The 51,820-nt window shown below is 31.0% G+C and carries 55 protein-coding genes and 1 tRNA gene (1 of these 56 running past the window's edge); 15 read left to right on the plus strand and 41 right to left on the minus strand.

Annotation, left to right across the window (positions count from 1 at the left end; genetic code table 11):
* The 3 genes from ACTT9Y_RS04540 to ACTT9Y_RS04550 form a co-directional block, all read left to right on the plus strand.
* Positions 1-530 carry the 3' portion of a 5-oxoprolinase subunit PxpA gene (locus ACTT9Y_RS04540; protein WP_440933215.1) on the plus strand. The gene continues 250 nt to the left of window position 1, outside the view, so the window shows 530 of its 780 coding nt (coding positions 251-780); its start codon lies off the left edge, out of view; its stop codon occupies positions 528-530.
* Positions 523-1,008 (plus strand): tetratricopeptide repeat protein, encoded by a 486-nt coding sequence (locus ACTT9Y_RS04545; RefSeq protein WP_440933216.1) that lies wholly within the window; start codon positions 523-525, stop codon positions 1,006-1,008. Before ACTT9Y_RS04540 ends, ACTT9Y_RS04545 begins: the two co-directional genes overlap by 8 nt.
* 99 nt (positions 1,009-1,107) lie before the next feature.
* On the plus strand, positions 1,108-1,719 hold the full coding sequence (locus ACTT9Y_RS04550; protein ID WP_440908192.1) for a TerC family protein: 612 nt from the start codon (positions 1,108-1,110) through the stop codon (positions 1,717-1,719).
* On the opposite strand, the gene panB is transcribed toward ACTT9Y_RS04550, so the two are convergent.
* The 9 genes from panB to ACTT9Y_RS04595 are packed head-to-tail and all read right to left on the minus strand — an operon-like array spanning position 1,720 to position 9,029.
* A complete protein-coding gene (gene panB / locus ACTT9Y_RS04555) occupies positions 1,720-2,493 on the minus strand; it encodes a 3-methyl-2-oxobutanoate hydroxymethyltransferase (RefSeq protein ID WP_440933217.1) in 774 nt (257 codons plus the stop codon). It abuts the gene before it with no gap.
* Positions 2,494-2,497: 4 nt separating this feature from the next.
* Complete coding sequence (locus ACTT9Y_RS04560) at positions 2,498-2,917, minus strand: VOC family protein (RefSeq protein WP_440933218.1); 420 nt, start codon at positions 2,915-2,917, stop codon at positions 2,498-2,500.
* Between the two features lie 22 nt (positions 2,918-2,939).
* Positions 2,940-4,502 (minus strand): glutamine-hydrolyzing GMP synthase, encoded by a 1,563-nt coding sequence (gene guaA, locus ACTT9Y_RS04565; RefSeq protein WP_440933219.1) that lies wholly within the window; start codon positions 4,500-4,502, stop codon positions 2,940-2,942.
* The gene (locus ACTT9Y_RS04570; protein WP_440933220.1) at positions 4,492-4,932 is read right to left on the minus strand and encodes a tetratricopeptide repeat protein; all 441 of its coding nucleotides are present in this window, start codon (positions 4,930-4,932) and stop codon (positions 4,492-4,494) included. Before ACTT9Y_RS04570 ends, guaA begins: the two co-directional genes overlap by 11 nt.
* Entirely contained in the window at positions 4,932-6,008 is a 1,077-nt protein-coding gene (gene guaB / locus ACTT9Y_RS04575; protein WP_440933221.1) for an IMP dehydrogenase, read from the minus strand. Before guaB ends, ACTT9Y_RS04570 begins: the two co-directional genes overlap by 1 nt.
* Positions 6,009-6,045: 37 nt before the next feature.
* On the minus strand, positions 6,046-6,657 hold the full coding sequence (locus ACTT9Y_RS04580) for an RlmE family RNA methyltransferase (protein ID WP_440933222.1): 612 nt from the start codon (positions 6,655-6,657) through the stop codon (positions 6,046-6,048).
* A complete protein-coding gene (locus tag ACTT9Y_RS04585; protein ID WP_440933223.1) occupies positions 6,658-7,569 on the minus strand; it encodes a glycosyltransferase in 912 nt (303 codons plus the stop codon).
* Positions 7,569-8,378: a CDP-diacylglycerol--serine O-phosphatidyltransferase gene (pssA, locus tag ACTT9Y_RS04590; RefSeq protein ID WP_440933224.1), complete on the minus strand. Its 810-nt coding sequence runs from the start codon at positions 8,376-8,378 to the stop codon at positions 7,569-7,571. Before pssA ends, ACTT9Y_RS04585 begins: the two co-directional genes overlap by 1 nt.
* Before the next feature lie 3 nt (positions 8,379-8,381).
* Positions 8,382-9,029 carry a phosphatidylserine decarboxylase gene (locus tag ACTT9Y_RS04595; RefSeq protein WP_440933225.1) on the minus strand — a complete coding sequence of 216 codons (648 nt, stop codon included), beginning with the start codon at positions 9,027-9,029 and terminating at the stop codon, positions 8,382-8,384.
* A gap of 76 nt (positions 9,030-9,105) precedes the next feature.
* Here ACTT9Y_RS04595 and ACTT9Y_RS04600 point away from each other — a divergent pair, with 76 nt between their 5' ends.
* On the plus strand, positions 9,106-10,320 hold the full coding sequence (locus ACTT9Y_RS04600) for an NADP-dependent isocitrate dehydrogenase (protein ID WP_440933226.1): 1,215 nt from the start codon (positions 9,106-9,108) through the stop codon (positions 10,318-10,320).
* Here ACTT9Y_RS04600 and alaS read toward each other — a convergent pair.
* A complete protein-coding gene (alaS, locus tag ACTT9Y_RS04605) occupies positions 10,312-12,978 on the minus strand; it encodes an alanine--tRNA ligase (protein WP_440933227.1) in 2,667 nt (888 codons plus the stop codon). The two genes, ACTT9Y_RS04600 and alaS, sit on opposite strands and share 9 nt — an antisense overlap.
* Before the next feature lie 117 nt (positions 12,979-13,095).
* Here alaS and ACTT9Y_RS04610 point away from each other — a divergent pair, with 117 nt between their 5' ends.
* Positions 13,096-15,090 carry a tetratricopeptide repeat protein gene (locus ACTT9Y_RS04610; protein WP_440933228.1) on the plus strand — a complete coding sequence of 665 codons (1,995 nt, stop codon included), beginning with the start codon at positions 13,096-13,098 and terminating at the stop codon, positions 15,088-15,090.
* Positions 15,091-15,191: 101 nt separating this feature from the next.
* Here the strand turns inward: ACTT9Y_RS04610 and recA are convergent, their stop codons facing one another.
* From recA to ACTT9Y_RS04640, 6 genes are all read right to left on the minus strand, one after another.
* Positions 15,192-16,346 carry a recombinase RecA gene (gene recA / locus ACTT9Y_RS04615; protein ID WP_440933229.1) on the minus strand — a complete coding sequence of 385 codons (1,155 nt, stop codon included), beginning with the start codon at positions 16,344-16,346 and terminating at the stop codon, positions 15,192-15,194.
* 108 nt (positions 16,347-16,454) lie between these two features.
* The gene (locus ACTT9Y_RS04620) at positions 16,455-17,747 is read right to left on the minus strand and encodes a TolC family outer membrane protein (RefSeq protein ID WP_440933230.1); all 1,293 of its coding nucleotides are present in this window, start codon (positions 17,745-17,747) and stop codon (positions 16,455-16,457) included.
* Entirely contained in the window at positions 17,744-18,673 is a 930-nt protein-coding gene (locus ACTT9Y_RS04625; protein ID WP_440933231.1) for a uridine kinase, read from the minus strand. Before ACTT9Y_RS04625 ends, ACTT9Y_RS04620 begins: the two co-directional genes overlap by 4 nt.
* A gap of 7 nt (positions 18,674-18,680) precedes the next feature.
* The gene (locus ACTT9Y_RS04630) at positions 18,681-19,046 is read right to left on the minus strand and encodes a GFA family protein (protein ID WP_440933232.1); all 366 of its coding nucleotides are present in this window, start codon (positions 19,044-19,046) and stop codon (positions 18,681-18,683) included.
* A gap of 12 nt (positions 19,047-19,058) precedes the next feature.
* The gene (locus ACTT9Y_RS04635; protein WP_440933233.1) at positions 19,059-19,442 is read right to left on the minus strand and encodes a VOC family protein; all 384 of its coding nucleotides are present in this window, start codon (positions 19,440-19,442) and stop codon (positions 19,059-19,061) included.
* A 3-nt stretch (positions 19,443-19,445) separates the two neighbouring features.
* Positions 19,446-19,640 carry a hypothetical protein gene (locus ACTT9Y_RS04640; RefSeq protein ID WP_440933234.1) on the minus strand — a complete coding sequence of 65 codons (195 nt, stop codon included), beginning with the start codon at positions 19,638-19,640 and terminating at the stop codon, positions 19,446-19,448.
* A gap of 175 nt (positions 19,641-19,815) precedes the next feature.
* Between ACTT9Y_RS04640 and ACTT9Y_RS04645 the strand changes: the two genes are divergently transcribed.
* Both ACTT9Y_RS04645 and ACTT9Y_RS04650 read left to right on the plus strand, forming a co-directional pair.
* Entirely contained in the window at positions 19,816-20,211 is a 396-nt protein-coding gene (locus ACTT9Y_RS04645) for a LexA family protein (protein ID WP_034390305.1), read from the plus strand.
* Entirely contained in the window at positions 20,189-21,466 is a 1,278-nt protein-coding gene (locus ACTT9Y_RS04650; protein ID WP_440933235.1) for a Y-family DNA polymerase, read from the plus strand. Before ACTT9Y_RS04645 ends, ACTT9Y_RS04650 begins: the two co-directional genes overlap by 23 nt.
* A 9-nt stretch (positions 21,467-21,475) precedes the next feature.
* Here ACTT9Y_RS04650 and ureG read toward each other — a convergent pair whose 3' ends face one another.
* The 7 genes from ureG to ACTT9Y_RS04685 are packed head-to-tail and all read right to left on the minus strand — an operon-like array spanning position 21,476 to position 26,309.
* Positions 21,476-22,087, minus strand: coding sequence for an urease accessory protein UreG (gene ureG / locus ACTT9Y_RS04655; RefSeq protein WP_440933236.1), 612 nt, complete (start codon positions 22,085-22,087; stop codon positions 21,476-21,478).
* Complete coding sequence (locus ACTT9Y_RS04660) at positions 22,084-22,764, minus strand: urease accessory protein UreF (RefSeq protein ID WP_440933237.1); 681 nt, start codon at positions 22,762-22,764, stop codon at positions 22,084-22,086. Before ACTT9Y_RS04660 ends, ureG begins: the two co-directional genes overlap by 4 nt.
* A complete protein-coding gene (locus ACTT9Y_RS04665; protein WP_440933238.1) occupies positions 22,730-23,173 on the minus strand; it encodes an urease accessory protein UreE in 444 nt (147 codons plus the stop codon). The genes ACTT9Y_RS04660 and ACTT9Y_RS04665 overlap by 35 nt, the downstream gene beginning before the upstream one ends.
* Positions 23,174-23,176: 3 nt before the next feature.
* The gene (gene ureC, locus ACTT9Y_RS04670; RefSeq protein WP_440933266.1) at positions 23,177-24,886 is read right to left on the minus strand and encodes an urease subunit alpha; all 1,710 of its coding nucleotides are present in this window, start codon (positions 24,884-24,886) and stop codon (positions 23,177-23,179) included.
* Positions 24,883-25,188: an urease subunit beta gene (locus tag ACTT9Y_RS04675; RefSeq protein WP_440933239.1), complete on the minus strand. Its 306-nt coding sequence runs from the start codon at positions 25,186-25,188 to the stop codon at positions 24,883-24,885. The genes ureC and ACTT9Y_RS04675 overlap by 4 nt, the downstream gene beginning before the upstream one ends.
* Before the next feature lie 8 nt (positions 25,189-25,196).
* Positions 25,197-25,499, minus strand: a complete 303-nt coding sequence (locus ACTT9Y_RS04680; protein ID WP_440933240.1) for an urease subunit gamma — start codon at positions 25,497-25,499, stop codon at positions 25,197-25,199.
* Positions 25,500-26,309, minus strand: a complete 810-nt coding sequence (locus ACTT9Y_RS04685) for an urease accessory protein UreD (protein ID WP_440933241.1) — start codon at positions 26,307-26,309, stop codon at positions 25,500-25,502.
* Positions 26,310-26,395: 86 nt separating this feature from the next.
* On the opposite strand from ACTT9Y_RS04685, the gene ACTT9Y_RS04690 reads away from it, so the two are divergent.
* On the plus strand, positions 26,396-26,617 hold the full coding sequence (locus ACTT9Y_RS04690; RefSeq protein ID WP_440933242.1) for a hypothetical protein: 222 nt from the start codon (positions 26,396-26,398) through the stop codon (positions 26,615-26,617).
* On the opposite strand, the gene ACTT9Y_RS04695 is transcribed toward ACTT9Y_RS04690, so the two are convergent.
* The 8 genes from ACTT9Y_RS04695 to ACTT9Y_RS04730 form a co-directional block, all read right to left on the minus strand.
* Entirely contained in the window at positions 26,614-28,446 is a 1,833-nt protein-coding gene (locus ACTT9Y_RS04695) for an FG-GAP-like repeat-containing protein (RefSeq protein ID WP_440933243.1), read from the minus strand. The two genes, ACTT9Y_RS04690 and ACTT9Y_RS04695, sit on opposite strands and share 4 nt — an antisense overlap.
* Positions 28,447-28,457: 11 nt before the next feature.
* Positions 28,458-29,468 carry an endo-1,4-beta-xylanase gene (locus ACTT9Y_RS04700; RefSeq protein WP_440933244.1) on the minus strand — a complete coding sequence of 337 codons (1,011 nt, stop codon included), beginning with the start codon at positions 29,466-29,468 and terminating at the stop codon, positions 28,458-28,460.
* 6 nt (positions 29,469-29,474) lie between these two features.
* Positions 29,475-31,937 (minus strand): hypothetical protein, encoded by a 2,463-nt coding sequence (locus ACTT9Y_RS04705; RefSeq protein WP_440933245.1) that lies wholly within the window; start codon positions 31,935-31,937, stop codon positions 29,475-29,477.
* A complete protein-coding gene (locus ACTT9Y_RS04710; RefSeq protein ID WP_440933246.1) occupies positions 31,937-32,413 on the minus strand; it encodes a hypothetical protein in 477 nt (158 codons plus the stop codon). Before ACTT9Y_RS04710 ends, ACTT9Y_RS04705 begins: the two co-directional genes overlap by 1 nt.
* Before the next feature lie 338 nt (positions 32,414-32,751).
* On the minus strand, positions 32,752-33,903 hold the full coding sequence (locus ACTT9Y_RS04715) for a DUF1501 domain-containing protein (protein WP_440933247.1): 1,152 nt from the start codon (positions 33,901-33,903) through the stop codon (positions 32,752-32,754).
* Entirely contained in the window at positions 33,900-35,339 is a 1,440-nt protein-coding gene (locus ACTT9Y_RS04720) for a DUF1800 family protein (RefSeq protein WP_440933248.1), read from the minus strand. The genes ACTT9Y_RS04715 and ACTT9Y_RS04720 overlap by 4 nt, the downstream gene beginning before the upstream one ends.
* A 2-nt stretch (positions 35,340-35,341) precedes the next feature.
* The gene (locus ACTT9Y_RS04725) at positions 35,342-36,211 is read right to left on the minus strand and encodes a glycosyltransferase (RefSeq protein WP_440933249.1); all 870 of its coding nucleotides are present in this window, start codon (positions 36,209-36,211) and stop codon (positions 35,342-35,344) included.
* A complete protein-coding gene (locus tag ACTT9Y_RS04730; RefSeq protein ID WP_440933250.1) occupies positions 36,212-37,534 on the minus strand; it encodes a glycosyltransferase family 39 protein in 1,323 nt (440 codons plus the stop codon).
* A gap of 78 nt (positions 37,535-37,612) precedes the next feature.
* Between ACTT9Y_RS04730 and ACTT9Y_RS04735 the strand changes: the two genes are divergently transcribed.
* A complete protein-coding gene (locus tag ACTT9Y_RS04735; protein ID WP_440933251.1) occupies positions 37,613-38,128 on the plus strand; it encodes a TraR/DksA family transcriptional regulator in 516 nt (171 codons plus the stop codon).
* Positions 38,129-38,343: 215 nt separating this feature from the next.
* Here ACTT9Y_RS04735 and ACTT9Y_RS04740 read toward each other — a convergent pair whose 3' ends face one another.
* The 5 genes from ACTT9Y_RS04740 to ACTT9Y_RS04760 form a co-directional block, all read right to left on the minus strand.
* On the minus strand, positions 38,344-38,970 hold the full coding sequence (locus ACTT9Y_RS04740) for a glutathione S-transferase family protein (RefSeq protein ID WP_440933252.1): 627 nt from the start codon (positions 38,968-38,970) through the stop codon (positions 38,344-38,346).
* Positions 38,967-39,983, minus strand: coding sequence for an NAD(P)/FAD-dependent oxidoreductase (locus ACTT9Y_RS04745; RefSeq protein ID WP_440933253.1), 1,017 nt, complete (start codon positions 39,981-39,983; stop codon positions 38,967-38,969). The genes ACTT9Y_RS04740 and ACTT9Y_RS04745 overlap by 4 nt, the downstream gene beginning before the upstream one ends.
* Positions 39,984-40,304, minus strand: coding sequence for a 2Fe-2S iron-sulfur cluster-binding protein (locus ACTT9Y_RS04750; RefSeq protein WP_440933254.1), 321 nt, complete (start codon positions 40,302-40,304; stop codon positions 39,984-39,986).
* Between the two features lie 60 nt (positions 40,305-40,364).
* Entirely contained in the window at positions 40,365-41,366 is a 1,002-nt protein-coding gene (locus ACTT9Y_RS04755; RefSeq protein WP_440933255.1) for a fatty acid desaturase, read from the minus strand.
* Positions 41,367-41,467: 101 nt separating this feature from the next.
* Positions 41,468-42,208, minus strand: a complete 741-nt coding sequence (locus ACTT9Y_RS04760; RefSeq protein WP_440933267.1) for a bacteriorhodopsin-like — start codon at positions 42,206-42,208, stop codon at positions 41,468-41,470.
* Positions 42,209-42,448: 240 nt separating this feature from the next.
* Here ACTT9Y_RS04760 and ACTT9Y_RS04765 point away from each other — a divergent pair, with 240 nt between their 5' ends.
* Positions 42,449-44,350 carry a propionyl-CoA synthetase gene (locus ACTT9Y_RS04765; RefSeq protein WP_440933256.1) on the plus strand — a complete coding sequence of 634 codons (1,902 nt, stop codon included), beginning with the start codon at positions 42,449-42,451 and terminating at the stop codon, positions 44,348-44,350.
* Positions 44,343-44,675, plus strand: a complete 333-nt coding sequence (locus tag ACTT9Y_RS04770) for a DMT family transporter (RefSeq protein WP_440933257.1) — start codon at positions 44,343-44,345, stop codon at positions 44,673-44,675. Before ACTT9Y_RS04765 ends, ACTT9Y_RS04770 begins: the two co-directional genes overlap by 8 nt.
* On the opposite strand, the gene ACTT9Y_RS04775 is transcribed toward ACTT9Y_RS04770, so the two are convergent.
* Positions 44,668-45,975 carry a dihydroorotase gene (locus ACTT9Y_RS04775; protein WP_440933258.1) on the minus strand — a complete coding sequence of 436 codons (1,308 nt, stop codon included), beginning with the start codon at positions 45,973-45,975 and terminating at the stop codon, positions 44,668-44,670. The genes ACTT9Y_RS04770 and ACTT9Y_RS04775 overlap by 8 nt on opposite strands.
* 43 nt (positions 45,976-46,018) lie before the next feature.
* Between ACTT9Y_RS04775 and ygfZ the strand changes: the two genes are divergently transcribed.
* Positions 46,019-46,909, plus strand: a complete 891-nt coding sequence (ygfZ, locus tag ACTT9Y_RS04780) for a CAF17-like 4Fe-4S cluster assembly/insertion protein YgfZ (RefSeq protein ID WP_440933259.1) — start codon at positions 46,019-46,021, stop codon at positions 46,907-46,909.
* 5 nt (positions 46,910-46,914) lie between these two features.
* Here ygfZ and ACTT9Y_RS04785 read toward each other — a convergent pair whose 3' ends face one another.
* Together ACTT9Y_RS04785 and ACTT9Y_RS04790 are read right to left on the minus strand one after the other, a co-directional pair.
* A complete protein-coding gene (locus ACTT9Y_RS04785; protein ID WP_440933260.1) occupies positions 46,915-47,076 on the minus strand; it encodes a hypothetical protein in 162 nt (53 codons plus the stop codon).
* A 26-nt stretch (positions 47,077-47,102) separates the two neighbouring features.
* A tRNA-Leu gene (locus ACTT9Y_RS04790) sits at positions 47,103-47,188 on the minus strand.
* A 55-nt stretch (positions 47,189-47,243) separates the two neighbouring features.
* On the opposite strand from ACTT9Y_RS04790, the gene nadA reads away from it, so the two are divergent.
* Both nadA and nadC read left to right on the plus strand, forming a co-directional pair.
* Complete coding sequence (gene nadA / locus ACTT9Y_RS04795) at positions 47,244-48,233, plus strand: quinolinate synthase NadA (RefSeq protein ID WP_440933261.1); 990 nt, start codon at positions 47,244-47,246, stop codon at positions 48,231-48,233.
* A 4-nt stretch (positions 48,234-48,237) separates the two neighbouring features.
* A complete protein-coding gene (gene nadC, locus ACTT9Y_RS04800; protein WP_440933262.1) occupies positions 48,238-49,071 on the plus strand; it encodes a carboxylating nicotinate-nucleotide diphosphorylase in 834 nt (277 codons plus the stop codon).
* Here the strand turns inward: nadC and ACTT9Y_RS04805 are convergent.
* Positions 49,068-49,439, minus strand: coding sequence for a phosphoribosyl-ATP diphosphatase (locus tag ACTT9Y_RS04805; protein ID WP_440933263.1), 372 nt, complete (start codon positions 49,437-49,439; stop codon positions 49,068-49,070). The two genes, nadC and ACTT9Y_RS04805, sit on opposite strands and share 4 nt — an antisense overlap.
* 67 nt (positions 49,440-49,506) lie before the next feature.
* On the opposite strand from ACTT9Y_RS04805, the gene fumC reads away from it, so the two are divergent.
* Positions 49,507-50,895 (plus strand): class II fumarate hydratase, encoded by a 1,389-nt coding sequence (fumC, locus tag ACTT9Y_RS04810; protein WP_440933264.1) that lies wholly within the window; start codon positions 49,507-49,509, stop codon positions 50,893-50,895.
* Here fumC and ACTT9Y_RS04815 read toward each other — a convergent pair.
* Positions 50,883-51,820: hypothetical protein (locus tag ACTT9Y_RS04815; RefSeq protein ID WP_440933265.1), on the minus strand; the 938-nt coding region annotated here is incomplete at its 5' end. The genes fumC and ACTT9Y_RS04815 overlap by 13 nt on opposite strands.

Genomic DNA, 51,820 nt, shown 5'->3' on the forward strand with positions numbered 1-51,820 from the left:
GGCAATTGATTGTTGATCAATATGAAATTCTTCAAAAGATTGCTCAAGATCATGGAGAAAACGTTACACATATTAAACCACACGGTGCTTTAAATAATATGGCTTGTGAAGATATTGATTTAGCAACTACTTTAGCAAAAACAATAAATGAGATTAGTAAAGATTTGATTTATTTGGTTCCTACAGGATCTAAAATGGAGCAAGCAGCAAAAAAAATGAACATGCGTATAGCTTGTGAGATTTTTGCAGATAGAAATTATGAAGATGATGGAAATTTAGTTTCTAGAAAAAAACCAAATGCTCTTATAACTGATCCAGAGGAGGCGAAAAAACATGTGCTAAATATGGTTAAAAATCAGTCGCTTAATTGTCACAGTGGAAAGCAGATACCTTGTGAAATTGACTCTGTGTGCATACATGGTGACAACGAAAGTTCATTATCTACAGCAAAATCAATAAGAGAAAACCTGTTAGAAAATGGATTACAATTAAAACCTTTAAATAAAATGGAGAAATTTATAAATGATTAAAAAAATATTTATAATTTTGATTTTAACATTGTTTACAACAAGTTCTTTTTCTGCAGGATCAGACTCCACTTCTTCAAAAGTAAAATCAAATTATGATAAAGCAGTAGAGTCAATTAAGTTTGCAAAAAAATACGAGTTAAAAGGTAAACTTGAAAAGGCAAAAAAAAGATATGCTAAAGCTCAAAAACTACTTTTGAAATCAAACTCAGAAAAACCTAACAAAGCTGATACTTTAAATTATTTAGGTTTCACTACCCGAAAACTTGGTGATTACGAGAACGGCGAAAAATATTATCTACAAGGTCTAGAAATTGAACCTAATCATATAGGTATAAACGAATATTTAGGTGAACTGTATGTTGCAACAAACAGATTAAATTTAGCAAAAGAAAGATTAAAAATATTAGAAAACTGTAACTGTAAAGAATATATCCAGTTAAAAGAAGTTATTGAAGGCACTAAAAAATCTAAATATTAATTTAAATACAAAATATAAAAAATAAGCTGGTGTTAAAATCACCAGCTTAAAAATAGTATTTATTGAAAAATTCGCAAATTAAAATAATATTAACCCATCTTGATTGAAGAACTCATAATTTTAACCAATATAATTTTTATAACAATTATATTAACAGCAGATAATGCTGTGATTGTTGGATCTATTGCTTCAAATTTTGTTCCAAAAAATAGAAAACAAATAATTCTTTGGGGTGTAATTGGAGCCTTTGTTTTTAAAATCTTTTTTGCAATTTTTGCAACTTTTTTATTTGAATTTTATTTTATAAAAATTTTAGGTGGTTTATTATTAATTTGGATTGTAAATGATTTAAGGAAAGATTTACTAGACATTAAAAAAGTAAAACCCACTACTAAAAAGGGGAAAGAGCCTTCATACATTAGTAGCATAGGAAAAGTTTTATTTGCAGATATCATGATCAGTTTTGACAACGTCATTGGTGTAGTTGCAGCAGCAAAAGGATATTTTGGATTTATGATATTTGGACTGATGTTATCAGTTGTTCTGACTGGTGCTTTAGCAACATATATGGCTAATTATATACAAAGACATATTTGGATAGCCTATATCGGCTTAGTATTTATCTTAATCGTTGGTCTACAATTAGTAATTGGTGGATTAGTTGACCTTGAAATATTAAATATTAATGAAGAATTTAAAAAATATTTTTAATTAAAAAGAATTTTTTTTATTAGGAAATTTAATTCTTCTAACTTCTTTTGAGTAATTTGAAACAGCTTTAGAAATATCTTTTCTAATATTTGCATATTTCTTAACAAACTTATAACTCATTGGATTTAAGCCAATTAAATCATCAAAAACTAATATTTGACCATCGCAATATTTAGAAGCTCCAATCCCTATTGTTGGAACTTTAATATTTTGACTGACAAGTTTTGCTAAAGAGGTCTCAATACATTCTAAAACAATAGAAAATACTCCAGCTTTTTCTAACAATTGCGAGTCCCTTAGAATGTTGTCTCTCTCTAACTTTTTTTTGCCTTTAAATTTAAAAGTTTTATCTGACTGAGGGAGTAACCCTAAATGGCCCATAACTGGAATTTTGTTTTTAACTAAAGTGTTAATTGTTTTATAAATTTTTTTTCCGCCTTCTAATTTTACACCATCACATTTAGTTTTTTTCATTATTTGTTTTGCATTTTTTAGAGCCTCTTTAGGAGTTCGATAGGTGTTATATGGCATATCAACAACCATTAAACTTTTTTTTACACCCATTCTGACACTTTTAGAGTGTTCAATCATAGTATTCAAAGTTACTTCTCTCGTAGATTTATAATTATACAAAACAGATCCAAGTGAATCTCCCACAAGTATAATATCGCAATGATTATCTAAAATTGATGCTACGTTTTTTGAGTAAGCAGTTAAACTTATAATTTTTTGTTTATTTTTTTTTTTAATTAAATCTAAAATTTTTTTTTTCATCAACCTACCAAGAGCCGGTATTTTCCATTGAAGCCCAAGGTTCTTTAGGTTCTAGATTTCCCTCTTGAAGTATTTCAATTGAGATTTTGTCTGGTGATCTAACAAAAGCCATATGACCATCTCTTGGTGGTCTATTTATTGTATAGCCCATATCCATTAATCTTTTACAGGTTTCATAAATATTATCTACTCTATAAGCAAGATGACCAAAATTTCTTGAACCTTCTCCAAGCTCATCACCATCCCAATTATAAGTTAATTCAATTTCTGCTTTTTCATCATTAGGAGCTGCAAGAAAAATTAAGGTAAATCTTCCTTTTTCATTTTCCATTCTTCTTGTTTCTTTTAAACCAAGCCCTTCGCAGAAAAATCTTAGAGACTCATCCACGTCTTTAATTCTAATCATTGTGTGTAAATATTTCATAAAGATAATTTATAATTAAAAACTACTCTAATTCAATAGTGCTTGGTGGTTTTGAAGTAACATCATACACCACTCTGTTTATGCCCCTGATACTGTTAACTATTTTGTTTGAAATATTTTGCATAAAGGATTTTTTAAATTCAAAATAATCAGCTGTCATTCCATCTTCAGACGTAATTGCTCTTAATAAACATAAATATTCATAAGTTCGATTGTCTCCCATAACACCCACAGTTTTAACTGGAAGTAATGCTGCATAAGCTTGCCAAATCTTATGATAAAGACCGTGATCCTTTAAGGCTTGAATAAAGTAATAATCAGCTTCTTTTAAAATTTTAATTTTTTCATTAGTTATAATGCCTGGCATTCGAATTGCTAAGCCTGGTCCAGGAAAAGGGTGTCTTGAAATAATTTCTTTACTTAAATTTAACTCTAATCCTAATTTTCTTACTTCATCCTTAAATAAAAATTTTAATGGTTCTACTAATTTTAAATTCATTTTTTTTGGTAGGCCGCCGACATTATGGTGTGATTTAATTTTAGAAGTTTGGCTTCCAGTAACAGATTTGCTTTCAATTAAGTCTGGATAGAGAGTTCCTTGGGCTAAAAATTTAACACTTTTAATTTTCTTAGCATACCGTTCAAATATTTTAATAAATAAATTACCAATTATTTTTCTTTTTTTCTCTGGGTCAGAGACTTTTTTTAATTTTTTTAAGAATTCTTTTTCAGCATTAACATAAATTAAATTTATTTTTAAACGCTTCTTAAAAGTTTGAACTACTTGTACTTCCTCATTTTTTCTTAGAAGACCAGTATTTACAAAAATACAATAAAGTTTTTTTCCAATAGCTTTATTTAGTAATTGAGCGACTACACTACTATCTACACCTCCTGATAAAGCACAAATAACTTTGTTATTTCCAACTTGATTTCTGACATCATTAATAAGTTGATTTTTTTGATCCTTAGAGGACCAATTTCTTTTAATTTTACAAATTAAAAAAATAAAATTACTTATTAATTTTTTTCCGTTCTCTGTATGAGTTACTTCTGGGTGGAATTGTACTCCATAATATTTTTTTATTTTATTTTCAACGATTGCAAATTTTGAATTAGTGCTTGATGCAACAACTTTAAAATTTTTAGGCAATTTTGAAACTTGATCAGCGTGGCTCATCCAGACTTGTTTGGATTTTTTATTTCCAAAAAAATTAGTTGTTAAAAGACTGTTATTTTTTTTATAAACATTAGCTAGACCAAATTCTCTATGTTTTGATTGTTTTACCTTTCCACTATTAAGTTTTGATAAAATTTGATGCCCAAAACATATTCCAAGAACTGGTACACCAAGTTGCAAAATCTTTTTATCAAATGAGTACTTATTTATTTGATAAACATTTAATGGACCACCAGATAATACTATTCCTTTAATACTGTGATTTATGTCTTTTAGTTTTATTTTTTTGTGACTAACTATTTCAGAAAATACACCTAATTCTCTTACTCTTCTTGCAATTAATTGAGTAAATTGAGAACCAAAATCTATTATTAAGATTTTGTTAAGATTTTGATCAAGACTCATTATTTTCAGGTTCTATATTTTTTAATGACTCTTGAATATCTTTGTTTTCATCACATAAATTTTTGCAAACTTTTACGAACTTATCTGAAAGATCTTTGACTTTTTCATAATTAGATTTTTCTAAAGCAATTTTCATTAACATTAATAGAGCTTCTTCGTTATCAGGCTCAATTAAAAGTGTCGTTTCTAAATTGTATTCTTCTTTTCTTTGATCTTCTTCTTGGTTGTAAATTTTAGCTAAATATAAATATGAGTTTGCATCTTTTGGATTAAAAACTATATTTCTCTCAAATAAAAAACGCGCAGCTTCATATTTTTCTTTTTTAAACAACTCTAAAGCTTCGTTAAAAAAATTTTCTTTACTAAAAGACGTGCTGTTAAAAGAAACCGTTAAAAGTATTAATCCAATTAATTTTAAAAATTTGCTCATTAATATTTAGTATCGTTTTTTACCACATCTACATTATGAACCATACTTTCATAAAATCCAGCTTTTGTAATTTTCACGAATTGTGGTTTATTTCTTAATTTAATGATTGTTTTTGATCCAAGATAACCCATTGAAGATTTCAATCCACCAATTAATTTATAAATAATACTCCCAACATCTCCTTTATATTTTACAAAACCTTCAACACCCTCAGGCACATATTTTGAAGAGTCTTTTTGTTTTTTCTGAAAGTATCTATCAGCTGACCCTTTGTTCATAGCGCCAACAGAACCCATGCCTCTAAAACTTTTGAAAAGCTGTCCATTTTTTTTAATTAATTTTCCTGGGGTTTCGTTTGTACCTGCAAATAACGAACCGATCATTACAGCATCAGCTCCTGCAGCAAAAGCTTTTGCTAAATCACCAGAATATTTTATTCCACCATCTGAAATAATTTTTACATTTTTATTTTTTAAACCACTTCTTACAGCTAAAATTGCGCTTAATTGAGGAACTCCTATTCCAGCAACCAATCGTGTTGTACAAATAGAACCTGGCCCTATACCAATTTTAATTATATCCACTCCTGACTTTATTAGGAATTTTGCAGCTTCTGGTGTTGCAATATTTCCTGCACACAAAGCAATTTTGTTAGTTTTTATTTTTTTAATATATTTAATTATTTCGGAAACTTTCTTTGTATGGCCGTGTGCTGTATCTACTACGATTAAATCTACACCTTCTTTAATTATTTCTTTAGCTCTGATAAATTCATTAGGTGCTGCACCTACTGCTGCTCCAACAATTAATTTTTGTTTTTTTACTTTTTTTATCTCTGATAATTGTTTTTTTATATCAAGGTTTCTATGAATTACACCTATACCACCAGCTTTAGCTATAGCTATTGCCATTCTGCTTTCTGTGACAGTATCCATTGCAGATGATAAAAGTGGAATTTTAAGTTTCAAATGCTTTGTTAAAGACACACTGGTGTCTGCATCAGAAGGTAATATTTCTGAATACTTTGGAGCTAATGTAACATCATCAAAGGTAAGTGCTTCTTTTATGGGAACCATAATCTTTTATATACGATTCCTTTTAAATTAAAAGTCTCTATCGGATTTTTCTACAAATTATAAAACTTTCTTTTGAATCTTTTCTACTAGATTTTGGTTTAAAAACCTTAACTTCTTTAAAATATTTTTTTCCCTCTGCGACGATTTCGTTAAATGTTCCTCCCATAAAAATTTTTGAAATAAAATATCCATTTTCTTTCATTAAATCTTTAGCAAAAAACATTGCCTCTTTACACAGTTCTCCAGTTTGAATTGAATCTATATTTTTAACACCAGTTGTATCTACAGCCATATCAGACATTACGACATCAACTTTGCCATTTATATTTTTTTTAATTTCTTCTTGAGTTTTTTCTTCAGTAAAATCTCCTTGGATTTGAACACTATTACCTATGGGTTCCATTTTTTTTAAATCTACCGATATCAATTTTCCACTTTTAGCTGCTTTGAGAGCATATTGTGACCAGCTTCCTGGAGCTGCACCAATATCAATTACTGATAATCCACCTTTAAAAATTTTAAATTTTTCATCAATTTCAATTAATTTATAAGCTGATCTAGCACGATACCCATCCACTTTGGACTGTCTAACATAGATATCTCTACGCTGTTTATTAACCCAGTTCTTAGAGATTTTATTTTTTTTCAATTAATTATTAAATCTTAAACTTTTATTTAAAATTTTACCTGTAAGAGTTTTAACATCTATTTTAATATTCTTGTTTAATCTCATATCTTCGTTATCTTTCCAGATACCAGCAGCTAAATGCATAATTCCAATTTTATAATTAGGTAAAAAAGGCTCTACCCATGTATCTTTATCCTCATCAAATTTTGGCAAAAGATTACTAGTGATCCAATTACAGTTTAATGGAAGGAATTCAGTTTCGACGTTGTCAACATACACAGACATATTCATCGCTAATTGTTCAGAGCCAAATATTTCTCCACCTTTAAGTGTTTGCTTTAAGTTTTCCTGCCATGAATTCCAACACATTGAATTTTTTTCTAATGAAAAAACACCAATATTGATATGAGGAGCAAAGGCTAACTTTCTAGCTTTTTCTAAACTAATATTGGATTTTATTGCGTGTTTAAAATTTTGAGATTTAATAATTGCTAGTTTTCCAAAAACCCAATTTACTCTCGAAGTAATCTTGTAACCTGGTCCAATAGTTTGTGTAATTCCTAATTTGCCATTCTCAGACGCTTTAAAATAAAGCTCAACTGATCGCCAATCATTGACCCAAGCATCACAATCAATCCATAAATATTTTTCATAGCTTGGAAAATATTTGGGTAAAAAAGCTCTAGATACTTGGCTCTTTAACCATTCACGCCCCTTGATTTTACTTTCTGGAACTTTTATATCCCATTCTGCTGATTTTATTTCATCTACTTTTGATGATAATTCTGTCTTTTGATCCTCTGATAGACCAGCATCCAAAATACATATTGCAACTTCAGAGCTCTCTTTAAATCTTTTTATAGAGTCTATTAACTCATTTAATAAAGGGAAATAATTTGAATCAGCTAATGATACAATAACATTTTTTTTCATCACAAAATATCTTCAAGATCATCATCTTCATCTTTATAATTCTGATCTTCGTTTTGTTTTTTTAATTTTTGATAATGAAAAAAACTAATTGGAAGCATGCCTAAATATATTATTGCACTTATTGATATAACATTAAATGGATATATTAGAAGTAGTCCAAAAAATAAAACTATTCCAAATAAAAGAAAAATAGTTGCTTTTCTTTGAATTACGATTTTTTTAAAAGAATAACTTGGAAACTTACTAATCAGTAATAGAGATGTTACAATAAAAAAAACCGGAACAACAATATTATAATTTATCTTTATAAAATCGAAGCTTGTAAGACTAAAAATTAATGGAGTTAGAACTAAGATACCTCCTGCTGGAGATGGAACTCCTTCAAAAAAATTATCTCTCCAAGAAGGTGCTTGACCTGTATTTACGTTGAAACGAGCCAATCGTAATGCAACACAAATTACATATATTAAACATAACAACCATCCAAATCTCCCTAATGTATTTAGTTTCCAGAAATACATAATAAATGCTGGTGCTACTCCAAAACTTATCATATCTGTTAAAGAATCTAACTCTTTACCAACTTTTGATGTCCCTTTAATTAATCTTGCTATTCTTCCATCTAATCCATCAATTATTGCAGCCAATATGATTGCTATTACTGCAAATTCAAATTTTCCATCCAATGCAAATCTGATTGATGACAAACCTATACAAACCCCAATAAGAGTTAGCATGTTAGGTAAAATCACTCTTGCGTTTGTTTTTTTATCTGTAACAATTTTTAAATTGTTTTTTGGCTGTTCCATAAATTAATTTTTAGCCAGCAGTGTTTCTCCTGAAATTGCTGTTTGACCAACTTTAACTAGTGGTTCATAATTTTCATAATAAACATCTGCTCGACTACCAAATCTAATCATCCCAATTCTATCGCCTTGACTTAATTCTTGGTTTTTATTTGTCTCACAAACTATTCTTCTTGCAATTAATCCTGCGATTTGAACGACTACAATATCATTTCCATTTTTGTCTTTTATTTTATAATAATTTCTTTCATTGTCTTCGCTTGCTTTATCTAAAGATGCATTTAAAAATTTTCCTGGTTTATATAAAATATCTTCAACAATACCTGAGCATGGTGTTCTATTCACATGGCAGTCAAAGACGTTCATAAAAATACTAATTTTTTTAAATTTTTTATTTTCTAGACCAAGTTCTTTTGGTCCATCCACTTCTTCAACTTTTATCACTTCTCCATCTGCAGGACTAACTAGGTAACTATCATTGCCTATAATTGTTCTTTCTGGATCTCTAAAAAAATAATAAACCCAAACAGTAAGTAATATTCCTATTAATCCTAAAAAATTATTAATAATCAGAAAAATAATAGTTATGAATACAGCTATTACTATAAACTTGTATCCTTCAGTGTGAATCTTTGGAAATATCTTACTAAACATATTCTTCTATTTGCTAAATTTCGATTAATATGTATATAAAATGATCAAATTCAATTATTAAGATAATTTTTATTTAATGAGCAAAATCAAGGTAAATAACCCGGTAGTAGAGCTGGATGGCGATGAAATGACACGAATTATATGGGAGTTCATCAAAAACAAGTTAATCCTTCCATATTTAGATCTTGGCATTGAATACTACGATTTAGGCATGAAAAGCAGAGATAATACCGATGATCAGATTACAGTCGATTCTGCTAATGCTATTAAAAAAATTGGTGTTGGAATTAAGTGTGCAACTATTACCCCTGATGAAGCGAGAGTAGAGGAATTTGATTTAAAAAAAATGTGGAGATCTCCAAACGGAACCATAAGAAATATAATTGGAGGAACAGTTTTCAGAGAACCAATTATTTGTAAAAATATTCCAAAACTTGTTCCCTCTTGGACTGATCCAGTAATTATTGGAAGACATGCTTTTGGTGATCAATATAGAGCAACAGATTTTAAAGTACCTGGAAAAGGAAAAATGGAAGTGAAGTGGACATCTGAAGATGGAAAAGATGAAATTAAATATGAAGTATTTAATTTCACAGGTCCTGGTGTAGCTTTATCAATGTACAACTTAGATAAGTCTATTGAAGACTTTGCAAGATCTTGTTTTAGCTATGGGTTAATAAAAAAATGGCCTGTTTATATGTCTACAAAAAATACGATTTTAAAGCAGTACGATGGAAGGTTTAAAGATATTTTCCAAGAAATTTTTGACAAAGAATACAAAAGTGAATTTGAAAAAAATAATTTGACTTACGAACATAGATTAATTGATGATATGGTTGCATGTGCAATGAAGTGGAGTGGTAAATATATTTGGGCTTGTAAAAATTACGATGGTGATGTTCAGTCAGATACTATGGCTCAAGGTTATGGGTCTTTAGGATTAATGACAAGCACATTGTTAACACCAGATGGAAAAATAATGGAGGCAGAGGCTGCACACGGAACAGTAACTAGACACTATAGAATGCATCAACAAGGAAAAGAAACTTCAACCAATCCTATTGCATCAATTTTTGCGTGGACTAGAGGATTAGCTCACAGAGGTAAGTTAGATAATAATGAAGCACTAATTAAATTTGCTCAAACTTTAGAAAAAGTTTGTATTGAATGTGTGGAAAGTGGATCTATGACAAAAGATTTGGCAATTCTTATTGGTCCTGATAGCAAGTATTTAACTACCAATCAGTTTTTAGATGAAATTGACGGTAATTTAAAAAAGAAATTAAATTAAACTCTTAAGCTTTTCAAAAGCTTCTTCAATTTTCGACTGGTCTTGTCCACCAGCTTGGGCAAAGTCTTTTCTTCCACCACCGCCTTTACCACCAATTATTTCAGATCCAACTTTAACAAATTGAACTGCATCAAATTTGCTTGTTAATTTATCTGTTACTCCAACAGCTAATCCAACCTTGTCATCTTTATTTGCAAATACAACCACAACACCTTCGCCTAAATCTTTTTTACCTTTATCTACAAGTTTTCTTAATTCTTTTGGAGGCAATCCATCTATTTTTTGAAGTCTTAACTTAATTCCATTAATTTCCTCGTCTTTAATAATATTTTTAGATTTATCCTCTAAAATTGTATTTACTGAGATTGCCTCTAATTGTTTAGTTAAATTTTTAATTAAAGTCTTTTGATCAGCTTCTTCTAAACTTGGCTTTCCGCCAAGTTTTATAATTTGTTGACTTAAATCTTTAATAGTTTCCTCATCTTTTTCTGCAGATAGGTTTGATAATTTTTCTTTATTTTTTAAATATTCCTCTAATTGCTTATCTCTCAAAGCCTCAATTCTTCTAACCCCCGCAGCAATTGAAGACTGGCTGACAATCTTAAATTTACCAATATCACCAGTGTTTTTTACATGTGTTCCACCACATAATTCAGTTGAAAAATACTTTCCATTCTCGTCTCCCATTGAAAGAACCCTTACTTCATCTCCGTATTTTTCCCCAAATAATGCTAAAGCACCATTTTCAACTGCCTCATCGGGTGTCATTAATCTAGTTTTTACATCAGATTTTTTAGAGACCATTGTATTTACAAACTCTTCTATTTTATCTATTTCCTCATTCAAAATTGGCTTCATGTGACTGAAATCAAATCTTAATCTACTTGGCTCTACCAAAGATCCCTTTTGAGTTACATGGGTACCAAGTACCCTTCGTAAAGACTCGTGCAATAAATGGGTTGCTGAATGATAAGCGCGCGTATTATCTCTTCTTTCAACATCAATTTTTAATTCCACACTTTCCTGTAATTTTATAGATCCACTCTTTACCTTTCCATAATGGACAAATAAATCTCCAAGTTTTTTTTGAACATCGGTGACTTCAAATTTAAAATCATTCGATACTATTTCACCAGTATCACCTACTTGTCCTCCAGATTCGCCATAGAAAGGAGTTTGATTTACTATAATCATTCCTTCATCATTTTCTTTTAACTGATCTACCTCTTTGTTGTCTTTTAAAAGAGATAACACGACACCTTCTGCTTGATTTGTTTCGTATCCTAAAAATTCAGTTGGCTCAATTTTATCTTTTATGCCAAACCAGATATCTTCAACCGCTGCATCTCCAGAACCTTTCCAATTTTTCTTAGCAAGTTCTCTGCTTTCCTTCATCAAAGAATTAAACTTTTCTGTATCAATTGACATTGATTTGTTTCTTAAAATATCTTCGGTAAGATCTAACGGGAAACCATAAGTGTCATATAATTTAAAAGCTACCTCTCCTGGTAACACTTTATCTATTTTAGATATTTCATCATTTAAAATTTTTATTCCTCGATCTAAAAGAACTAAAAATTTTTCCTCTTCCATTTTTAAAGTTTCTTTTATTAAAGACTCTGCTCTAACTAATTCTGGATAATTTCCAGACATTTCATTTTTAAGAGTATCGAATAAATTATAAAAAACTGGTTCCTTAGATCCAAGTAAATGAGAATGTCTCATTCCCCTTCTCATAATTCTTCTGAGAACATACCCTCTTCCTTCATTTGAAGGTAAAACTCCTTCAGCAATTAAAAATGAACTTGCTCTTAAGTGATCAGCTATTACTCTAAAACTAGCTAGATTAGATTTATCTGATTTAACTTTTGTAATTTCAGATGCAGATCCAATTATTTTTTTAAAATGATCTGTTTCATAGTTATCATGTGAACCTTGCAATAAAGCTGCAATTCTCTCTAATCCCATTCCAGTATCAACTGACGGTTTTGGAAGATTAATTCTTTTATCTTTGGTAACTTGTTCAAACTGCATAAAGACCAAGTTCCAAATTTCTATAAATCTATCTCCATCCTCATCTTTAGATCCAGGCAAACCTCCTGGTAAATGATCTCCGTGGTCAAAAAAGATTTCTGAGCAAGGGCCGCATGGACCTGTCTCTCCCATTGACCAAAAATTATCAGAAGTTGCTATCCTTATAATTCTATCATCGCTAAAACCCGCTATTTTCTTCCAAAAATTAAAGGCCTCATCGTCTTCATGAAACACAGTTACATAAAGTCTGTTTTTATCTATTCCAAAATCTTTAGTTATTAAATTCCATGCGTAATGAATAGCTTGCTCTTTAAAATAGTCTCCAAATGAAAAATTCCCTAACATTTCAAAGAATGTATGATGACGAGGTGTGTAACCTACATTTTCTAAATCATTATGCTTACCACCTGCCCTTACACATTTTTGTGACGTTGTAGCTCTTACGTAATCTCGTTTTTCTAATCCAGTAAATACATTTTTAAACTGAACCATTCCAGAATTAGCAAACATCAATGTAGGATCATTATTAGGGACCAAATTACTAGATTCCACAATCTTATGTTCGTTTTTTTCAAAATACTTTAGGAAAGTATTTCTTATCTCGTTGAGTGTTTTGTCTGCCATATTTTTAAAATACAGTTTTTTTATTCTATGTCTAGATAACAGTAAGAGAAAAACATAAATCAAGTTAATAATTTCATCGCCTAGACACCTTATTAGAGATTTGTTAGCGTCTACTTTGTGAAAAAAATCTCTGATAATCTATTAGAACCATCTCAGCAACAATTAAATAATCTATTAAAATACTATCAAACTGGGCAATATGATGATGCTGAAAAACTATCTTTATCTATTACTCAAGAGTTTCCTAAACATATTTTTGCCTGGAAAGTACTTGCAGCTGTGCTCAAACAAACAGGTAGGATAAATGAGTCATTAATAATCAGTCAAAAAACTGTACAATTAGATCCACAGGATGCCAAAGCACATAACAACTTGGGTATCATAATGAAAGAACTGGGAAGATTAGATGAAGCTGAAGCTAGCTATAAACAAGCAATAAAATTAAAACCTGACTTAGCTGAAGCATACAGTAACTTAGGTTTTATAATGCAAGAACTAGGAAGATTAGAAGAAGCATGCTCTGCTTTTGCTCAAGCAGTAAATTTAAAACCTGATTTCACTGATGCCTATGCAAATTTAGCCTTTGTTATCAAAAACGTAAGGTTCACTTCATCAAACATTAAATTCTACCCACCTTTAATCTATCTATTAAATAACGGGAATTATATACGTCCCTCAGATTTGGCTCCAAGTATTTTAAGTCTTTTAAAACATGATCCTATAATTAAAGATTTATTGCTTGAGGAAAATTTCGCTACAAACCTTAAAGAGGCTAATTCCATAATTAGTAGACTAGATAAACTTACGCTTCTTCATCAAATTATGCGTGTATGCAGACTTCCCGATCTTCGGTTTGAAAAATTCTTTCTAAGTATGCGTAGTTTATTTATTACGAATCTAGATAATTTTGAGGCCAGTCCTGAGTTCATCCATTTTTTATCTAGTCTTTCCCTTCACTGTTTTACTAATGAATATATTTACATTGAAAAAGATAAAGAGACTAAATTAGTTAAGAATTTAGAAACTGAGATTACAGAAACCATTTCAAGATCAGAGCAACCAGAAGCCAAAAAGATTTTGTGCTTAGCATCTTATCGTCCGTTAAATCAATATAATTGGTTCCAAAAGTTAAAAGCTCTAGATAATTTAGAGGAGGTAAAATCTCGATTAATTGAAGAGCCTTCTACCGAGAGAGAGACAATCAAAGCAATTCCTATTTTAAGTGAAATATCAGACTCTGTGTCTAGCAAAGTAAGGGAACAGTATGAAGAAAACCCTTATCCAAGATGGGTTAAAATAGGATTACCTTTAAAAGCGAGATTAATCTCTGAGATTTGTTCTGCAAAAAATCTTCATCTTAATTCTAAAAGTATTCAAAACGAGGTAGCTCCAAATATACTTGTTGCTGGTTGTGGCACAGGGCAGCACTCTATTGAAACAGCCTCTACTTTTTCTGACTGCCAAGTCACTGCGGTAGATCTAAGTCTTGCAAGTCTTGCATATGCTAAGAGAAAGACGAGTGAGCTTGGAATTAATAATATAGAGTATTTACAAGCAGACATTTTGAATTTAAATCAGCTGAAGAAAAAATTTGACATCATTGAAAGTGTCGGTGTTCTTCATCATATGGATGAACCCATGGTTGGGTGGAGAGTTCTCACAGATCTCCTAAAGCCCAACGGTTTAATGAGAATAGGTTTATATAGTGAGTTGGCTCGACTACAGATTACAGAAGTTCGAAAGGAAATCACTTCACAGAAAGTAGGTACTTCTGATACTGACATTAAAAAATTCAGGCAATTACTAATAAATTCACATAACGAGCATCATCAGCTATTAACTAAATCGAGTGATTTTTTTAGTCTAAGTACGTTTAGAGACTTAATATTTCACGTACAAGAGCATTGTTTTACGATCCCTCAGATAAAAAAATGTCTCAACAAGTTGGGTCTAAAATTCTGCGGATTTGAAAATAAAGAGATCATCTCAAATTTTAGAAATTTTCATGGAAAAGAATTAGATATTTATGATTTAGCACTATGGCATCAATTCGAAGAAAATAATCCTCGATCTTTTGGAGGAATGTACGTGTTTTGGTGTCAAAAACTATAAATGCAATTATCCATTGCCAAACCTACATTCTAAAAACAGTAAAACATGGTTAGGAAAAAAGGCGCTTAAATTAAGCGCCTTTTATTAATAAAGATGACCTATTAATTCTTTTTAGATGGAGGAGTAGCTTCTGCTTTGTCAGCTTCTTCTTTTTCAGCTACTTTCTTTTCTTTTTCCAATTTTTCAGGATCGATTGGATTTCCTTCTATTTTCTTAGAAATCACACCTGCTTTTTCTCTAATTGCCATTTCAATTTCTGCAGCAACTTTAGGATTTTGAGCTAGATAAGTCTTAGCATTCTCTCTACCTTGACCAATCTTCTCACCTTTATAAGCATACCATGCACCTGATTTTTCAATTATATCTGCTTTAGAACCAAGATCGACTAATTCACCCATCTTGCTAATTCCTCTTCCATACATCAAGTCAAACTCAACAACTTTAAATGGTGGGGCAACTTTATTCTTAACTACTTTCACTCTTGTAGAGTTACCAATAATTTCATCTTTATCTTTGATGGCACCAATTCTTCTAATATCCATTCTTACAGATGAGTAAAACTTAAGTGCATTACCACCCGATGTTGTTTCTGGACTTCCAAACATAACTCCAATTTTCATTCTGATTTGGTTGATGAAAATCATCATTGTGTTTGTGTTTGAAATTGAACCAGTTAATTTTCTTAATGCCTGACTCATTAATCTTGATTGAAGACCAACGTGATGATCTCCCATCTCACCTTCGATTTCAGCTTTTGGAGTTAAAGCTGCAACAGAGTCGATAACGATTACTGAAATAGAGCCTGATTTTACTAGTGTATCAGCGATTTCTAATGCTTGTTCACCAGTATCTGGCTGTGAAATTAAAAGTTCTTCTGTATTTACACCTAATTTTTTTGCATAAACTGGATCTAATGCATGCTCTGCATCAACAAACGCACAAATGCCTCCAGATTTTTGAGCTTCGGCAACAACTTGTAATGCTAATGTTGTTTTTCCAGATGACTCTGGTCCGTAAACTTCAATAATTCTTCCTTTTGGTAATCCACCTATACCTAAAGCTAAATCAAGACTTAAAGAACCTGTTGAAACAGATTCAATATCCATAGCTCTTTTTTCTCCTAGCTTCATTACAGAGCCTTTTCCAAAATTATCTGTAATTTGAGCTATCGCAGCGTCTAACGCTTTGTTCTTTTCTTTAACATCCATTTCTTGATCTTTAGTAGATTTAACTACTTTTAGGTTATTTTTCGTCATTTTTTGCCTCTTTTTTTAAATTTTTTAACACTCGAATCATGAAATAAATGTACACATTTTGTTCTCATTAGCAATATATTTATTTTTTGGCCTAAAAAAATCAAATAATTACTTAAGTTTTAGATATTGGCTGTTTAACAAACCTACTACCTTAAGAAGATTGTATTGGGCCATAAGATAATTTTTCTCGGAATTTGCTAAAGAAATTTGAGCAGAAAGTAGTAAAGCATTTGATTGGATAACATCTAAAGTTGTTCTCGACCCTCTTTCGTATTCTGCAGCTATTCCTTCATTAGCTATTTGAGCTGCACTTACTTGAACTTTTACTGAGTTCAGAAAACTTTCTAAAGACTCTAGGCTAGACCAAGCACTTGCTACATTTGTTTCATTGGTTCTAACTACGCCATCTAATAACAATCTTTTTCTATTAGTTAAATTTGAATTTTTATTAATAGTTGATCTCTTTTTTCCACCTGAATAAAAAGGCCAATTCACTGTTGCTTTTAATACATCTTTTTCTCTTTCAGCATAAGTAGAACTAAGATCATCTGTGTAAGATCTTTCCAAAGATAAGGTAGCTGTCGGTTTCAAGTCTGACTCTGAAATTGCTAATTCTTTTTCAGCTTTAGCTAAATCAAATTTTGCTATTTTGATGTCAGGGTTATTTTGTTTTGAAATATTTATTGCCTCATTTAAAGTATTTGGAATACTAACTATCGCATTTGAATTTTTTTGTAATTGATTTGGATCACTAATTTTACCAATTATATTCTCATAATTTAGTTTACTGATTAATATGTCACTTTTAGCTTTAGCATATTGAGCTTGTGCTCCTGCAAGTGAAGATTCGGATTGAGCCAGGTCAGTATTTGTGATTTGACCTCGATCTCTTCTAATTTTATCATTTTCAACTTGTCTAATTAAAAGATTTAAATTTTTTGCATTAATATCTAAAGTTTCTCTAGCTAAAATTAAATTTGTAAAAGCATCGATAGCTTTGTGTAAAATATCTTGTTCTTTTTTGACTAATTGTGCTTTTGCGAGGTCTAGGGCTGTAATATTTTTTTGAAGTGTTAAATCTCTTCCATAATCTAGAAGAGTTTGTTCTAACTTTATAGAGGTAGTAAATGGATCCACATCATTTATTGTTGCATTACCTCCACTTTGGTTAGTAAGTTTACTAGTATTTTCAAAGCTTTGAGATCCACTCAAAGTTAACGAAGGTTTATAGTCAGCTTTAGCAATATTTACGTCTTGTTCTGATGCTTTAATATTTTCTCTTTCAGCATTTAATTGAATATTATTTTTATATGTTTGATTTAATGCATCAAGAAGGGTAACCGCAAATGCGTTACTAAAATAAAATATCGATGCAATAACTATGATAAATATTTTTTTCATTTCGATTTATATACAGCAGTTTTAATTTGATGGTTACTATTTAAATTTAAAATTATAGATGCATATTTAGGCATATTTTTGAACATGTTTTGAGTAATTCTTTGGTAAGTTTGCATAAAATTAATCACATCCCCTTTACTCATTATTTTATGACCACCTTTTTTCTTTGTTTTTAACCATAGCTTATGTTCCTGCTTTAATCTCCACTTTTGAAGTAAACTAAAGTTTTTTGCTTTTAAGTAAATCATACAATTTAACTGAGAATACAGCTTTTTATATCTAGTTTTTAATTGCTGGTTAACATATTTTCTCCAAACCAGTTTATGATCATTCGCCTTTTCCATAGAGTTTATTGATTTTTTCAATGTCTTGTTAGTTTCTGCTCTTGCCCCAACACACCATCCTTCAAAAATAATTACATCTGGTCTTTTATTAATTGTGTTCCATTTGTTTTTAGGAAATCTGTCATCAATTGCCTTATTAAAATTTGGTAATTTCATGCTTTTAAATTTTTTTGCTTTAGATTTCTTAAAGAAATCTAACATCATATTAATATCATGAGTTCCAGGAACGCCTCTAGTAAGTAACATTGGGTGTACTTTTTTTGATAAAGCTATTCTTTCTTTTCTAGTTTTATAAAAATCATCAATAGAAATCTTAAATACTTTTAATTTAAAATACTTTTCTAATATTATCTTTAGTATTGAACTTATTGTTGTTTTGCCTGTTCCTTGACCTCCAGCTAATCCAACAAAGTAAGGTTTTTTGTTATCTTCTTTTTTTGCAATCCAAAAACATATTGGGATTAAATAATTTTTGATCATCCCCTGTTTGTTACCAAACTTTTCAGTTGAAGTTTCTTGTGATTTAATAAATTTAAAACAATCTTTTTTAACTTTCTTAAAACACTCTTCAGATAATTTCATTAGACTTTTATTTTTCTTGATCCATCGGATGGTTTAAACCATCGAAGTTTGCTACTTCTTTTAAATCTTCTACTTTAACTTCATCTACACATCCCATATTAAAACCAGTCATAGCAGGTGCACTTCTTGGATTGTGATGAGTATAAATTCCACATTCAGTACAAAAGTAATGGTTAGCAACTTTAGTATGGTACTGATAAAGTTTTAATTTATCTTCTCCTTTAGTAATTTTAAAATCCTCGTTTTTAACCATTCCCATTGTTGCACTTTTTCTTTTACATATTGAACAATTACATCTTACAATTTTTGCTAATTCATTAATTGTAGCATTAATTTCAGCTTCAACGGCTCCACAATGACAATTTAATTTCATATATCTCCTTTTTTATTTTAAAATACTTTTAGCTGCAATCTTATTTCCATCTAAATCACGAATATATCCATAATAATTTCCATCTTTTCTAACTCCTGGAGCTCCCTCATCTGTTGCTCCTTTGGAAATTGCAATTTCATAAAATTTTTCAACAGCTTCTTTGTTATCTGCTAATAAAGTTATTTGGGTTCCATTGCCAAACGTTGCATCTTTTCCATTTACTGGATGTGTTACATAAAATTGGACTTTCTCTGGATCACTTGAATGAGCGTAACCAAGATATTTTTGTGTTTTCAAAACTCTTTTTAATTTCAAAGGTTCAAATACAGCATCATAAAAATCACCTGATTTTTCATGATCATCAGAACCAACCATCACAAAATCTAAAATATTCATGATTTATTTATTATATACCTCATAAACTTTTTCTCTTTCACTTTTGTTCATTCCATTGGTTTCTTCTATAAACTTATTTCTTAATTCTCTTGTTTTTAATATGAAAAAACAAACAGTGTCTTTGCTATGGTAAACTGCTTTTAATTCATCATCTATTTCGTTTAACTCTTCTGGAATATTGGCTTTAATACAAATCATAATTTTCTTTTTTCAATCACTTTAAGACTACTTATTGTAAAAGTTATCCACATGTCCACCAAATGTTGTTTTCGATGTTCACGTTTTGATTCACTTTTGATTCAATTACGGACTCAAAATACAACCTCTTGAGTGTATTGTATAAATGGTCTATAAAGTAGAACAAAACAAGAACATGAAACTAACAATCCCTTATTATCTACATAAAGCAGGCGCTGGTTTTCCCTCCCCTGCTACTGATTATATCGAGGAAGATATTGATCTGAACATGCATTTAATAAGAAATGTTCCTGCAACTTTCATCATTAGAGTTCAAGGTAAATCAATGGTTGATGTTGGGATTAATGATGGTGACTTATTGGTGGTTGATAAAAGTTTAAAACCAAAAAACTTTTCAACAGTAATTGCGAATGTTCATGACGAACTTGTGGTTAAAACTTTAGTTCAAGAACGAGATAAAAAATTTTTAACTTCTGGATCTAAAGAGTTTTCTGACAGAATTTTAATTAACGAAGAACAAGATATTTTTATTTGGGGGGTTGTTACTTATGTCATCCATTCAACGTACTAAAAAAATAGCATTAATTGATTGTAATTCTTTTTATGTTTCCTGTGAGCGATTATTTAATCCAAAGATAAGAAGAAAGCCTGTTGTCGTTTTATCTAATAATGATGGCTGTATCATTTCAAGATCGAATGAAGCAAAAGCTTTAGGAATTAAAATGGGAGAACCTTACTTTAAAGCAAAAGATATTATTCTTAAAAATAAAGTTGAGGTATTTTCATCTAATTATTCTTTATATGGAGATTTATCCAGAAGAGTGATGCGAACTCTTAAAAGATTTAATTCAGAAATAGAAGTTTATTCAATTGACGAAGCGTTCTTAGATTTATCAAACTTTCCTGATACTGAAGTAGAGAAAGTTGGAAAAGAAATTAGAGAAACAGTTTTACAATGGACTGGTATCCCAACCAGTATTGGAATAGCAAATACAAAAACTTTAAGTAAAGTTGCAAACCATATTGCAAAGAAAAAACAATCAGGAGTGACAAGTTTAATTGGAATAGAAAATCTAGATCCAATTTTAGAAAAAGTTGAAATCAATGATGTTTGGGGTGTTGGAAGGCAACTAACAAAGTTTTATCAAAAACATGGGATTTACAATGCTAAACAACTTAAAAATAAATCTAACACATGGATTAAGAAAAGTTCAAACGTTCTAAGCTCAAGAACTGCAATGGAGCTTAGAGGAGTTTCTTGTATAGGTTTAGAGACAACTACCACCAAAAGAAAGAGCTGTGTAGTTTCAAGATCATTTGGAAAAAGAATTGAAACGTTTCAAGAGTTAAAAGAAGCAGTTGCAAATTATTGCTTGAATGCTTCTGAAAAGATTAGATCAGAGTCTTTAGTTGCAAAAGCAATTACTGTATTTGTTAGAACTAGTCCTTTCCAAAGAAACTTTGGTTATTATTCAAATGCGAAGACTGTTGATTTTCCAATTGCAACAAACAATAGTATTGAAACAGTTAAGACAGCAGTTTCAATACTTGAAAGTATTTTTAAAAATGGTTACCGTTATCAAAAAGCAGGTGTGATGCTAACAGGACTTTCTAATGCTAGCGATAAAACAAATTTATTTACTTCTGAAAAAGATGAAAAAATAAATAGCTTAATGCGATCAATTGACAATACTAATCATCGATACGGTAGATCTACCTTGAGTGTTGCAAGCGCTGGGGTTCATAAAAAGTGGAATATGCGAAGACAGTATTCTTCTAAAATTGATACGGCTGATTTTTATTGTTTACCAACGATTAGAGCATAATAAAAAACTCTATAGTCCACCTGATGAAAATAAGAATTTAGCAACATCTTCAACACCAATTTGCTTTTTCATCTGGCAAAAAACATAAGGTAAGCCATTTCGGGCCTTTTTTACGTCTTGTTTCATAGTTTCGAGATTAACTTCTACATGAGGAGCTAAATCTGTCTTATTGATAATTAACAAGTCTGACTTTTGGATAGCAGGACCACCTTTTCTAGGAATATCTCCACCCATACCAACGTCAATAACATAAATAGATAGATCGACTAGTTCTGGACTAAAAGTTGCTGCTAAATTATCTCCACCAGACTCGATTAAAATCAAATCAAGATCAGGAAATTTTTTTTTCATATTTTCAACAGCAAGCATGTTGATTGAAGCATCTTCACGTATTGCAGTATGTGGACACCCTCCTGTTTCAACTCCTTTAATTCTCTCTAAAGGTAAAGCTTGGACTTTCATTAAAAATTCTGCATCTTCTTTTGTATAAATATCGTTTGATATTACAGCCATAGAAATTTTTTTTGATAAAAATTTACACAGTTCAGCAGTCAAACTAGTTTTTCCTGCACCAACAGGTCCACCTATTCCAACTTTTAATGGTCCATTTATATTTTTCATGTTTTATAAATTCGTGTTTTCAAATTTTCATGCTTAATACTATAGATATCACTATTAAAACAAATTCCACCTAAGTCTTCTAAATTTAAATTTTGATTTTCTTTTTCTATTTCTCTTATTAATTCGTAAGTTTTAATTATACAGTCCTGTCCAATTTTTTGCCCAATTGGTATATGTTTAATGCAAACATTTATTAGATTTGATACAAAGGATTGTAGATAAGATACTATTGTTAAGTTAAGTGGTATATCAAAATGTTTAGCTGCTTTAGCAACCGCAATTGGATAAGCAGTATTTTCAAGAATTTTAAAATCCCAACTATCAGCTAACACTTTTCTAAAAGCATTACCCATTTCAATAGACTCTATTTTTCTTTCTTTGGATGGACAAAGAGATAAGGCCAGTTCATTTAACTCTTCTCCCTGATAGGTATGCTTCATTAAAATTGTATCATTTTTACCTGTTCCATATTTTAAGATACAATTTAAATAATCTAGAATCTCTTCTTTTGACTTAATAAAATTATCATTAATCATTGCCTCTAAACCATGAGAATATGAAAAACTTCCAACAGGAAATGATGGTGAAAACCAAGTTTGAAGAATTTGTAAAGATTCTTTTAAATCTTTTTTACCTTTTATTTTAGTGTCTATGACTATGGGTTCTACCAATTCCATATGCTCCTCCCTCTGGTTTAAAAGGCCTTGAAACTTTCTTAACCTTTCCTCCTAATTTTAATATCATTTTTTTTATTACTTCATCATACTGAATAAAAATTCTATCTTTTTCAATTTGGCAAGGCATATGTCTATTTCCAATATGCCATATAAGTTGCATTAAATTTTTACCTTTTATTTCAAGTAAACTTTCTTTTTTGTTTTTTATTAAAATCAAGTTTCCACTTTGAAGCCTAAACGCTTGATTTTCTGAAAGTGATTTTGTCTCTGGTAAATTGACTAAAAATTCAAAACCGTTATCTGAAACAAGTTTTTTTCTTCTTAAAAATCGCTCATCATAAGACAAAGATATGTGATCTTTTGTTTTATTTTTTGCTATTTTATTTACTATTAAGAAACAATTATCCATAAGCTAAAACATAAAATATCTTTGTGCTAAAGGAAGTTCTTTAGCTGGTTCACAAGTAATTATTTCTCCATCAGCTTTTACTTCATAAGTCTCGGGATTAACCTCAATCTTTGGACATTTATTATTTAAAATCATATCTTTTTTTGAGATAGCTCTTGTGTTTTCTACAGGCAGTAAATCTTTTCTTATGCTTGCATCTTTTAATGAATTCTTTTCAAGAGCCAATTTACTCGTGAAAATTACTGAAGATTTTTCTAAAGAAGTTCCAAATGATGAAAACATTGGTCTAGTGTATACCGGCTGTGGAGTTGGAATTGAAGCATTTGGATCTCCCATTTGGGCACAAGCTATACTTCCGCCTATTAATATCATTTCTGGCTTTGCACCAAAAAATGCTGGATCCCATAAAACTAAATCTGCACGTTTATTTTTTTCAATACTACCAATATGTTTTGAAATCCCATGAGCTATTGCTGGATTGATTGTGTATTTTGCTAAATATCTCTTAACTCTAAAATTATCATTGTCCCCTTTTTCCTCAGGTAAACTTCCTCTTTGAACTTTCATTTTATGTGCAGTTTGCCAAGTTCTAATTATAACTTCTCCGACTCTTCCCATTGCCTGACTATCTGATGCAATAATTGAAAAGGCTCCTATATCATGAAGAATATCTTCTGCTGCTATTGTTTCTCTTCTTATTCTACTTTCGGCAAATGCTACATCCTCTGGAATAGATTTATCGAGATGGTGACATACCATCAACATATCTAAATGCTCCTCTATCGTATTGACTGTATATGGTCTGGTTGGATTTGTTGAAGAAGGAATTACATACTCTTCTCCACAAACTTTGATTATATCTGGCGCGTGTCCGCCACCAGCACCCTCTGTATGAAAAGCATGTATAGTTCTTTTGTTTATTGCTTTTATTGTATTTTCTACAAACCCACTTTCATTTAAAGTGTCAGTATGAATCATTACTTGTACATCATTTTTGTCAGCAATATTTAAACAATTGTCAATTGCTCCAGGAGTGGTTCCCCAATCCTCGTGTAATTTTAAAGCTGAGGCTCCAGCCAAGATTTGTTCCTCAAGACCTTCTGGCAATGAAGAATTTCCTTTACCAGCAAAGGCTAAATTCATAGAAAAACCATCAGCAGATTGAATCATTCTTTGTATGTGCCATGGTCCAGGTGTACAAGTTGTAGCAAGTGTACCGTGAGCTGGTCCAGTTCCTCCTCCTAACATAGTCGTAATACCTGAATGTAAAGCATCATCAATTTGTTGGGGGCATATATAATGAATATGACTGTCAAAACCCCCTGCTGTTAAAATTTTTCCTTCACCTGCAATTATCTCCGTTCCTGGACCAATAATTATATTTACTTTAGATTGAGTGTCTGGATTTCCAGCTTTACCAATATCAAATATTTTTCCATCTTTTAAGCCAACATCAGCTTTATAAATTCCATTTACATCAACTATTAAAGCATTGGTAATAACTGTATCAACAGCTCCTTTTTCTCTGCTAATTTGAGATTGGCCCATCCCATCTCTTATTACTTTTCCACCACCAAACTTTACCTCTTCACCATAAGTGGTTAGATCGTTTTCAACTTCAACAAATAATTCAGTATCTGCGAGCCTTACTTTATCTCCTATGGTTGGCCCGTACATGTCTGCATAAGCTGCTCTAGAAATTTTAGCCATTATAATTTCCCCATAACTTTCTTATTGAACCCGTATATTTTTTTTAATCCATTTATTTCTATAAGCTCAACATCTTTAGATTGACCTGGCTCAAATCTTACAGCGGTTCCTGAGGGGATATTTAATCTCTTTCCATATGCTAATTTTCGATCAAAAACTAAATACTCATTTGTTTCAAAAAAATGATAGTGGCTTCCAACTTGCACAGGTCTATCTCCAGAATTAGAAATTTTAATTTTAGTAATTTTGGAGTCTTTATTTAGGTTAATTTCCTCTTTTTTTGTAATTACTTCGCCTGGCTTCATAATAATTATTACCTTATAGGTTTATGCACAGTTACTAATTTAGTTCCATCTGGAAAAGTAGCTTCTACTTGAACTTCCTTCACCATATCTGGAATGCCTTCCAAACAATCCTTTTTTTTAATGACATGAGCTCCTGCCTCCATCAGTTCTGCAACACTTTTGCCCTCTCTAGCTCCCTCAACAACAAAATCTGTTATTAAAGCGATAGCCTCTGGATAATTCAATTTTATACCTTTTGACAATCTATTTTTAGCGACAATCGCTGCAAGGCTTATTAAAAGTTTATCTTTTTCTCTAGGAGTAAGTTTCATTTATATATTCCATACTTTTGGTATCTTTGAATCTTCAAAAAAATAAGACAAAATTTTATCAATTGCAAATTTAAGATTATAACTATCTTTAGATAAAAGTCTTACGATCAATTTATTATCCCATTGAGAATAATTTGAAGTTGTATTTTCATTATTAGTTAAAGTTTCAGATAGATTATTAAAGTTATTCAAAAACTTATTTCCTACAATAATAATTGTCGCAACTGCAGAATTATTATTTAGTGTCGAAAAACTATTCAAATATTTTTTTTCAAATAAACCAGTATTTATTGCTTCGGTATGAATTAATTTATTATCAACATTAATATTCCAAAAATCTGAAAAATATCCCTTTTCAAATTTCTCTTTCATAGAAGTTCGTCCAAAAATTATATTTTCACAAAAAAGTAAATTTGAGTCTTTTGATAAATTAAAATTAATTTTTCTTTTTAAGTTACAATTATTAAATAAAATTAACTCTTTAGGTAACCAAAATAAACTTGAATTGTTTGATAAATTTAAGTTTATTTCTAAGTTAGCTGGATTGCCAAAACCACTATAAATCTTTTCAGCAGCCTGAGTTGAAATACAAAGATTTGAACTGTCAATTTCAAATTTGAAGTCATATTCATCTCCACTAGTAATTCCACCAGCAGTATTAATAAGCATTAATTGTTTTAAATTTTCATGAAAATCTGGCATCAAAGCTTTTAAAGATCCTTGCTGATAAAGTTTTTCTAAGTTTTGGTCTATTATTTTTATTTCTAATCTGCCTTTAGATTTTTCTAGTTTTTTTTGACTTATATTCATGACATTATCCTAGCACAAAAAATCCTATTTATAGTTTGTCAATTTTTATAGCTTGAATTATTTGCCTTTTTAAATAAAAAGAGAGCATGCAGAACCAAGAAATAGTCAAAATAATTGAAAACCTTAAAGGGCGAAGAAATTATGAAGAAAAAAGAGCCTCTAAATTAGGTTTTGCTTCTCTATACGATTACTTTGAAGACAAGATTTCAAAAAAACAAAAAGCTCTTGAGGAAGAGCAAAAAGAATTAGAAGCTTCAAAAACTGATGATAAACCAAAAGCTGCTAAAAAAAGCTGCGGTTGTTGCTAATTAATATTTTTATCAAGATTAGTTAATAATATTTTCTTTTGATCGTCACTTAACTGAGGAATATTTGCTAAAATAGGCCTTACTTCAAAATTTAAATCTTTTAGCAAGGTATCTATTCCTATTTCTATAATGGTGGGTTCAGTAATATCCCAACCGGCAATATATCCACTTTTTCCCCTGCATTCTGAAAAGCTAGGAATTGAAGTTTCATCTAAACCTGCAAATTTAAATCTATCAACTAAACTGGCTCTATTCGCAGGAAAATTAAATTTAGGGTAATATTCCAAACACATACTTATTGGAAATTTAACCCCATCCCATTCAACAAAAATATCATAATCAATCCAATCTTTTCCATGCTTAATATATTTATAAGCTATTAAAGAAGCGCCTGATCTTTTGAGTAATATTGGTCTATCGATATTTTCAAATCCATTTAAATCAAAAACTTCTAGTTTTTTATTATTAAGAAATTTTTTAAATTTTTTAGAAGACTCAGTTGATTTAGATGCTCCACGAGCAATCTCAAAATTTTCAAAAAAAGTGCTTGGATCGTCTTTATACATTTTATCATCAACGATTTTGATCGGATTACCTGTCTCTTTATATTTGATATGTTTAAAATTCATTGCACCTTCATTTTTTAATATTGATCCCGCTCGTAGTTTAAGGCTACCTGGACGTACTAAAACTATGTCTGTTAAATTATCATTATCTAGATCTGAAAATCTTATTTGATCAACATAACTGTTCCATTCATTTCCTTCATGTTTTGGAATATAATCTTTAGGTGGGTCTACTAAAATATAAAAATTAGAATTAAATTTATTGTTTCCTAAATTTTCAATAACCTGAACCCCAGTACCAACATAGAGTTCTCCTGCTCTAGAAACTACAATATCTAAATCACTATCATTATCTAGATCCCAAAACGAAACTTCTGGTACTGTTCCCCAATTTCCATCAGGAAAAGGTAGTTTAATTTTCTTTTTAAATTTACCTTTACCATTATTCAGCGCGATTCCTGTTTCTGTACCCTCGTATTCGTGCCCACCATGAACAATATCAAGATCTCCATCATTATCAAAATCACCAAGTTCAATTCCAAATGCATTTATAGATCCACATTTTTTTATCTTCATTTTACCAGTGCCATCATTATACAAACACTGCAAAACTCTTTTTAAATCTGTTAAAACAATATCTATATCTCCATCATTATCGATATCACCAACTGCACCACCGTGATCAAAAATTTTAAAATCTTTTTTTGATAAATGAGTTAATGAACTTTCTAACCAAGTTCCATTTTTTTTACTTAAAAAATAACTATCTCTAAAACCATCATAATTTCCACCACCAATTCCATGATCAACTAAATAAAAATCCAATATTCCATCATTGTTAAAATCAGCTATCAGTTGCTGACGAGATAAACTCTGACCAGAAGGATTTCTGTCATCAATTATAAGTTTTGAGTTATCAATAAAAGAGCCGTCTTTTTGACCTAAATAAAGTGTCGGTCCTGGCATGTCCCCTTCACATTTCTTTCCACCACATGCACCTGCTGTTGTTTTACCGCTAGTGTTAATATTAATTGGACGCATTGTCCCTGAATATAAAAAATCTTTTACTCCATCATTATTAAAGTCATGATAGCTCCACCTATGACCAAAATAATATCTTTGCTTTGTTATCCCGGGTCTAGACTGTCCAAAAACAGTCATGCCATTATAGTTTTCAATAAAAATTCCAGCTTGAGGTTTGTCTTTAGCAAATAGATTATTTGCAAATCCTATTAACAAAAAAATAATAAATATTTTTTTCATTATTAAACTTACTAAAATTCTAAAGTTTTAGAAGAACCATCTTTAAAAGTAAATTCTACTTTTTTTTCAGAAATCTTTTTAATTGAACTAAAACCATCGTATTCAGCAATAAATTCATTTAATTTTTTTCTGCCCTTTTTGCTCATTTTTTTTCCTGGAGCATTCACACCAACATCAATAATTAGTTCAGCTCCATTTAAAAATGCATTGACCCAAGCCTTTACTGGAGGACCACAAGTCATAGCCTCTGTTAACCAAATAGGTTTATCAATATTAACGCTTTTTAATAAATCTGCAAACTCATCTACCCAAAGCTGTTTATCACATTGCCCATCTGGCCCGCTTATGTGGTGTATGTTTGCAATATCAAAATTATCTTTAATTTTTGGCAAAACAACTTTCCAATACTTTTTACTTTCTGGAAACATTCCAGCTGCTCCAGCCATAACTATTACAGCATCAGGTTGCTTTTCTTTAATTACTTTTGAGGAAAAATTGAAAATTTCAATAAAATCCTCTTTGCTGCCTTTAAAAAACATTTTAAACTCTGGCTCATTCATTACGTCCCAATATTTAATAGGTTTAGTTAATCCAGGCATGTCATTTAAACCATCACCATCATAACGATCTACTAATTTTACAAGAAAATTTTTGTAATCATCCATTGAGCAAGGTTTGCTTAAATATTTTGTAAAACGCTTTCCAAAAGGACTTCTTGCTTTTTTTCTTTTACAAGATTTTTGTTCCCAATTAGCATGAGGCCAGATAGTTGCTAAAATCGTTTGATTATGTTCTTGTGCATAAACAACATATTGATCAGCATCCTCCCAAGTAAAATTTCCTTTTTCTTTTTCTATGTGATTCCATATAAAAGGTCCTGGATGAGGTCTAACCCATTGATTATCTTTACCTCGCATTTTTTCATCACGCATTTCTGTTAATTCACCAAATCTTGACTCAGACGATGAATTGTTTGTAATTAAAACAAAAACAAATAGACTAATTAAAAAATTTTTTATCATTAAGTATTATTTTGGATCTGGTCCTGGTCCTGGTCCTGGATCTCCTGGTCCTCCCATTGGATCTCCTGGTCCACCTGGTCCGCCAGGTCCTGGATCTCCTGGTCCACCAGGTGCTCCCATAGCACCTTCAACAGCGCCACCAATATTTCCCATGGCACCACCCATATCTCCTCCCATTGGGCCCATGTCACCCATAGGTCCACCATCAGGTCCTCCCATAGGACCGCCCATGTCACCCATTGGTCCCATATCACCTGGTCCACCTGGACCTCCGGCCATTGCTCCGGCCATTGCTCCACCCATGGTTCCTGTCATTCCTTCTTGCATAGCACCGCCCATAGCTTTACCCATGTCACCTTCGCCCATGCCTTCCATTCCCATTGCAGCTCCCATTGCATGAGAACCCATGGCTGAAGCTGCTGCACCTTGAGCAGCCATTGCAGATCCCATTGCAGCACCTGCGAGTCCTCCTGGTCCGTCAGCTGCCATTGCAGCACCTGCTACATTTCCTATTGCTGCTCCTGGATCCACTCCAGTTCCCATCGCAGCAGAAACTTGTCCTAAATTCATTCCACCTTTCATTCCACCATCAAATCCCTCTGGTGTTCCACCCATTATATCTCCTAATTTTGTGCCTTCTGGGCCTCCAGCTAATCCCATGCTTGCTGCCATTTCAGGATTCATTTGCGCATCTAAATTCATTTCTCCCATTCCAACCATTCCACCACTCATAGCTGCTAATCCCATGTCGCCACCTTCCATTCCCATAGCTCCACTTAAACCTTTCATACCTTCAGCTCCCATAGCTGCCATAGTACCTTGATTAACCAAACCTACTTCCATCATATCTCCCATAGACGCAGCTGACATATTTCCAGCCTTTGCCATATCTGCAACGCCTTGAATAGCTTTACTACCTAGTCCAGCTACATTGGTTGACATTATTGTTGTTACATCCATTCCTGCAATTCCCGCTGCACCCATACTTGCAACCATTCCAGGAGTTAATCCTGTTTGCATAGCCATATCGGTCATTCCTAAATTATCTATTGTTCCTTTATTCATTCCAGTCATGTTTGCCATTGCTGCACCCATTTCAGCTTTAGACATATTATCAATAACTCCACCCACCATGCCTCCAGCTGGATTATTTGGATCTAAAGCTCCAACACCTAAAGCTGTCATTCCCTCAGGTGGTGCCATTGCTCCAGGCAATCCCCCAGCTAAAGACGGTTTAGCCATTACCATGGCACCCATCATCATACCTGTCTCACTAATATTTTCTGGCATTTCTAAAGCTTCTGGAGCAGCCATATTGTTTGCAAATGAATTTTCCATCGCCATTCCTTTTTGAATAGCAGTTTGTTCTTTAGGCGCTTTTCCAGATATTGCCTGACTTATCATCCCAACTGTTCCTGACATTGCTGAAACTATTCCAGCTTCAGGATTTGCAAAAGCTGTTTGCAGGGATTGAGCCATTTGTTCCATTCCAACATCAGCCATTACTTTTCCAATTTCTTTCATTCCTTCAATGCCACCCATACCTTTGGCCATATCTGTCATACCTTGCATTCCAATATTGGCTTCCATGCTTTTCATCATTTCATCACCCATACCTTTAGCGCTCATTGTAGCTACAATAGCACCAGTCATAGTTTGTCCCATTTGACCCATCGCCTCTGGATTAGTAGCTAGAGTTTCTAGAGCAGCTGTAGCTGCACCAACTGGAAGAGCGTTAAGAGCTCCAGCCATCATTGCAGGATTCATTCCCATCTCAGCAACATTCATAGAAGCAAAATCTCCTGGATTAAAATTTGCCATATCAAATTCAGCTGAACCAGTGATAGCTTCTAAGTTTACCATTCCAGCATTTGCCAACCCTTCCATTGCTGCACCCATTCCAATACCTTGAGCATCAAGAGATCCCATCATTCCTTTCGCGTCAAAACCTGCAGTACCCAGTGCACTCATTTGGCCAGCCATTTTTTGTAATGATACAACTTTTCCTGCTCCCATTTGACCTGCTATGCTAGACAAAGCAGCCATTTCCTCTGGAGAAAAATCTTTTGCAAAATCTATTCCAGTCATATCAAGTGCTGTTGGATCTGGTATAGCTCCTAAAGCCATATCAGTAACTCCTTCAACTAATGACATTGCTTGAACTGCAGACGTAATATCTCCTTTAGCTAAACTTTCTGTGGCAAAAGCCATAGCATTTTCAGCTTGTGCTATGGATACATCTAACGCCTTACCTATATCACTTTTTGCTTCTCCTAAAGCAGCTGTTGCTCCAGAGATATTTTCAGCAACCTTGGCTGCATCTGATGCTAATTGATCTGCTGCAGCCTGAGCTGAGCTTCCTGCTGCCTCAGAAATATCAGACATTGAAGCTATATCGTTTGCTTTAGCAACTAAATTAACTAACAAGAAAAATATTAAAAAACTTTTAATTATAATTCTAAAAATCATTAATTACCCTCTTTTATATTTTCCTGAGCTTTTATAGTTGCAGCTCTTTGTGCATTGACCTTAGCTGTGGCGATTTGTTTTTTAAGATTTGCTAAAACTGCTGCTCTCTCTGAAATTTCAGGAGTCAATTGTTTTTCTTTTTTTTTCTTTTTCTTTTTATTTTTTTTATGAGCAGCTTTTAACATTTTACCAGTTGCCCAAAATTTCAAAATAGCTTCTGAGGCTTTTGCTTTAGGAGATATGTTCAAACTCATTCTCATTGCTTCTCTACCTTTTTTTAAGCCCTCTAAGGTTTCAACTTTAGCTTTTTTATCATTCAGCATTTCATTAAATAAAGCTTCAAAGTAAGCCATATCTCTGATCATGTTGTGCTGATATTTGTTTAACTCACCTTTTCCTTTAACAAATCTTTGGTAAACTTTTTTTCCTGCTTCACCTTGTTTTTGTTTACTCTTAATCAAGCTTTCGTGAAACATTCCCTCTGGATAATCTATCTTTTCATAAATGAAAGCAGTAGGTCTTTCGCTTTCAGGCCAATCGCTGAGTTTTTCGTATTTTTTACAGTAAATACAATCTTTCTCTTTTTTATCTTTTGCTTCCAGATTAGAAGTAGAAATAAGAATTATTAAAAGTAAAATTAATAATTTAAATATAGTAATGGCAGATTTACTGCCAATATCACCTGGCTAAACCTTTCATAGACATATCTTATTATTAAATCGAAATTTAAAACAGCATTCATTAACTCACAAAACATGAGAAAATAAAAAAATGTTCAATCAGAAATTGTATTTAAAATATTTTTACTTACACTTTATGTTTTAAATAACTTTTCAGATAAATTAATTAAATTTTCTCCCCAGAAAACTTCTTTAGTGATTTTTTTGAAATCTACGTCAAAAACTGTAGACATTGCAGAAGCATAAATTGCTCTTGAATCTATTGTAGAATTTAAGTCTCTTCCTTCAAATAATTCTTTTTTCTTTAATCCTGGCCAATCAGTATGAATTTGAGCTTTTTTAACTAAGCCTCCTGCTAAGAAAATAGCAGATCCATAGCCATGTTCAGTTCCATTGCTGCTATTTTGTTTTATTGTTCTACCAAACTCAGTAAGTGTTACAATTAAAGTATTATCAAATGCCTCTTTGGACATGGATTGATTTAGACCTTTAACAATTTTGTCGTAATCATTAAGACAGTCTGCGTGAGCTCCGTTAGTTGATCCTTGAGCTGCATGGGTATCAAAACCATCTACCTCAAAAACAGCTACTCTTGGCCCATTTGGTTTTGAAAGTTCTTGACCTGCATTGCTTGCAAGCACCCAACTATCATCACTAGCTGTATTTCTAAGCTCTCTAGTCATGATAATCTTAAGATTTTCTCCTAATAATTTTTCATCATGTTCTTTGTAAATCTGATCTATAAGATTTAGTGTATCTTTACTTGGTAATCTATCACCCACTGGAAAATAATTATTATTCATAGGCACACCTCTAATCAATAAAGGCATTGGTAAAGCTAGAGCTAATCCTTTTCCGGTTAGACCAGAAGACTTCATACCTCTTCCTAACCAACCAGTTTTTACCTGATATGGAATTTTACCCCCTGACTCCATTAAATTTTGTCCATCAAAATGCGATCTTCCTGTATATGGTATATTTGTAGCATGAACTATTGCTCCTTTGTTTTGATCCCATAAACTCTTAAATGTTTTAAGTGCTGGATGTAAATCAAAGTCTCCGGTTAATTTTAGTGTCTTATCAAGATTAATTTTGCTTCTAAGTTTTTCAAAATTTTTATCATCTTTAATTGGAACTGCACATAATCCATCCATTCCACCACGTAACATAACAACGACTAAATTTTTCTTTAGTCCTGAGTTTGCAAAAGTAGGTACTCCGAAACCTGCAAAGTACATTGAAGTTAGTGCAGTTGTTTTCAAAAAATCTCTTCTATTTATCTTCATGCTTTTAAAAACTCCGGATGATTAAATATTAATACATTTTTTTCGCTTGATTTACGCAACATATTCTTAAATACATAATCTGATATTTTTCCTGGATTATCAAAATTATTGTTAATTATTTTTTCATAAAATTCTTTATTATCATTTCCAGCTTTAAGAAATGAATAACTTCTATCAGCATAGACCAATCTTCTGATTAATAATTCTGGAGATAACCAATCAGCAGAATCATCAGACCACCCATTTGGTTGTTTGGCTCTATAAGGATGATGTCCAATATTTCTTAAAATTCTTTCTGGTAATCTTTGAGACCTAAGAGGTTTTACACCTAATTCGTAACTATCCATAAGATGTGTTGCGGGTGGCCAACTTAAATCTGCAGTTTTTGCTACTTGTATAAACCAATTTTCAGGTGTCTGAAACTTTCTGTATTTATCATTATATTTATATGCAATTTTAATCGCAGCTTTATGGATTTCGGGCAAAAATCCATCTGTCTGTTTAAAAGCATCAATAATAGGTTGCTTCATTTCTTGTGTTGGTTCATCAGTTATTAGATATTTACAAAGTCTTTCAGCAACAAAATCTCTACAGTTAGGATGATTTACTAAATCTTTTATAACTACAGCTAAAGATTTTTTTCCTTTTTTATATTCCTTTCCTAAAACATTTTTTTTACCGGGCTCATGATATTCTGAATTAAACCAAACATTACCTGTCTCTAATTTTTTTTTGCTCCATCTTTGTTGCCAACCTGTCATTACATATGCAAGTTGAATAACATCCTCCTGGGTATAGCCTGCTTTTGGAGAGACTGTATGAAGCTCTAAAAGTTCTCTTGCATGATTTTCATTAATCGTTGCTGGCCTTTTCTTTTTTCTTCTCCAATCTTGACCGGCTGTAATACTTTTAGGACCTGCACTCTCGCTATTATCTAAATGATGTATCATGGCCCATGATGTAGTTACGTCATAAACCATCTTTTCAAAAGTTTGATTTAGATTAGGTCTAATAATTTCTCTGTGATATGGACCAGTTGAATAATTTGCTAAGAAATCTTTTTCGCTAATTGCAAAAAAATTTCCCCAAAACATCCATAGTTTTGCAAGGACAGGATGACTGCTATTAATTCCTTCATTATGTCTTATTGAAATCTCCAAAGATTCCCAGAACTTTTGTCCAGTTTTATGTCTAAGTAAATCTTTATGTGTTTTATAAAGTGTTTTGTTGTCTTTATATTTTTTTCTTAAAACTTTTCTATCGCCATAGACCCAATCTTTATAATGATTTCTTAATTCTTTTTCAGAATATATTTTACCTTTCCAAGATAGATCTGGCACATCATTTACTTGATCAAGAGCCCACTTTAAAGGATCGGTGGGAACTTGTTCATTGGGTCCAATTCCATAACCAACTTTTCTAAAAAAGTTCCTCATAATTATTTTATTTTATCAATATCGTGAATATTTGTTAAGGAATTATTAAATTCATCAATATTTTCTCTTAAGGCTAAACTAGAAATTGAATAAATCATTATCAATAACAAAACTAATGGTAATGAGGTAATTACTGAAGCGTAGCTTTTTATTAGTAAAATATAAAAAATTATAAATAAAGCTGATCGAATTAAAACTGTTTTTCTAAAGACGCTTATTATTGAAAGAGAGTGCTTTAATAAATTAAAAAAACTCATTTGAGATGGTCCAAAATATCTTTTGCCTCTTATGGATGGAGTAGAAATTAAATCTTTTTCTATTTTTTTTAAAGATGCTGAAAAACTATTCCATGTTGCTTTTTCATCTAGCAGTTTCTTTACTGTTGTTTTAGATAAACAAGTAAAATTACCAAATTTAATCGATTGTCCTGTAAAAGCTAAAGTCAAAAATTTATGAAACTGATAACATAATTTAAAAATTATACTTTCAGATCTCTTAACTCTTTCGCCTACAATAGACTTTTCAGTTGATTTCTCTGAAAGTTGAATGAAACTTTTAATTTCTTCAGGTCTATCTTCACCATCACCATCCATAGGTATTACAAAATCAAAGTCTTTTTTTTCAAAGATGTATTTTAAACCAGAAGCAATACATCTTGCATGGCCTCTGTTCTCTTTCATATTTACTATCTCAACAGAATTAATGTTCTCAATATTCGGGTAGGTATCAACTATCTGTTGAGAGGAAGCATCATTTATAACGACTAGCGATATATCTTGATTTAAATCTTTAATTTCACTGTTGATATTCTCAATCAGTAATTTTAACGACTCTCTGTCGTTGTAAACTGGAATTAATATCACGTACTTCATCTACCTTACTCCTACACAAATATTATCAAGACACATATAATCTTTCAATTGATCAAGTTTTTCTCTCTCAACCAATCCATCCCAAACTGGTCTTGATTTTAAATGATATGATAAATTTCCAGCACTCCATTCATCACCTAAAACTACATTAATAGTAGAACTGAATTGTTGGTTCCAAGCAAATTGTGTTTTAATTGCAATTTCCTTACCTGGATAATCGGTTCTCTTATCGTCTTTTGAAATCGAAACATAAGCGTAAAGCACAGGCGATAAAAAAAAGAAAAAAATAAATCCAACGACGAATGGTTTTAACTTTTTAAGGTTAATTTGAGCTTGTAACAAATAAACAGTTAATACACCAAAAAACAAATAGAATGGTGTCATCCACATAGTTCTTATTTTTGATCCTGAAATTAATGATGTTAAAAACATTAAAACAATTGGCAAAACATTAATTGCTAATAAAAATAGTAATTTTTTATCTTTAAATTTTAAATTTAATTTAATTTTTTTAACTAATAACCAGGATAGTAATAAAAAAGGAATTAATATCCCTACTTGTTTTAACAAAAATATTATTGGAAATTTAACATGATCTATAAAGCTAGATTGTTCTAAGCCAGTTCTAGCTAATCCATATGTAATAGTAATAAACTCATTGTTATTTAACCAAATTAAATGTGGAAATAAAACCACCAAGAAAACTTCAAGTGAAATAAGATATTTAAAATCAAATTTTCTTTCTTTTTTGAAGAATATTAAATAAATAAATAAAAGGTCAATTGAAACCAAAAGATAGATAAATAGATATTTTGATAAAAAACCAAAAGCAGCAAAAAGACCTACTAGAAAACAATCTAAAAACTTTATTTCTTTAGCGTTAAAAATTTTCCAAGAATAGTAAACTGTTAAAGACCAGAAAGGTAATTGACATACATTTACATTAAATTCTGGCGTGGTAAAATTATAAAAATAAATTGCTTCAATTAATAATGCAGAAATTAAGGCTAATAATTTATTGTTAAATATTTCATTTGAAAATTTAAAAACATAATAAAAAGAAATAACTACAAAAATTTGGCTTAATAAATAATAAACCCAATCTTGAGCTCCAAAAATTTGAAAAAATATTTCAGGAATAAAAGCACTCATTGGTGGATGTTTATTAAAACCCCAATCTAAATTACTCCCCCAAGCTAAAGCTTCGATTGTATCAAGTGGTAAATTATGATTTGTAATTGATGGAATCAAAGTCCAAAAAATTAGATGAGCTATAACAAAAATATAAAAAACATTATCGATATTTTTGTTGTTTATGGTCATTTATAAATATTTATATCAATTAAGCTTGCTTGACACCCCTAATTTGCTGAATATACTGCGAGCGATTAAAATTACGCTATGCCAAAGACTGCTAAAGCTAAAAAAAAAGTATCAAAGCCAAAAACCAAAGTTGTAAGTAAAGCAAAACCAACTATAGCTAAAGTTGCATCCAAAGGTCCTATAAAAATTTCAAAAACTTATATTCCAAAAGATACTGAGAAATATATGTGTGAAAAACACAAGGTGTATTTTAGAATTAGACTTACAGAGTGGAAAAAGGAATTAATCAAAGCTAACAATGAAGCTCTTTATAATGGTAGCATGGATGATAATAATATTTCTGCCGACATTGTAGACCAAGCAAACTCCTATATTGATAGCAACGTAGAAATGAAAGCAATCAATAGACAAATTAAATTAATTTCAGAAATTGATAAAGCTTTAAGAAGAATTAGAGAAGATACTTACGGTTATTGTTTGGATACAGCTGAGCCAATTGGATTAAAAAGATTAATGGCAAGACCTGTTGCTAAATACACTATTGCAGCACAAGAAAAACATGAAAAAGATGAAAAAGTTCATGCGGATGACTAAAAATGAAAAAAAAATCGTCTAAGCAAAATTCAATCTCTTTCCTATTTGCTAAGAAATATATTTATTTTTACTATCCTTTTTTCTGGATTATCTTGTTGCTATATTTATTTTTGAAATGAATAAAAAATTAATTTTAATAATTATTATTATTGTAGCTATTGAATTTTCAGGTTATGGAATTCTTAGCACTCTTTATAGATTATTTGGATAAATCTTTAAATTTTAGGAATTTTAGCTTCCTTATCCATAAAAGCATAACCTTTAATAACAGCATCTCTGTCAGCTATTTCTAAATACCATCTAGATAAATTTTTATAATTTTTCAAACCAATATCATGCCATTCATGTCTTGCCATCCATGGCCACGTTGCAATATCAGCGATTGTGTAATCAGGTCCTGCAAGAAATTTCGATACCTTTAATCTTGCGTCTAATTCTCCATAAATTCTTTTAGTAATTTTAAAATATCTTTCCTCACCAAACTCACTTTTACCTGGATTGTAGTGATGGAACTGATGATGTTGACCAATCATAGGACCCACAGTACCCATTTGAGCCATTAACCATTGATTAATAACTAGTCTATCTTTTTCATTATAAAGTTTTCCACTTTTATCAGCTAAGTACATTAATATTGCTCCAGACTCGAAAATACTTTTGCTATTATCATGATCAATGATAACAGGAATTTTTCCAAAAGGACTTAGCTTTATAAATTCTGGTTTGAATTGTTCATCTTTACCTAAATCAACTTTTGTAACTTTGTATTCATAACCAATTTCTTCAAGCATAATACTAATTTTCCATCCATTGGGAGTATTAGCAGAAAAAAGTTCTATCATTTTTTAATTCCAAGTCTTTCTTGTGCAGCTTTAGATGTTGTTGTGAATTCAAATCTTAATTTTTCATCTGGTTTTGCATATTTAAAACAACCCCTTGCTGCTAACGCACCTTCATGAAATCCTGAAAGAATTAATTTTAATTTTCCTGGATAAGAACAAATATCTCCAATTGCAAATATACCACTCACATTGGTTTCAAAGTTTTCGGTATTTACCTGAACAGTTTTTTTATCAATATTTAATCCCCAATCTAAAATAGGGCCAAGTTGCATAATCAAACCAAAAAAACCTAAGACATAATCAGACTTTATCTCTTTAATTTTACCTTCGTCATGTTTTATTTTAACAGATTCAATTTGTTTATCTCCACTTACATAATTCATTTGATATTTTGTAAATAAATTTAACTTTCCTTGATCATTAAGTTCTTTTACTTTTTGAACACTGGATTCTGCTCCACTAAAACCATCTCTTCTATGAATTAAATTTATTTTAGAAGTATTTGACAATTCTATAGCCCAATCTAAAGCGGAGTCCCCTCCTCCAAAAATTGAAACAGTTTTATCTTTAAAAATTGATTTATCCTTTATTGAATAAAATAAAGAATTTCCTTCGAATTTTTCACATTCTTTTACTGGAAACTTTCTAGGTTCAAAAGAACCAACGCCACCAGCTATAACGATAGCTGCAACATCAAATTCAGCTCCACCTGAAGTTTTAACATGCCATCTATTTTGATTTTTTTTTAATTCTTCTACTCTTTCATTTAAATGAAATTTAACATTGAAAGGTTTAATTTGTTTTAAAAGATTATTGGTTAGCTCCTCACCAGTACACTCTGGAACAGCTGGGATATCATAAATTGGTTTGTCGGGGTAAAGTTCAATACATTGACCTCCTGCTTTATCCAAATTGTCAACTATCTCACAACTCAATCCTATAATTCCAAGTTGATGAGCGCAAAATAATCCTGTTGGTCCAGCTCCAATAATTAATACATCTATTTTATTCATCTAACCTTGCTTTGACGGAATATTAACTTCTAAACCATCCAACTCATCTGAAACTATTAACTGGCAACTCAACCTGCTATTATTTTTTGGTTCAAAAGCCATATCAAGCATATCTTCTTCGCCATCCTCTTTTGTTGGAAGTTTATCTAACCATTCTTCTTTGACATAAACATGACATGTAGCGCACGCCATTCCTCCACCACAATCTGCATCAATTCCTGGAATATCATTTTGAATTGCACCTTCCATTACTGTTAAACCCTTTTGAACATCAACTGTATGAGTTTTATTATCGTGCGTGTGATAAGTAATTTTTGCCATGCGTTATATATAAGTTCTTATCTAAATTGAACAAGTAAGTAAAAACATACTTGGTCAGATTTATGCGTTTTGTAGTTCAGGGACTTCCTTTTTAAAAAAGTAGGCAGAATCTTCTTTTTGTTTCATCAAAGCTGGTAAAATTTCTTTATAAGCATCGATTAAACCATCGTTTGTCCTTGGTAATTGATCTTTAATATGATGATGAAGTTTATCCAGATTATAAGATGGAACTGTTGGAAACATGTGATGAGTTACATGATATTCCATTTTCCAATATAAAAAACTTAAAATAGGATTTAAATACATTTCTCTTGTTGTGTATCTATGATCTCTAATATCTCTTGCTAAACCAGCATGTTGAGTAAAAGAAACAAGTTTATGTAAGGTTCTTCCATAGAATTTTGGTAATAAAAAAAACAAAACTGGCAACCAAGATAATGTAATTAAAGACCATAAAATAATTGCAATCCAAATTGCAACAAAAATTCTAGAATTTAAAATAACTTTTGATTGTGCATTTTCAGGAATACAGTCTTGCATCACTTTTGTTTTTACACCCAATGCATGTTGAATAATTTCGTAAGCTATACTTTTTTTAAAATAAATAAGTTCCATAAAAGGAATTAAATTTATTAATAAATTTTTTGGAGTTTCTTTTAAATTATTTCCATATTCAATTTCATGATCATATGGATTTTCTGTTGAATATGTATTTCCATGATGAACGAAATGCGTATATCTCCATCTTGTTGGTTCAAAATTTGAGAGGTATGAAGAAACATAGTAAAAAAATTCATTTAAAGATTTTGATTGAAAAGCGGTTTTGTGACCTGTCTCATGCCATAATGGATTTGAAAAACCATATATGTTTCCATAAACCAAAAACCAAAAAGCAGACCACCATGTACCCCAAGTTATATATGCTAAAATTCCTGTTACTAATAACAATCCAAAAAAGACTGAAACGTGTTGAAGCCCTTTGATATCAGATTTTTTAGAGAGTTCCTTAAGGATCTCTATATCAACTTGGCATTTATGCCATTTCTCTAATTTAACTTCCATAGAAATAAAAATATGTATGTTTGTTATTTATATTTTTAATAAAGACAAAAAAAAGGGCAAGTACAAAATTGTACCTGCCCTTAATTTAAATTTTAGCTAAATTACTTAGCTCTTCTGCCCGCAGAACTAGTTGCAGCAGCCCAAATTACTAGACCGAATGCAATTTTGTTAATGAAGTCAGCTAAGTTATAAACGACGTTAAGTGAGTTAGCATCTACACCACCAGTTAAGTAACCAAATACATAACCTAATGGGTAAATTGCCCAACCTACAGTAACGATCATTCTCATTGCACCAAAAGCAGTTACAAGAGCCTTGTTTCCACTTTTCGCTGCAGCTTTACCAGCTTCACCTGAGAATACTTCATAAAGAATGTATACCCAACCTGCCATTCCGATGATGAAACCAAGTGTAGCATTAATGTATCCTGCTTCACCTAAGTATCCACCGATTAGCATTACTAATGAACCAATTAACAATCTCCAGAACATTCCAGAGTTTGCTTTACCAATAGCTGCTAGAATTAAATAGAATTCTACCATCTGTAATGGCACAGTGATTAACCAGTCAATGTATCTGTAAACAGTTGGCGAGTCTCCAGTAGCAACCCATACTTCTCTCATGTACATGTAGTGTATGAATGCAATACCAGTTACTAGACCAGCAACAATAACTGATGTTCTCCAGCCTGATGCGACATTGCCTGCTTCCATGAAAAAGAAAGCAGTAGCTGCTAACATTCCCATAGAGATAACCCAGAATGAAATTCCTACGAAGTCATCTTGCATCAACATCGTTGCGTCTGCTGCAATAGCTATACCTGAAAAACCTATCAAGGCCATAGCTGCTAGAGCAAACAGTTTAAGTTTTTTCATAAAAAACTCCCTCTTCGTTAGTTTTTATTTTAGTTTATATAAACTAGACTTAGTTTCCTAAGCCAATGTCGCGGTTAATAGCAAATTAAATTAGTTTTATGAAGACTTAATTGTCACTAATAAGCATTGATTTTACTTAATTTTTAAAATTAAATACAATTTATAAGTTAAAAACCAAAAAAATTAAGGAATTCGAATCAAATTTTTATGTCATCTAAGTTTAGTCAAATTTACCAAAAATCTATAAAAAATCCTGAAAAATTTTGGCAAGAAGCCTCAGAGGATATCTTTTGGTTTAAAAAACCAACAAAAATTTTAAATAAATCCAACCCACCTTTCTATAAATGGTTCGAAGATGGGGTCACAAACACCTGCTATAACGCTTTAGACATCCATATTGATCAAGGAAGAGGCCAAAAAACAGCATTAATTTACGATAGTCCTATTACAGGTAAGAAAAATCAGTTCACTTATAAGGAATTAAGATCGAAGGTCTCTAAATTTGCAGGAGCATTGAAAGCTCAAGGTACAAATAAAGGTGATCGAGTGATTATTTACATGCCAATGATACCTGAAGCAATAGTTGCAATGCTAGCTTGTGCAAGAATAGGTGCAATTCACTCAGTAGTTTTTGGTGGGTTTGCATCAAATGAACTAGCAAGCAGAATAGATGACAGTAAAGCAAAATTATTAGTGACTGCATCATGTGGTTTTGAGCCAGGAAGAACTGTTGAATACAAACCACTTGTTGATGAAGCGATAAAAATAGCAGATCACAAAATTGAAAAGATGATTTTATTCCAAAGACCTGGTCATGAAGTTAAATTAAATGCTCCACATGAGGTCAGCTGGGAGCAAGTTGTCTCTGGTGCTAAAGATGCAGACTGTGTTGAGATGAACTCCAATGAGTTTGCATATATTTTATATACATCAGGTACAACCGGAACTCCCAAAGGTATAGTTAGAGATATTGGTGGTCACATTGTTGCTCTCAAGTGGACTATGAAAAATATTTACAATATTGATGCTGATGATATTTGGTGGTCTGCAAGTGATATTGGATGGATTGTTGGACACTCATATATTGTCTACGCTCCTTTATTTAAGGGATGCACAACTGTTTTGTTTGAGGGAAAGCCAGTTGGGACACCAGACGCTGGAGCTTTCTGGAAAATCATTTCAGATTATAAAGTAAAATCTCTTTTTACAGCTCCGACAGCTTTCAGAGCAATCAAGAAAGAGGATCCTGAGGGTAAATTTTTCTCAAAATATGATCTCAGCAGTTTTGAAAGCTTATTTCTTGCTGGAGAGAGAGCTGATCCAGATACTATAAAGTGGGCTGAGAATTTGCTTAAAGTTCCAGTTATTGATCATTGGTGGCAAACAGAGACTAGTTGGGCAATTAGCTCAAATTGTACTGGTATTGAAATGATGGAAACAAAATATGGTTCAGCCTGCAAAGCTGTCCCAGGATATGATGTAAAAATCATCAAACCAGACCAATCTTTGGCTAAACCAAACGAAATGGGAGATATAGTGGTAAAGCTCCCCTTGCCTCCAGGTACATTTCCAACATTATGGAATGCAGATCAAAGATATAAAGAAAACTATATGTCAAATTATAAGGGATATTACCAAACATACGATGCAGGTCACATTGATGATGATGGTTATATTTGGATCATGTCTAGAACTGATGACATTATAAATGTAGCAGGTCATAGATTATCAACTGGAGCGATTGAAGAAGTTTTATCAGAACATCAATCTGTTGCTGAATGTGCAGTGCTCGGAATAGCAGATAAATTAAAAGGTCAATTACCTATTGGTTTAGTGGTTTTAAAATCTGGTGTTGATAAAGATAATGAGACCATATCTAAAGAATGTGTACAAATGGTTAGAGATAAAATTGGACCTGTTGCTGCATTTAAAGTGGTAATTGTTATTAAAAGATTACCAAAAACAAGATCGGGAAAAATTTTAAGAGGGACCATAAGAAAAATTGCAGATGGTGTTGATTATAAAGTACCACCTACAATTGATGATCCTGCAATTTTAACAGAAATAAAAGAAGATTTAATTAACCACAAAATCTTAAATAATGGTTAAAACTTACATTTTTTTAATCGCTGCAATATTTTGTGAAGTTGCTGGAACAATGTTGCTTCCCGTCTCACAAAACTTTACAAAACTTATACCAACAGTTGCTCTATCTGCTTTTTATCTCACAGCTTTTTATCTGTTAACTTTTGTAGTTAATAAACTTCCTATAGCAATAGTGTATGCAACATGGAGTGGTCTTGGAATTTTTACAATAGCAATTCTTGGTTATATTTTTTTTAAACAAACTTTAGCATGGCAAGCAATATTGGGATTATTTTTAATTGTTATTGGTGTAATTTTAGTAAATAGTTTTACTGGAAAGCTTAGCTAAACTGCAAAGGTGTTCCATCAGGATCTCCTAAAATTTTTCCATCCTGCATTTTTATTTTTCCTGCAATAATCGTATGGGTAGGTGTTCCCTTGAATTTAAATCCATTAAAAGGTGACCATTTACATTTGCTCTCAATATTTTCATTTTTAATCTCAATAGTTTTATTCATATCGACAATTGTAAAATCAGCATCATACCCTACTTTAATAAATCCCTTGTTTTTTATTCCAAAGATTTTCACTGGATTTTCACAAACAAAATTCATCAATTGATCAAGAGATAATTTTCCATCATTAATATGATTTAACATTACGGGTATTAAAGTTTGAACCCCTGGCATTCCTGATGGAGTATTTGGATACACCTTATCTTTGTTTTCTTTTAAATGAGGTGCGTGATCTGAACCGATTGTATCATTAAAGTTATTCCTCACCCCGTACCATAATCTATCGTAATGAGATTTATCTCTTAATGGTGGGTTCATCTGAGCATAAGTTCCAAGCTTATCGTAACAATCTGGAGCATAAAGAGTTAAATGCTGGGGAGTAATCTCAAATGTAATATTTCCTTTATGTTGTGACAGAAAATCAATTTCTTCTTTTGTTGTAATATGAAGTACATGAGCTTTTTTATTATGCTTTTCCGCAATTCTAACAATTCTTCTAGTAGATGCTATTGCACATTCTGCACTTCTCCATACTGGATGGGTATGAACATCACCCTCTTTTATTAATTTCTTATTTACTTTTAAAATTGCCTCATCTTCAGAATGAACAGCTACTACTTTTGAAGCATTTTGAAAAACCTTATCTATATCATCTTCTTCAGCAACTAATAAATTACCAGTTGAAGATCCTGCAAAAAGTTTAATACCACAACAACCTTCTAAACCCTCTAGACTTGCTAAATCATCCGCATTGTCAGCTGTTGCTCCAAAATAAAAAGCATAATTGGAATACATTCTGTTTTTAGCTAGATCTAGTTTTCTTTGAAACTCTTTCATATTTGAAGTTGGTGGATTGGTGTTAGGCATTTCAAATACACTTGTGATTCCTCCTGCTATTGCTGCTCTACTGCCTGAGTGAAGATCCTCTGTATCCGTTGATCCTGGTTCTCTAAAATGTGTTTGAGTATCTATGCAACCAGGCAATACTGTATGGCCTTCTGCATTAATTGTCTCTTTTGCCTCTTCTGAAATGTGTCCAATCTTTTGTATTTTTCCATCTTTTATAGCAACATCTACATCTTTTAACTCACCATCGATGTAACATTGTCCATTTTTAATTATAAGATCTAACATTTTGAGAAATTGTTATTATATTACATTTTATAATTAATCAATTATGAATATCAAAAACGTTTATATTTTAGATGACAGAGCAATTCTTTATGTTAACGGAGAAGATGCAAAAGAGTTTCTTCAAAATCTTATTAGTAACGATATAAACAGAGTAAGTGATGTAAATAGTTGTTTTAGTTCATTACTTACACCCCAAGGTAAATTTTTATATGAATTTATAATTGTAAAACATAAGTCTGGATATCTTTTGGATTGTGAAAAACCTCAGGCACAGGAGTTATTCAAACAATTATCGCTATATAAATTAAGATCAAAAGTTGAAATTCTAAATTTAAGTAATGAGTTTGTTGTAGCAGCATTTTCTCATGAAAAATTCTTAACTTTTGATGAAGCAAAAGATCAACATGGATACACAATTAAATATAGACAAGATCCAATGTTTTTAGATCCAAGAAATAAGGATTTAGGTGCTAGATTAATTATTAATTTAGAAAAACTTTATTTATCTTTAAAAAAACTGGATCTTCATGATGCTAATGTTAAAGAATACTATTCATTGAGTCATAAATTGGGGATAGTTCCAAAAGATTTAAATAAATTAAAAGACAAATTGTTTGGTATTGAATGTAATTTTGAAGAATTAAATGGAATTGACTTCAAAAAGGGCTGTTATGTTGGCCAAGAAAATACAGCACGAATTAAATTAAAGAACAAGCTTTCAAAAAGATTGTTTCCAATAATTGTAATTAATGGAAAACTGAACGAAGGTGAAAGTATTTACAACAATGAAGTTGAAATAGGTAAGGTTTTAATTGATAGCGACTACCCTTTTGCTTTAATTAAATACTTAAACGAAAACTTTAATGAAAAAGCAAATTTTAAAACTAAAGAAGCGTCAATAAATATCAATAAACCATATTGGATAAAAAACTAATTTTCTTATTTAAATAAATAAACAATCATTAAAATTATAATAATTAAAATTATCCAAATACTTAGATTTTTAAGAAATTGCTTTAATTGAGAATTTGATTGTAAAAAACTTGGTAGAACTAAAAGCAAAACCCCAATCATAAATATTACTGAAAGCAATTTATCCATCAAAAACTCCTCTATAAAATTCACTTTGGTGCGGTCGGAGAGACTCGAACTCTCATGGACTAGGTCCACACGGCCCTCAACCGTGCCTGTCTACCAATTTCAGCACAACCGCGATATGTCCCATAATAAATGAATGACAATCATGTTTCAAATTGGTAAAAATCTTTATGGAATTTACACAAGAAGTCCGTAAAGCAACAGATCCTATTTATCAAAAAATTTCTAAGGTTATGCCTGAAATTGAATGGTCGGTTCACGCTCCTTATATTCATAAAATCAATAGATTAAAAAAAGAAAAAAATGCTGTAATTTTAGCTCACAATTATCAAACACCAGAAATTTATCACGGTGTTGCAGATTTTTCTGCAGATTCTCTTGCATTAGCAATTGAAGCCTCAAAAACTTCAGCTGATATAATTTTAATGGCTGGGGTACATTTCATGGCAGAAACTGCAAAATTAATGAGCCCTAATAAAAAAGTTATTCTACCAGATATGGATGCTGGCTGTTCTTTATCATCATCTATTACAGGTAAAGATGTAAGGTTACTAAAAGAAAAATACCCTGGCGTTCCAGTTGTATCCTATGTGAATACTTCAGCGGAAGTCAAAGCAGAAACAGATGTTTGCTGTACATCTGCAAATGCCGTGAAAATAGTCAAATCACTTGGTGTAAAAAGAGTGATATTTTTGCCTGATGATTATTTAGCTAAATATGTTGCTTCTCAAACAGATGTTGAAATTATTTCTTGGAAAGGAATTTGCATTGTTCATGATCAATTTAATAAAAAAGAAATAGAAGATATAAGAAAAAATAATCCAGGAATTAAAATTATAGCACATCCAGAATGTCCTCCTGAAGTAATAGAAGCAAGTGATTTTGCAGGATCAACTTCTGGAATGATCAAATATGTAAAAGATAATCAACCAAAAAAAGTAATGATGGTTACAGAATGTTCAATGAGTGATAATATTCAAATAGAAAATCCAAATGTAGACTTTGTCAAACCATGTAATATGTGCCCTCACATGAAAAAAATTACACTTCCAAAGATATTAGATTGTCTAGAAAATGAAACTGGTGAAATTATCATGGACAAAGAAACAATTGAGAAAGCCAGAATATCTGTAGAGAGAATGGCAGCCATTGGCAGATAATTAAGTGTCAAAAATTAAACTCAGCAAAGAATTTATCAAAAGTACAGTTAAGCTAGCATTGAATGAGGATCTTTATCCTTCGGGAGATATCACTTCAGCTTTAATTAATAATGAGAAGGTCTTAACAATTAAATTAATTTCAAATCAAAGTGCAATTGTTGGAGGGTTATTATTTGCTAAACAAACTTTTGCATTAATTGATGATAAAGTAAGATTTATTATTAAGAAAAAAGATGGTTCTAGAGTTAAAAAAGGAAATTTAATAGCTTTAATAAAAGGCAATGCTAAAAATATTCTAATAGCTGAAAGAGTAGCTTTAAACTTTTTGTCTCATATTTCTGGAATAGCAACTAAAACAAATGAGTTTGTAAAATTAGCAGGAAAAAAAACTAAGATTTGTTGCACAAGAAAAACAATTCCTAACTTAAGGGTTATCCAAAAATATGCTGTTAAATTAGGAGGTGGCACTAATCATAGATTTAATTTAAGCGATGAATATTTAATTAAAGATAACCATATTGCTAGTTCAAATTTAAAGGGTTTGGTTTTAAAAGCTATTAAAAATAAAAAAGGAAAAAAAATTACTGTCGAAGTTGATACAATTAAGCAACTTAGGTCAATTTTAGGTCTGAAATTTAATAGGGTTCTCTTAGATAATATGAGTATTAAAAATTTAAGAGAAAGTGTAAAGATTGCAAAAAAATATTATGAAACCGAGGCTTCAGGTAACGTTTCTTTAAAATCTGTTAAAGCTATTGCATCAACTGGAGTGAGCAGAATTTCTGTAGGAAGTATTACACACAGTGCTCCTGCTGTTGATTTTAAATTAGAAATTTAATTCACAAACTTAGATAAGTCTGGTTTAAAGTAGTGAGGACCTTTCATGACTTTTCCGGACTCATTATAAATTGGTTTTCCATTTTCATCTAACTTGCTCATATTGGAATTTTGGACCTCGTCAAAACATTTATCCAAATCAATTCCAAATGCATGCCCTGCTCCATAAGTTACATATAATATGTCTGTTAGCGCATCAGCCACTTCCAATAAGTCCTTATTATTCATAGCTTCTGTAAGCTCCTCTAATTCTTCTTTAATAAGATCTATCCTCAATTTATTTATTTTTTCAGTGCTAAATGATGGTTTCATTTTAACTTCCTGACCAAATGTTTTCATGAAAGTACCTACTTTTCTAAAATTCGACATAATGCTCCTGTATGTTTTTTAAAATTTATTGTATGTTAATAATTATTTGTTACTTAAAAATTAATCAATGAAATTAAGAAAAGAATTTGACAGTATTGGAAGTATAAAGGTTCCTAATGATAAATATTGGGGTGCATCTACTCAAAGATCTAATAAGTTTTTTAATATTGGTAAAATTTTAGTTAATATTTCAATCATTAAATCAATAGCTATCATTAAAAGATCAGCCGCTATAGTTCACGCTAAAGATAAATTAATTGATAGTAAAATTTCTAAAGCAATAATCAAAGCATCAGATGAGGTAATTAAAGGTAAGTTAGATGAAAATTTTCCATTAAAAGTTTGGCAAACAGGTTCTGGTACACAGACAAATATGAATGTAAATGAGGTTATTTCTAATAGAGCAATAGAAATTTTAGGTGGAAAAAAAGGTAGTAAAAAACCTGTTCATCCAAATGATCATGTAAACAAATCACAATCTACAAATGATGTTTTTCCAACTGCAATGCATATCTCTGTTGCTAAAGAAACTATTTCTAAAATGCTGCCAAGCTTAAAAATTTTAGAAAAAGAATTAAAAAGAAAATCCAATGAATTTAAAAATATAGTAAAAATTGGAAGAACTCATTTACAAGATGCTACTCCATTATCTCTCGGACAGGAATTTTCTGGATACCATTTCCAAGTTAAAAAAAGTATTGAGAGAATTGAATATGCTTTAAAGGAAATATTATTTCTCGCTCAAGGGGGTACTGCAGTTGGTACTGGAATAAATTCGAAGAAAAATTTTGATAAAAAAATTGTTAAAGAAATTGCAAAAATTACAAAATTAAAATTCAAACCAGCACCAAATAAATTTGCAGAGCTTGCTGCCCATGATGCAATTGTTAATTTTTCTGGTGCTCTTAATACCTGTGCTGTAGCTTTAATGAAAATATCTAACGATATTCGTTTTCTAGGTTCTGGTCCAAGAGCCGGATATGGAGAATTAATTCTTCCTGAAAATGAACCTGGTTCATCCATCATGCCTGGAAAAGTTAATCCAACACAATGCGAAGCAGTTACTATGGTTTGTGTAAAAGTTATTGGCAACCATAATGGTATAACTATGGCGGGATCTCATGGTCATTTTGAGCTAAATGTTTTTAAACCTTTAATTGCTCATAATATCTTACAATCAATCGACTTGATTGGTGATAGCACAAAAAATTTTGCCCTGTATTGTATCAAAGGAATTAAAGCTAATAAAAAAAAAATCCGAGAACATCTAGATAATTCACTTATGCTAGTAACTGCTTTAGCTCCACATATTGGTTACGATAATGCAGCAAAAATAGCAAAAACTGCACTCAAAAATCATTCTACTTTAAAATATGAAACTTTAAAAACAGGATTAATAAACGAGAAAGAGTACAATAAGATAGTTGATCCTAAAAAGATGATCTATCCAGCATAATTCTTAATTGCTTCATTTAACAAATTTTTGAAGTAAATTTTGTTTTGTAAATCCTCCTTTTTAAAAATTACATTATTTAAAATTGTATTTACACTCTGATTAATTTTATTATCAATCTTAATATCTTTTAATTCAGCAATTTTTTGATCAAAATTATAAGTAAAATTAAAATCAATTTCTTTAATTTTATTTCTATAATTTTTTGGTGTTAGAAGGAATTTATATATCTTTTTATAATCGTTAACATTTATCTTAATTTTACCATCCAAAATTAATTCTCCATTTTTAACAAAAATTAAACTTTCCAATAATTCAAAATCTGCAAAATCTCTCCATTTAAATTTTGTATTATCTGTATCAATTAAACCTTCTTGTAGATTTGAGCTTAAATTAATATTTTTAAAGTTAGCGTTTTTATAAACTTTATCTGCATGAATATTTATTTTAAAATCAATATTTTTATTATAAAATATTTCAGTTTTTAATAGTTGTGCAATTACAGCATTAGATCCAAACAGTGTATTTAAATTAATTTCATTTAAATCACCCTCTAAATTTCCATAAAAAGGTTTGAAATTTAAATTTCCCTTATAGGAAATATTTGGCTGATCTATCTTATCAAAAATATAAAAATCGATAGAATTTTTTTTAATTTGATAATCAAGATTTCTTTTTAGTTTATTAAAAACAATCTGTGATTTCCCTATTTTTTTTTCGTTTTCAAAAGTTAATTTATTTTCAATTCTAAGTTTAATTAAATTAAGATTTATTTGTGAGAAAAAGTTGTTCTTTTCTTCGCTAAAAAAAGATTTTAGTGAAAAAGGGATATTAAATATTTCATTTTCTGAGTAAAAAATATTTTTTAATTCTTTATGGTCATAGTAATATTTAATTTTTAAAGCTTTATTTATAAATAGTACTTCAT

This window comes from Candidatus Pelagibacter sp., assembly GCF_052049995.1.
GTDB lineage: Bacteria > Pseudomonadota > Alphaproteobacteria > Pelagibacterales > Pelagibacteraceae > Pelagibacter.

What these genes read in the sequence shown, in the direction of transcription:
- ACTT9Y_RS04545 (WP_440933216.1), top strand. Translation starts at nt 523, where the DNA reads ATGATTAAAAAAATATTTATAATTTTGATTTTAACATTGTTTACAACA.
- panB (WP_440933217.1), bottom strand. Translation starts at nt 2,493, where the DNA reads ATGAAAAAAAAAATTTTAGATTTAATTAAAAAAAAAAATAAACAAAAA.
- ACTT9Y_RS04560 (WP_440933218.1), bottom strand. Translation starts at nt 2,917, where the DNA reads ATGAAATATTTACACACAATGATTAGAATTAAAGACGTGGATGAGTCT.
- guaA (WP_440933219.1), bottom strand. Translation starts at nt 4,502, where the DNA reads ATGAGTCTTGATCAAAATCTTAACAAAATCTTAATAATAGATTTTGGT.
- ACTT9Y_RS04570 (WP_440933220.1), bottom strand. Translation starts at nt 4,932, where the DNA reads ATGAGCAAATTTTTAAAATTAATTGGATTAATACTTTTAACGGTTTCT.
- guaB (WP_440933221.1), bottom strand. Translation starts at nt 6,008, where the DNA reads ATGGTTCCCATAAAAGAAGCACTTACCTTTGATGATGTTACATTAGCT.
- ACTT9Y_RS04585 (WP_440933223.1), bottom strand. Translation starts at nt 7,569, where the DNA reads ATGAAAAAAAATGTTATTGTATCATTAGCTGATTCAAATTATTTCCCT.
- pssA (WP_440933224.1), bottom strand. Translation starts at nt 8,378, where the DNA reads ATGGAACAGCCAAAAAACAATTTAAAAATTGTTACAGATAAAAAAACA.
- ACTT9Y_RS04595 (WP_440933225.1), bottom strand. Translation starts at nt 9,029, where the DNA reads ATGTTTAGTAAGATATTTCCAAAGATTCACACTGAAGGATACAAGTTT.
- ACTT9Y_RS04600 (WP_440933226.1), top strand. Translation starts at nt 9,106, where the DNA reads ATGAGCAAAATCAAGGTAAATAACCCGGTAGTAGAGCTGGATGGCGAT.
- alaS (WP_440933227.1), bottom strand. Translation starts at nt 12,978, where the DNA reads ATGGCAGACAAAACACTCAACGAGATAAGAAATACTTTCCTAAAGTAT.
- recA (WP_440933229.1), bottom strand. Translation starts at nt 16,346, where the DNA reads ATGACGAAAAATAACCTAAAAGTAGTTAAATCTACTAAAGATCAAGAA.
- ACTT9Y_RS04620 (WP_440933230.1), bottom strand. Translation starts at nt 17,747, where the DNA reads ATGAAAAAAATATTTATCATAGTTATTGCATCGATATTTTATTTTAGT.
- ACTT9Y_RS04625 (WP_440933231.1), bottom strand. Translation starts at nt 18,673, where the DNA reads ATGAAATTATCTGAAGAGTGTTTTAAGAAAGTTAAAAAAGATTGTTTT.
- ACTT9Y_RS04630 (WP_440933232.1), bottom strand. Translation starts at nt 19,046, where the DNA reads ATGAAATTAAATTGTCATTGTGGAGCCGTTGAAGCTGAAATTAATGCT.
- ACTT9Y_RS04635 (WP_440933233.1), bottom strand. Translation starts at nt 19,442, where the DNA reads ATGAATATTTTAGATTTTGTGATGGTTGGTTCTGATGATCATGAAAAA.
- ACTT9Y_RS04640 (WP_440933234.1), bottom strand. Translation starts at nt 19,640, where the DNA reads ATGATTTGTATTAAAGCCAATATTCCAGAAGAGTTAAACGAAATAGAT.
- ACTT9Y_RS04645 (WP_034390305.1), top strand. Translation starts at nt 19,816, where the DNA reads ATGAAACTAACAATCCCTTATTATCTACATAAAGCAGGCGCTGGTTTT.
- ACTT9Y_RS04650 (WP_440933235.1), top strand. Translation starts at nt 20,189, where the DNA reads ATGTCATCCATTCAACGTACTAAAAAAATAGCATTAATTGATTGTAAT.
- ureG (WP_440933236.1), bottom strand. Translation starts at nt 22,087, where the DNA reads ATGAAAAATATAAATGGACCATTAAAAGTTGGAATAGGTGGACCTGTT.
- ACTT9Y_RS04660 (WP_440933237.1), bottom strand. Translation starts at nt 22,764, where the DNA reads ATGGAATTGGTAGAACCCATAGTCATAGACACTAAAATAAAAGGTAAA.
- ACTT9Y_RS04665 (WP_440933238.1), bottom strand. Translation starts at nt 23,173, where the DNA reads ATGGATAATTGTTTCTTAATAGTAAATAAAATAGCAAAAAATAAAACA.
- ACTT9Y_RS04675 (WP_440933239.1), bottom strand. Translation starts at nt 25,188, where the DNA reads ATGAAGCCAGGCGAAGTAATTACAAAAAAAGAGGAAATTAACCTAAAT.
- ACTT9Y_RS04680 (WP_440933240.1), bottom strand. Translation starts at nt 25,499, where the DNA reads ATGAAACTTACTCCTAGAGAAAAAGATAAACTTTTAATAAGCCTTGCA.
- ACTT9Y_RS04685 (WP_440933241.1), bottom strand. Translation starts at nt 26,309, where the DNA reads ATGAATATAAGTCAAAAAAAACTAGAAAAATCTAAAGGCAGATTAGAA.
- ACTT9Y_RS04690 (WP_440933242.1), top strand. Translation starts at nt 26,396, where the DNA reads ATGCAGAACCAAGAAATAGTCAAAATAATTGAAAACCTTAAAGGGCGA.
- ACTT9Y_RS04695 (WP_440933243.1), bottom strand. Translation starts at nt 28,446, where the DNA reads ATGAAAAAAATATTTATTATTTTTTTGTTAATAGGATTTGCAAATAAT.
- ACTT9Y_RS04700 (WP_440933244.1), bottom strand. Translation starts at nt 29,468, where the DNA reads ATGATAAAAAATTTTTTAATTAGTCTATTTGTTTTTGTTTTAATTACA.
- ACTT9Y_RS04705 (WP_440933245.1), bottom strand. Translation starts at nt 31,937, where the DNA reads ATGATTTTTAGAATTATAATTAAAAGTTTTTTAATATTTTTCTTGTTA.
- ACTT9Y_RS04710 (WP_440933246.1), bottom strand. Translation starts at nt 32,413, where the DNA reads ATGTTTCACGAAAGCTTGATTAAGAGTAAACAAAAACAAGGTGAAGCA.
- ACTT9Y_RS04715 (WP_440933247.1), bottom strand. Translation starts at nt 33,903, where the DNA reads ATGAAGATAAATAGAAGAGATTTTTTGAAAACAACTGCACTAACTTCA.
- ACTT9Y_RS04720 (WP_440933248.1), bottom strand. Translation starts at nt 35,339, where the DNA reads ATGAGGAACTTTTTTAGAAAAGTTGGTTATGGAATTGGACCCAATGAA.
- ACTT9Y_RS04725 (WP_440933249.1), bottom strand. Translation starts at nt 36,211, where the DNA reads ATGAAGTACGTGATATTAATTCCAGTTTACAACGACAGAGAGTCGTTA.
- ACTT9Y_RS04730 (WP_440933250.1), bottom strand. Translation starts at nt 37,534, where the DNA reads ATGACCATAAACAACAAAAATATCGATAATGTTTTTTATATTTTTGTT.
- ACTT9Y_RS04735 (WP_440933251.1), top strand. Translation starts at nt 37,613, where the DNA reads ATGCCAAAGACTGCTAAAGCTAAAAAAAAAGTATCAAAGCCAAAAACC.
- ACTT9Y_RS04740 (WP_440933252.1), bottom strand. Translation starts at nt 38,970, where the DNA reads ATGATAGAACTTTTTTCTGCTAATACTCCCAATGGATGGAAAATTAGT.
- ACTT9Y_RS04745 (WP_440933253.1), bottom strand. Translation starts at nt 39,983, where the DNA reads ATGAATAAAATAGATGTATTAATTATTGGAGCTGGACCAACAGGATTA.
- ACTT9Y_RS04750 (WP_440933254.1), bottom strand. Translation starts at nt 40,304, where the DNA reads ATGGCAAAAATTACTTATCACACGCACGATAATAAAACTCATACAGTT.
- ACTT9Y_RS04755 (WP_440933255.1), bottom strand. Translation starts at nt 41,366, where the DNA reads ATGGAAGTTAAATTAGAGAAATGGCATAAATGCCAAGTTGATATAGAG.
- ACTT9Y_RS04760 (WP_440933267.1), bottom strand. Translation starts at nt 42,208, where the DNA reads ATGGCCTTGATAGGTTTTTCAGGTATAGCTATTGCAGCAGACGCAACG.
- ACTT9Y_RS04765 (WP_440933256.1), top strand. Translation starts at nt 42,449, where the DNA reads ATGTCATCTAAGTTTAGTCAAATTTACCAAAAATCTATAAAAAATCCT.
- ACTT9Y_RS04770 (WP_440933257.1), top strand. Translation starts at nt 44,343, where the DNA reads ATGGTTAAAACTTACATTTTTTTAATCGCTGCAATATTTTGTGAAGTT.
- ACTT9Y_RS04775 (WP_440933258.1), bottom strand. Translation starts at nt 45,975, where the DNA reads ATGTTAGATCTTATAATTAAAAATGGACAATGTTACATCGATGGTGAG.
- ygfZ (WP_440933259.1), top strand. Translation starts at nt 46,019, where the DNA reads ATGAATATCAAAAACGTTTATATTTTAGATGACAGAGCAATTCTTTAT.
- ACTT9Y_RS04785 (WP_440933260.1), bottom strand. Translation starts at nt 47,076, where the DNA reads ATGGATAAATTGCTTTCAGTAATATTTATGATTGGGGTTTTGCTTTTA.
- nadA (WP_440933261.1), top strand. Translation starts at nt 47,244, where the DNA reads ATGGAATTTACACAAGAAGTCCGTAAAGCAACAGATCCTATTTATCAA.
- ACTT9Y_RS04805 (WP_440933263.1), bottom strand. Translation starts at nt 49,439, where the DNA reads ATGTCGAATTTTAGAAAAGTAGGTACTTTCATGAAAACATTTGGTCAG.
- fumC (WP_440933264.1), top strand. Translation starts at nt 49,507, where the DNA reads ATGAAATTAAGAAAAGAATTTGACAGTATTGGAAGTATAAAGGTTCCT.